Raw genomic sequence first — 57671 nt, forward strand, 5'->3', positions numbered from 1 at the left:
CCAGTCGCAAACTGACTGTTCCAGTTTTGAAAACAATACTGCGAGAACTGACAGCCCGCGTTGCAAAGAAAAATGCCGCCCAGGTCGCCCTGTGCGGCATGGCGCTCTGCAAAGGCGCTGGCTATGCCGGCCGTGGGCCTACCAGTTCAATGGGCAGGCCATCGGGGTCTGCAAAAAAGGTGAACAACGCACCGGTAAACGGATCGACCCGCACCGGCTCCGCCGCCACACCGTGCGCGGCCAGGGCCAGCAGGCTGGCCTCCATGTCGGCCACGCGCAGAGCCAGATGGCGGAGGCCACAGGCCTCGGGGTACGACGGGCGCGCCGGGGAGTTGGGGAAGGAAAAAAGCTCCACCTGCGAGCCATCGGGCAGCTGCAGATCCAGCTTGTACGACTGCCGCTCCGCCCGAAAGACTTCGTTCACCACCCGCAGACCCAGCACCTCGGTGTAGAAGCGGCGCGAGCGGGCATAGTCGCTTGCGATGATGGCCACATGGTGCACACCGCTGACCTGCAGCGCGGGCAGTGGCACGGGCAGCGCGGCGGGGCCGTCGCTCATCCCTCAGAGCCGGCGATGTCAAGCGCGCGCGATGCGCCATACAGCGCTGGCGTGGCGCTGGGGTCGATGATCCAGCACGGGATGGACGCGAGGTAAGGCTGAAAGCGGCCCTTGGACTCGAACCGCGCGCGGAACGAGGATTTGTCAAACCACGTGCCCAGGCGCGGCACCATGCCACCACCGATGAAAACGCCTCCGCGCGCCCCCAGGGTGAGGGCCAAGTTGCCCGCCACGCTGCCCAGAAAGCCGCAGAAAAGATCCAGCGCCTCCAGCGCCAGGACGTCGTTGGACTGCAGGGCCAGCTCAGTCACCTGGGAGGCCGAGCTGACCTCCTTGCCACCCCGCTGCGCGAGGCGGCGCAGCGCGTGGTACAGGTCCACCAGCCCCGCACCACACACAGCGCGCTCGGCCGACACATGGCCGTAGCGCTCCTGCAGGATGGCCAGCACATCGAATTCGCGCTGCGTCTGCGCCGCCAGCGACACATGCCCGCCCTCCCCCGACAAGGGCACGCCGTTGCTGGAGCCGGGCGGGAACACCAGCCCCGACACACCCAGGCCCGTGCCCGGGCCCAACAGCGCAATCGCAGCGCCCGGCACGGCCTCGCCGCCGCCCACGGGGCGCAGCAGGTCGGGCGTCAGCAGGGGCAGCGCCAGTGCCAATGCGGTGAAGTCGTTGATGACCACGAGCCGCTCGAAACCAAACGCCTCGCGCACCGCGCGCTGCGAAAAGCTCCAGCTGTGGTTGGTCATGCGGATCGCGTCGCCCGTGACGGGGTTGGCAATACCGAAAGCCGCCTCGCGCGGGGTGAGCACACCCACTTCTTTCAGATAGGCCGCCAGCGCAGCGTCCACGGTGGGGAACTGCGCGCAGGGCAGCACCCGCGTGTCGTTCAAGGGGCCGCCCGGCTCGTTCTGCCAGGCCAGTCGGATGTTGGTGCCGCCGATGTCGGCGAGGAGGCGCTGAGGTTGCATAGGAAAAAGATGGAGGCCAAAGGTCACACGCCCCCGCTGCCCTCCGGCAGACGGCGGCCCGTGGATCGCGAATGCTATTATTTATATAGCTACTCGCGCTTGATGGATAAGCGCTGGAGCCTCTTTTTACCTGAATTACCCCTTCAGGCAAAGACCAAAGTCCCTTCTTGCGGCGACCCAGCGGACGGGGCTCGCCCCTCTCAGCCCGTCAGCCGCTCTTCGGACTTCGCGTCGAACCAGTGGGCGTTGGCCGGTGCCACGGTCAGGCCCACGTGGTCGCCCGGCTGCACGCGGGTTTGTGCGTCCGTGCGCAGCGTGACGCTGCCTGCGGCGGTGTCCACCATCACATAGGTGTCGGGGCCCGTGGGCTCCACCACGCTCACCTGCCCGCGCCAGGGCGCGTCGTCCTGCAGTTGCAGATGCTCGGGGCGCACGCCCAGCAGCATCTCTGCGGCACCCGTGGGCGGTGCCAGGCTCAGCGACGCACCTTCGATGCCAAAGTGCCCGGCGGGCTGCGCACCTCCGCGCAGCAGGTTCATGGTGGGCGAGCCGATGAACGTGGCCACATAGGTATTGGCCGGGCGGTTGTAGATCTCGTCGGGCGTGCCCAGTTGCTGCACCACGCCGCCCTTCATCACCGCAATGCGCGACCCCAGCGTCATGGCTTCGACCTGGTCGTGCGTCACGTACACGCTGGTGATGCCGCTGGCCTGGTGCAGGCGCTTGATCTCGGCGCGCATCTCCACGCGCAGCTTGGCGTCGAGATTGGACAGCGGCTCGTCGAACAAAAACAGCTGCGGCTGGCGCGCCAGGGCCCGGCCCATGGCCACGCGCTGGCGCTGACCGCCCGAGAGCTGGCTGGGCCGGCGGTCCAGCAGGTGGCTGATCTGCAGCATGGCAGCCACTTCGTCGATGCGTTTTTGCCGCTCGGGCTTGGGCATCTTGCGCATTTCCAGCGCAAAGCCGATGTTGTCTGCCACGGACAGTGTGGGGTAGAGCGCGTAGCTCTGGAACACCATGGCGATGTCGCGGTCGCGCGGAGGCATGCCCACCACGTTCTTGCCGGCGATGCGGATCTCGCCTTCGGTGGGCTCGTCCAGGCCCGCAATGATGTTGAGCAGCGTGGACTTGCCGCAGCCCGAGGGGCCGACCAGGATCAGGAACTCACCCGGTGCCACGTGGATGTCGATCTTGCGCAGCACTTCCACGCTCTTTTCACCCTTGCCAAAGCGCTTGTTGATGCCCGCGATGTCCAATGAAGACGCCATGATTTTCCTTAACCTTTCACCGCGCCAGCCGTCAGGCCGCGCACAAAAAACTTGCCTGCGAGAACGTAGATCACCATGGTGGGCAAGCCTGCGATGATCGCGGCCGCCATGTCCACGTTGTAGGCCTTCACACTGCTGCTGGTGTTGGCCAGGTTGTTCAGGCCCACGGTCACGGGCTTCGAGTCGGTGCCCGAGAACACCACGCCAAACAGGAAGTCGTTCCAGATGTTGGTGAACTGCCAGATCAGCGTGACCATGATGATGGGCGTGGACAGCGGCAGCACGATGCGCCAGAAGATCTGGAAGAAGCTCGCGCCGTCCATGCGTGCGGCATTCACCAGCTCTTTCGGGATGGCCGCGTAGTAGTTGCGGAAGAACAGCGTGGTGCCTGCCAGCCCCGCCAGGCAGTGCACCAGCACCAGCCCGGTGATGGAGCTCGACAAGCCCAGCCAGCCCAGCACCTGGCTCATCGGCAGCAGCACCACCTGGAAGGGCATGAACACGCCGAACAGCAGCATGCCAAACAGCGCATCGCTGCCCCGGAACTTCCACAGGCTGAGTACATAGCCATTGAGCGCGCCCCACACGGTGGAGATCATCACGGCCGGCACGGCCATGGCCACCGAGTTCAGGAAAAACGGACGCAGTCCGTTGCAGTCGACCCCCGTGCAGGCGCTGGACCACGCGGTACCCCAGGCCGACCAATTCAGCGCTGCGGGCAAGGCCAGCAGCGAAGTGCTGCGGATTTCCTCGGCATCCTTGAACGACGTGACCAGCATCGCATACAGCGGCAGCAAAAAGAAGGCGGTGGCCAGGGCCAGCACCGCATAGACCAGCAGGCGGCCCACGGAAGGAAATACAGAAGGCTTAGCGGTCATGGGGTTTGCTGCGCAGTTCGCTGTACAGGTAGGGGATGACCAGGGCCGCCACGGTGGCCAGCATCATGGTGGCGCTGGCGGCGCCCAGGCCGATCTGGCCGCGCGAGAACGACATGGTGTACATGAACGTTGCAGGCACGTCGGTGGCAAAGCCGGGGCCACCGGCCGTGAGTGCCATCACCAGGTCAAAGCTCTTGATCGCCAGGTGCGACAGCACCATGACGGTGGAGAAGAACACGGGCCGCAGCGCCGGCAGCACGATGCGCCAGTAGATGCGGGGCAGCGAGGCGCCATCGACCTGGGCGGCCTTGATGATGCTGTCGTCGATGCCGCGCAGGCCCGCGAGGAACAGCGCCATCGCAAAGCCCGCGCTTTGCCAGATGCCCGCGATTACCACGCAATAGATGGCCATCTCGGTGTCCACCAGCCAGCCAAATTCAAAATTGGGAAAGCCCCAGTCGCGCACCATTTTTTCGATGCCCAGGCCCGGGTTCAGCAGCCACTTCCAGGCCGTGCCCGTGACCACGAACGACAGCGCCATGGGGTACAGGTAGATGGTGCGCAGCGCGCCCTCGGCGCGAATCTTCTGGTCCAGCAGCACCGCCAGCACCACACCGATGGCCAGGGACCCGCCCACGTAGCCCACCCCGAAGATGCCGAGGTTCTTGAGGGCCACCCACCAGCGGTCCATCTCCCAGAGTTTTTCGTACTGTGCGAGGCCCACCCACTCGTAGTTGGGGAGCATGCGCGATGCGGAGAGGCTCAACACTCCATTCCAGACCATCAGGCCATAGATGAAGGCAAAGCCCAGAACAAAAGCCGGTGTCACGACCAGCTTGGGCAGCCATGTTTCAAACGTGTTCTTGCTCATGGCCACGGTATGTGTTTGTCATCGTCCTGCACTAGAAAAAGCGGGGGGCACGCAGGAGTGCCCCCCAAATGAACAAAGTAACCTCTGACTAACTCGCTAACTCACTCAACCATTCCATGTCCGGGCCACAAGGTTTTGCGGGACGAGCGCCCCGCGCTCCCTGCGGCCCGAAGTGGAATCACTTACCACCAGACCTCATATTGCACGCCCACCAGCGTGCGCGAGGTCTTGCCGTTGGCGCCGAACGTGGCCGCATTGGCCACCGCAGCCGCCTGGTTCCAGTTGGCCTTCGTCACATACAGACGCAACTCGGGACGTGACCAGAAGTCTTCCGACAGGGCCAGGGCGCCCGCCAGCGTTGCCTTGGACAGGCGCTGGTCAGGGCCGGTGCCCTTGCGGGTGGTGGTGGACAGTTCCACCAGGCCCTTGAAGTTCTTGGTGAACGCGTACGAACCGCGGCCGCCCAGCGAGAAGTCCTTGGTCTCCACGCCCGTCAGGTCGGCCTTGTTGGTCTGGTAGCCAATGAGGGCCTGGCCACCAAACGGACCGCTTTGCCAGTTGATGGAGTCGGCGATGCGGGTGGCGCGCTTGCCCGCGCTCGTGCCCTCGATGGCCTCGAACTCTCCGTCGATGCGTGCATGGCCCCGCGACGTTTGCAGGTACAGGGTATTGCTGATGCTGGGCAGCAGGAATTCCTTCTGGTTGTGCATGAAGGAGATGCCCGAACCCGAACCACCGTTGACCTGGCCCTTGCCACCCACTGCCGTCAGCAGCACCCGCAGCTTGCCGCCAGGGTTGGTGTTGATCTCCGACAGGTCGGCGTTGATGCGGTGCGCCTTCACGTTGTTGGGCAAGCCACCGTCGAACTTGTCGCCGGTGAACACGCCCACACCCAGCTTCATGCCACCGATCGGCACATCGGTCACACCCGCACCGATGTTGTCACCGTAGTTGAGCAGGAAGTAGTCGACGATGTGCACGTCCTGAATCCGCAGGCGGCGCTGGCCGACCCAGAACTTGGCTTCGGGCGAGAACGAGAAGCCGCTCATTTCCACAAAGGCCTGCTCGGTGCTGATGTCGCCACTGCCCCACTTGGCGGGCATGTAGTTCACCTTCCACTTGACACCGCCGGCTTCAAACCCGCGTGCGAAGTTGACTTCGATGCCGTTGTCGCCCTCATTGCCCAGGCGGTATTTCTGCAGCTCGCCGCCGAGCGAAAGGTTGCCCTTGACGCCGTCGGAGTGGTTGAACACCGGGCCGCCCCGTGAGTAACCGTTGAACTCAAAGCCGGCAACATCCATTGCCATGGCACTACTCATCGCGCATGCGGCGGCCAAAGCCACCGCCGTGAGGCGGTTTCTTTTCATCATGATGGGATCCCTCTAGTGGTGGTTTACTTGGCTTACTTGGTCTTGGCGGCGGTCGCGATCTTCTTCATCGCGTCGGCAACGCTCACCTTGTCGTCATTCCAGAACTGGCTGACAACATCCTTGATGGCACCTTCGGTGGCGGGCGCAATCGCCATGCCGTGGGCCACGCTGGGCAGCAGGCTGCCGCTCTTGGCGGTGTCGACGAAGTCCTTGGCCGAGGCCTTGGCGCAGTCGTCGAACTTGTCCATCTTCTGGCCGGCGCGCACCGGGATCGAGCCCTTGTTCAGGTTGAACACTTCCTGGAACTCGGTGCTCATGATGGAGCTGGCCAGGTCGCTCTGCGCCTTTTGGGCGGCGGCATCCTTGAGCTTGAAGAGGATGAACGAATCCACGTTGAAGGTGTACGACGTGGTCGTGCCCGGTGCTGCCGCGCACAGGAAGTCCTTGCCGGGCACCTTGTTGGCCGCCAGGAACTCGCCCTTGGCCCAGTCGCCCATCAGCTGAAAGCCTGCCTTGCCCTGGATCAGCATGGCCGTGGCCAGGTTCCAGTCGCGGCCGGGGGCGCCAGGGTCGGTGTATGACTTGATGCGGCGGAAGGTCTCGAGCGACTTCTTCATCGTGTCGCTGTTGATGGCCTTGTCGTCAAGCTTGACCAGTGCATCCTGGTAGAACTTGGGACCACCGACACCGAGCACCACGGATTCGAAGGTGGTGAAGTCCTGCCAGTTCTGGCCACCGTGGGCCACGGGCACCAGGCCGGCGGCCTTGAGCTTGTCGGCGGCGGCAAAGAACTCGTCCCAGGTCTTGGGCATGGCGGCCACGCCGGCCTTCTTCAGGGCCTCGGAGCTGCCCCACATCCAGTTGACGCGGTGCACGTTGACGGGGGCGGCCACGTAGGCGCCCTTGTACTTCATCACATCGGCAACGACCTTGGGCAGCAGCTCATCCCACTTCTCGGCCTTGGCCAGGGTGTCCATGTTGGCCAGCACGCCTTCGGACGCCCACTCCTGGATGGCGGGGCCCTTGGTCTGTGCAGCCGAAGGGGGGTTGCCCGAGATCACGCGGCTCTTGAGCACGGTCATGGCGCTGTCGCCACCGCCACCTGCCACGGCGAAATCGCGCCAGGTGTGACCCTTGGCCTGCATGATCTTCTTGAGCTCGGCCACCGACTTGGCCTCGCCGCCCGAAGTCCAGTAATGCAAAACCTCGACCTCCCCCGCGCTGGCCGACATCGCTGCCGCCAGGCCCACCGCCACTGCGGCGATTTTTGTCAACTTCCACATACCCTTGTCTCCTCGATGTTTGAATCCGTTGGGTGCGCCGGAATCCGGTGCTGTTCAGCGCAGTCGGTACTTTAATTACAATAATTAATGAACATATCAGGGCTTTCCCGGGTGTGGGTTACATACCAACGCCATTAGCCCGTTATTGAATTACCAACCGCTGCGCGTGCAGGCATTGCCACGCCGCCGGGGCCTTTGGCAGGGTGCTTTGTTATGCTCAATCCCATGGCCACGATACTGATTGTTGAAGATGATGCCCTGCTGCTGGACGCGCTGACTGGCCAGCTCCAGCAGCTGGAATTCGGCGTGCACACGGCCTCCAGTGTGGCCCAGGCCACCACGCTGCTGCAGTCGCAGGCAGTGGACGGCATCATCCTGGACCTGGGCCTGCCCGGCGCCGACGGCATGGAGCTGCTGACCTGGGCACGCACCCACATTGCCGGCCTGCCCGTGCTGATCCTGACCGCGCGCGATGGTGTGGAGGACCGCGTGCTGGGCCTCAATGCCGGGGCCGACGACTACATCACCAAGCCCTTCAACATGCAGGAGCTGCAAGCCCGCCTGCAGGCCATGCTGCGCCGTGCGCGCCAGCCCGCCTTTACCCAGGCCAGCAGCGCCGCAGGCGGCGCCAGCACCACCATCGGCCCCCTGGTGCTGGACCACGCCAGCCATTCAGCGGCGCTCAATGGCGACCTGCTCGACCTCACGCAGCGCGAGTGGGAACTGCTGGAGCTGCTGGTGCACCGCTGCGGCGAGGTCGTCACGCGCGACGATGTGCTGGCCGCCTGGCGCGCCAGCCCTCCGGAACCCGGGCAAACCGCCGCGCCCCTGAACTCCAATGCGCTGGAGGTGTATGTGCACCGCCTGCGCAAGAAGCTCGACACCTCGCCGCTGGCCATCCGCAACATCCGCGGGCTGGGGTACATGCTGAACAGGCCATGAAGCCCCCCCTGAGATGCTGCGCATCTTCCCCCCGTGGGGGGGACGCCGCCAGCGCACACAAGCGCAGCGCCGTATCTGCGGCTTGGCGGCCCTTGCGCGGCGGCACTGGCCTCGGTCGCGCCAGTTGCAAGCCGCGTGCCGCTTAATTTTTACGGTCATTCATGCGCCACGTTCCGGGTGTTTCTCTTCAACGCAAGCTGCTGCTGTGGTTGCTGTTGCCGCAGCTGGTGCTGTGGCTGTCGGGCGGGTTTCTGGCCTGGCGCATTGCACTGCAGAACGGCGAGAAGGGCATCGACCAGACGTTGACCCAGTCCGTGCGTGCGCTGGCGCGGCAGATCAAGCCCATTGGCGACGGGCTGCTGGTGGACTTCCCCAAGGCTGCGCAAGACATCCTGGAGCAGGACCCGGCCGACCGCATCACCTACATGGTGTCGTCCCCGCCCGGCCGCTTTTTGCTGGGCAACGCACAGCTGCCCGCGCCCCCGCTGGTGGAGGTGGCTGTGGGCGAGGCGTTTTTGTACCAGGCACGGGTGGACGACAAACCCGTGCGCGTAGCCTTGCTGGACGTGGACTACGGTACCGCCTCCACCCGGCAGCGCCTGCGCGTGCAGGTGGCCCAAAGCCTGACGGTGCGCGAACGCATTGCGCGCGAGTTGCTGGAACAAATGGTGTTCCCCATGGGGCTGATGGGGCTGGCCCTGAGCGCTGTGGTCTACGCGGGTGTGCTGCGCGGCCTGCAGCCCCTCAAACGCCTGGAGGCCCAGATCGAACGGGCCGGCGCCCTGCCGCAGGCCGGCACCACGCCGCTGCCCCCCATCGAGCTGACCTCGGCCCCGCAGGAGGTGCATTCGCTGGCCAGCACCATCAACCGGCTGCTGGAGACCGTGGCACGCGGCCAGCAAAAGGAAAAACGCTTCCTGAACGACGCGGCGCACCAGCTGCGCACACCGCTGGCCGGGCTCATTGGCCAGACCGAGCTGGCCCTGCACGAAAGCCACGAGCCCGCTGTGCAGGAGCGGCTGCACAAGGTGTTGTCGGCCGCACAGCGCAGCGCCCACCTGGTGCACCAGCTGCTGCAGCTGGCGCGCTCGGAATCGAACGTGGAAATGCAGACCATCGACCTCGGCAGCCTGGCCCGCGAAGTGGCCCGTGAATGGGCGGCCCGCGCGCTGGCGCAGGGCATGGACCTGGGCTATGAGGGCGACGAGCGGCTGGCGGTACAAGGCCATCCGCTGCTGCTGCGCGAGGCGCTCAACAACCTCATCGACAACGCACTGCACTATGCAGGCGAAGGCGCCACCGTCACGGTGCGCGTGGGCCACGAGGAGCCCGGGCGCTGGGCCCTGCTGGTGGTGGAGGACGATGGGCCGGGCGTGCCGGCCGAGCACCTGGGCGATCTGTTTGCACGCTTCTGGCGCGGATCGGACAAGGCGGGCGGGTGTGGGCTGGGCTTGTCGATCGTGGAGGAGATTGCGCTGCGGCACGGCGGCCGGACGGTGGCCGAGGGGATCGTGCCGAGGGGGTTGCGGGTGGGGATGCGGCTGCCCGCGGGGTGAGGTTTTTGGTGTTTTTGGGGCCTGGCGCTTTCTGAACAAGCGCCAACAGCTATTGTTTTAATAGCGGTTGGTTCTCGCGCTTGCCATTCGGGCGGTGGAAACCACAGAGCTATAAAAACAATAGCGGCAGGCGCTTGCCACACAAGCGCCTGCCGCCTAAAGCACTAAAAATTCCGACCTCAAGCCGCCAGGATCAGCTTCTCCAGCTTCACGGCATCCACCGCAAACGCCCGAATGCCCTCGGCCAATTTCTCCGTCGCCATGGCATCTTCATTCAGCGCAAACCGGAACCCTGCCTCGTCATAGTTCACCGCAGGCAAGTCCATCCCCTTCGCCGCATCGGCATTGAGCGCCCGCTGCAACGGCGCGTCGCTCGCGGCCAGCTGGGCCAACAGATCGGGTGCGATGGTCAGCAAGTCGCAACCCGCCAGCGCCGTGATCTGCCCCACGTTGCGAAAGCTCGCGCCCATCACCTCGGTCGCAATGCCAAAGTGCTTGTAGTGGTTGTAGATCTGCGTGACCGATTGCACGCCCGGGTCGTTGGCCCCGGCGCGCGCGGCCTCATCCCAGCTGGCGCCGGCCTGCTTCTTGTACCAGTCGTAGATACGACCGACAAACGGCGAGATCAGCTGCACCTTGGCCTGGCCGCAGGCCACGGCCTGGGCGAACGAGAACAGCAGCGTGAGGTTGGTGTGAATGCCCTTGCGCTCCAATTGCTCGGCAGCCTTGATGCCTTCCCAGGTGGCGGCGACCTTGATCAACACGCGGTCGATGTGGATGCCTTCGGCCTGGTACAGCTCGATGATGCGTTCGGCACGGGTCACGGTGGCGCTGGTGTCAAAGCTCAGGCGGGCATCGACCTCGGTGGAGACCCGGCCCGGGATGGTGGCCAGGATTTCGCGGCCGAAGCGGACCAGCAGGCGGTCGATGATTTCATCCATCGGACGGCCCCGGAACTGCGCCACGGTGTCTTGCAGCAGCGGCGCGTACTCGGGCTTTTGGACAGCCTTGAGGATCAGCGAGGGGTTGGTGGTCGCATCCTGGGGCTGGAACTGCGCCAGTTGCTTGAAGTCGCCGGTGTCGGCAACCACGGTGGTGAACTGTTTGAGGGCGTCGAGTTGGTTCGTCATGGCGCCATTATTCCGCATCGCGCTGAGCGCCTTCGGTACTACCAACCACCGATACGCCGTGCGCACCCAGGCTCAGCTGCACGTCGTCACCCACAGACAGCACATCGTCCAGGTCGGACGACACCACAAAGATGCTGCCCAGCGCCGTCTCGAAGGTGTATTCATGCACCGCGCCCAGATAGGCCAGTTTGTCCAGCCGGGCCGGCAGCAGGCCTGCGCCCTGGCGGTGAATGCGCCAGGCCTCCGGGCGCACCGCCACCTTCACGGCCCCGCTGCGCACCGCCATGCGGGGGCGCAGCACCAGCGGCCCGAGCGAGACCGAACCATCGGCCTGTGCGGTCGCCGGGAACAACATCGCCTCGCCCATGAAGCCCGCCACAAATTCGCTGTGGGGTGTCTCATACAGTGCGCGGGGCGTGCCCTTTTGCGCAATCAGCCCCTGGTTCATCACGATGATCTGGTCGCTCACGGCCATGGCCTCGGCCTGGTCGTGCGTGACGTAGGCCACCGTCAGCGACAGGCGCTGCTGCAGCGCGCGGATTTCCTCGCGCATCTCGCGGCGCAGGCGGGCGTCCAGGTTGGACAAGGGCTCGTCGAACAGCAGCACTTCGGGCTCCAGCACCAGCGCACGCGCCAGCGCCACCCGTTGCTGCTGGCCACCCGAGAGCTCGCTGGGCAGGCGGTCGTCATACCCCACCAGGCCCACGCCGCGCAGGGCCTCCACCGCCTTGGCGCGGGCCACGTCCTTGGGCTGGCCCGACATGCGCAGGCCGTACATCACGTTCTCGACCACGTTCATGTGCGGAAACAGCGCGTAGCTCTGGAACATCATGCTCACATTGCGCTGCGCGGGGCCCAGCGTGGTCACATCCTTGCCGCCAATCAGGATCGTGCCGGAGGTGGGCGACTCCAGCCCCGCGATCATGCGCAAGGTGGTGGTCTTGCCACACCCCGAGGGCCCCAGGATGGTGGCCAGCGTGCCACGCGGCACTTCGAAGTTGATGCCTTTGACGGCCAGACCCGCCGAGGGGTCGCTGCCATAGCGCTTGGTAATGTCGCGAAAAACGATGCCTGCCGCGTTGTCGTTCATATCGAACTCGATTCCTGTGTGCAAGAGAAAGATCAAAAAAATCAGTGCGCCACGCGCGCGGCAGCGCCACGCCGGCCCAGCTTGCGCTCCCCCACCACCAGCTGGATCAGCCCGATGGAGGCGGACATCAACACGATGAGCACCGTGCAGTACGCCAGCGCCACGCCATAGTCGCCATTGCCCACGCGGCCGATGATGTAGGTCGTTGCGAGTTCGTTCTCGGCAGTGACCAGGAAGATCACCGCGCTCACGGTGGTGATGGCACGCACAAAGCTGTAGACCAGCGCTGCCACCAGGGCGGGCTTGAGCAGCGGCAACACCACATGGCGCAGCGTCTGCACGCTGCCCGCACGCAGCATGACGGACGCCTCATCGAGCGAGCGGTCCAGCTGCTTGAAGGCCGCCGTTCCCGCCCGCACGCCCACCGGCAGGTTGCGGAACATGAAGCACAGCACGATGATGAGCGCAGTGCCCGTCAGCTCGAACGGTGGCACGTTGAAGGCCAGGATGTAGCTCACGCCCAGCACCGTGCCCGGGATCGCAAACGCGAGCAGCGCCGCAAATTCAAACGCGCCCTGCCCCCGGAACTCGGTGCGCGCCAGCAGCCACGCAATTCCGATGCCCAGCGTGGCCGTGAGCGGCGCCGAGATGGCCGCCAGCTTGACCGTGGTGAAGAACGAGTTCCACGCCGTGCCTGCCCACACCACGCCGAACTGGCCCCATTCCACGTTGAACGCGGTGCGAAAGTGCGCCAGCGTGATGGTGTAGTCGCGCCCCCAGGTCTGCACAAAACCACCGGCCAGCGCAAACAGGTAAACGATGAGCGTGAACGCCATCCAGGGCAGCGCAATGGAATGCACCACACGCCGCACGCCCGCAGGCAGCGGCATGGCAATGCCTGCATCGCCCTTGCCCGACACGGTGGTGAAGTTCTGCTTGCCCAGCAGGCCACGCTGGATCGCAAACACGGTGAGCGCAAAGAACGTGAGGATCCAGGCCAGCGAGGCCGCACGCCCCTGGTCGTACTGCGCGCCCACGATGGCAAAGAAGATTTCGGTGGACAGCACCGAGAACTGCCCACCCACGACGATGGGGTTGCCGAAGTCGGCCATGCTTTCGATGAAGCCCACCAGGAACGCGTTGGCCAGGCCGGGCTTGAGCAGCGGCAAGGTCACGGTCATGAAGGTGCGGTGCGGGCTGGCGCGCAGGGTTTGCGCGGCCTCTTCCAGGCTGGGCGCCACGCCCTGCACCACGCCGCGCATGATCATGAAAGCGATGGGGGTGAACGCAAAGGTCTGTGCCACCCAGACGCCAAACCAGCCATAGAACCAGCGCGTGGGCGTGATGCCAAAAGCGACTTCCAGAAACTGGTTGAACACCCCGGCGCGGCCAAACAGCAGGATGAGCCCCAGGCCCACCACGAACGGCGGCGTGATGATGGGCAGCAGCGCCACGATATTGAGCGGGCGTGCATAGCGGCGCGAGGCGCGCTCGGCCATCAGCGCCATGAAGCTGCCCAGCAGCGTGGTGCTGGTGGCCGTCATAAGCCCCAGGAACAGCGTGTTCCAGGCTACGCCGCAACGCTGCCCCCCGGCCAGGCACGATAGGCCGAAGTTGCGCTCGTGTGCAATGCGCTCCCACACCACGGCCAGCGAGAACGGGCCGTCTTCGAGGAAAAACGCGGCCGACAGCGCCTTGAGCACCGGGAACACGATGAACAGCGCCAGCAGGCTGCCACAACCCAGCACGGCCGCCGCCACGAAGAGGTCGCCCTTGAAGAAGCCGCGCCGCGCGACGCCAAACGCCAGCAGCACCAACAGCGCAGAGAGCACCACAAACCCACCCCAACCCATGCCGGGCTGGCGCGCACCCAGTTCACCCAGACTGGTGTTCATCCACTCAAAGGCCCAGCCGCGTGCGCCAATCGCAAAACCGCTGAGCAACAGCGCCAGCAACCCCAGCGCGCCACCGGCAGCCAGCACCGCCCCCTGCTTGCGGCCCGCCGGCAGGCAGGCGCCCAGCCCGGCCACCGCGAGCCCGACCAGGCCCAGCCACAGCCAGGACCGGCCAAACAGTGCCGCCTGCATCAACCCATTGCCCGCCTGTTCGCTGCTGAAAACCTGGCCCACCGCAAGGAGGCCATTGGCATCCTGCTGCGCATACCAGGGGAACACGAGATACCCCAGCACGCCCACGACCAGCCAGACCCACAGGGGCCGGTTGACCGCAACGCCCGTCGCGTTGGTTCGTGGGGTTGCGTACGCCGCCGTTGCTACCGACATGATGGTTCGTTCCTCAGCGCGCTGCGTTCTGGACTTCTTTTTCCCAGCGCGCAATCAGGCGGCGGCGCTCGGCACTCGCGCCGTATTTGGCGTAGTCGTAGTTGATGAGCTTCATCTTGGCCGGATCGGTCATGCGCGGGTCCTTGGGCACCAGCGTGTTGCTGGGCAGCTGGAACTGCTTGGCCGCCAGGCCAAACTGCTGGCCACCGGGGGTCAGCGCCCATTCGTAGAACTTCTTGGCGGCCTCGGTGTTGGGGCTGTTCTTGACGATGCTCATCGAACCCACCTCGGCGCCCGTGCCTTCCGAAGGCGTGATCGAGCCCACCGGAAAGCCGTTGACCGCCTCGGTGGTCACGTCGTGCACGAAACTCACCGACACCGTGGTCTCGCCCCGGGCTGCCGCCTTGACAGGCGCCGTGCCCGAACGCGTGTAGGTGCTCACGTTGGGGTGCAGGGCCTTGAGGTATTCAAACGCCTTCTCCTCGCCCATGATCTGCACCAGCGTGGCGATCATGGTGTAGGCCGTGCCGCTCGACGCGGGGTTGGCCATCTGCACTTCGCCCTTGAACTCGGGCTTGAGCAGATCGGCCCACGACTGCGGCGGGTTGAGCTTGCGCTTGGCCAGCAGCTCCTTGTTGTAGCCAAAACCGAGCGGGCCCAGGTACACCCCGACGGTGCGGTACTTGGAGTCGACCGCCTGCTTCTGCGCCCAGGGGTGCAGCTGCGCAAGCTGGGGCGACTTGTATTCGAGCGTCAGGCCTTGCTCGGCGGCCTGCAGGTGCGGGTCGCCCGTGCCGCCAAACCAGATGTCGGTCTTGGGGTTGGCGCGCTCCGCGTTGAGCTGCGCCAGCGCCTCGCCCGAGCCCTTGGCCGCCATGTTCACCTTGGTGCCCGTGGTCTTGGCATACACGGTGGACATGAGGTTGCACCATTCGGCCTGCACCGAACAGATGATGTTGACTTGGCCCTGGGCCCAGCTGCCGGAGGTGGCAGCCAGCAGGGCCGCACCGGCCAGTAGATTCGTCAGCAAAGGTTTGCGCATGGAAGGCTCCTCAGTATCTGGATAACGTGATGCAAGGATGCTAGCCCGCAGGCCTGCCAAGGGTCAGGGGGGAAACTCCCAGGCCCGGTGCAAGCGGGATGAAAGGCAGGGATAGCGCCCTCCCCGCCACGTTGGGAACCAAGTTACATTAAGAACGGCTGACCCAACCTGTTCGAAGGCCTCACCTGAGCAGCACGCGCTGCACACCCTGACTGAGACATGCTCGACCGCATCACTGCCTCCCTGCCTTCACTGGCCCCCGCCGAACAGCGCGTCGCCCGGCTGGTACTGACCGACCCGCGCACCTTTGCACGCCTGCCCGTGCGCGAACTGGCCGAGCGCGCGCACGTGAGCAAGCCCACGGTGGTGCGCTTTTGCCGCAGCATGGGGTATGACGGGCTCGCGGATTTCAAGCTCAAGCTCGCGGGCAGCGTGAGCGAGGGAGTGCCCTTCATCCACCGCAGCGTCGATGCCGACGACAAGACGGGCGACGTGCTCGTGAAGGTGGTGGACAACGCCGTGGCCGCGTTCCTGCAATACCGCAACGCCGCCAGCACCGTGGCGCTGGAGCGCGCAGCCGAATGCATTGCCGCCACCTGGAAGACCGGCAAGCGCATCGAGTTCTATGGCGTGGGCAATTCAGGCATCGTGGCCCAGGACGCACAGCACAAGTTCTTTCGCCTGGGCGTCACGTCAATTGCCACCAGCGATGGCCACATGCAGGTGATGAGCGCCACGCTGCTCGGCCCGGGCGACTGCGCCGTGATCATCTCCAACTCCGGCCGCACCCGCGACCTGATGGACGCCGCCGACATCGCGCGCAAGAACGGCGCTACCACCATTGCCATCACCGCCAGCGGTTCACCCCTGGCCAGCACCTGCCAGATCCATCTGGCCGCGGACCACCCCGAGGGCTACGACCGGTACAGCCCCATGGTGTCGCGGCTGATGCACCTGATGATCATTGACGTGCTGGCGACCTGTGTGGCGTTGCGCATCGGCAGCTCGCTGCAGCCGATCCTGCAGCAGATGAAAGAGAACCTGCGGGCGAAGCGGTACACGTGAACTTGGGATTTTTTGGGCTCTAGCGCTTGTGTGAAAAGCGTTGATAGCTACCAAAACAATAGCAAATCTCACACCCCGTATCACTGCATCTTTCAGGTTGTTCCATTGAAGGACCGCGCGGCACCCGGCACGTGTCACCGCTGCCGAAAGTGCGGCAACCCTTTGCAGAACGCACCCAGGAAGTGAAGCAGTCGGCCCAGAAGCGCGCCACCTGCCAGGACCAACGGCAGCGCTGCCAGGGCGAGCAGATAGATGAATCCACCCGCCCCCTGCGACCTGGGCGGCGTGCAAGGCTCCGTCACCAAGGCATAGTGCATCGGCGCCCACAGCAGACACACCAGGACTGACATCAACGGGAACCTGGACTTCGCCGCGAAGACGGCAAAGACGAGCACGGTCCAGGACGGCAACATCCAGAGGCTGAAAAAACTCTCCACACAACGCCCGTAGACCACGGGCAGGCCCAGGACCAGCCCGGCGAACAGGGCGGAGACCGTCAGGGCCAGTGTTTTGCCGCGGTTTGGGTTCATGGCGTTGGGACTTGAATGCGGGACATTGTTCACGCCAAGGAGCGTACAGCACGTGGCACCTTCCATGTGCCACAACGTTCGTTGCGATCGCAGGATGTCTGGCGGGGCACTGGGCGCGGGCAGCGCAAGCCAATGGGCCGACGGCTGCGTCCGCGTTCACGTCGGCCGTCAGCTTCTCCCGCCGGCCATCAAAACACCACAGGCTCCCGAAGGAGCCCGTGGTGTTGCGGACAAATGGGGGCCATCACGCCGGCCCGTGGCATCGAGCCGACCGGTTTATGAACCCAATTGGCCCCTGGCGCTTATCCATCAAGCGCAAGCAGCTATATTTTCAGGAGCATTCGCTCAAATCCGTCCTTCTTCCACCGCATGGCACGCAATGCGGATGCCACCGATGCTGAGCAGCTGCGGCCGCTCGGCACGGCAGCGCTCGTTCACATGGGGGCAGCGCGGGTTGAAGGCGCAGCCGGGAGGCGGGTTCAAAGGGTTGGGCACCTCGCCCTGCACGGGGGTGCGCGCCTTGCCGGTGTCGTGCATCTTGGGGATGGCATCGAGCAGCATGCGCGTGTAGGGGTGGCGCGGGGTGTCGAACAGCGTGTGCTTGTCGGCCAGCTCCACCAGGCGGCCCAGGTACATCACGCCGACCTGGTCGCTCACGTGGCGCACCACGGCCAGGTTGTGGCTGATGAAGAGGTAGGTCAGCTGCCGCTCGCGCTGCAGGTCCTTCATGATGTTGAGCACTTGGGCCTGCACCGACACATCGAGCGCGCTGGTGGGCTCGTCGCACACCAGGAACTCGGGCTCGGTGGCCAGGGCACGCGCAATGGAGATGCGCTGGCGCTGGCCGCCGGAGAACTGGTGCGGGTACTTGACCATGTCCAGCGGCGACAGGCCCACGGACTTGAGCAGCTCACCCACACGCTGTTTCAGCTCGGCCTTGTCGGTGATGAGGCCGTGTTCCTTCAGGGGCTCGCCAATGATGTCTTCGACCAGCCAGCGCGGATTCAGGCTGGCATACGGGTCCTGGAAGATCATCTGGATGCGGCGGCGCATGGCCTTGGCATCGTTGCCCTTGAAGGCGGCGTGTGCATCCTGGCTGTCAAACGTGAGGCCGCCACGCGTGGGTTCGTACAAGCCCACGAGCAGGCGTGCCACGGTGCTCTTGCCACAGCCAGACTCGCCCACCAGGGCCAGCGTCTTGCCTTTTTCGATCTCGAAGCTCACGCCGTCCACGGCATGCAGCAGCGTGCGCGGCTTGCGTTCGATCACGCGGTTGAGCCACGGTGCGGAGACGTCAAAGGTCTTGGCCAGATCGTGCGCCTGCACCAGGGCCTTGCTTTTCACGGCGCCGGTCTGGGTGGTGGTGGTAGCGGCGGCGCTCATGCGGCCACCTCGGCTTTGGTGGTCGTGGCGCCAGCGTGCAGCCAGCAGGCGGCGCGGGTGGGGCCTGCGTCCATCAGGTTGGGGCGGTCGGTCATGCAGCGGTCAAAGACTTTGGGGCAGCGCGGGTTGTAAGCGCAGCCCTGGGGAATGGCGTTCAGGCGGGGCATGGCTCCGTCGATCTGGTTCAGGCGTTCACGGTCCACCGCCATGTCGGGGATGGAAGCCATCAAGCCGCTGGTGTAGGGGTGCGAGGGCTTGTTGATCACGTTGTGCACCGGGCCAATCTCGGCCACGCGCCCGGCATACAGCACGGCCACGCGGTCGCAGGTTTCGGCGATCACACCCATGTCGTGGGTGATCAGCATCACGGCGGCGCCGCGCGATTTGCAGATGTTTTTCAGCAGCGTGATGATCTGCGCCTGGATGGACACGTCGAGCGCCGTGGTGGGCTCGTCGGCGACGATGAGCTTGGGCTCGGCCGCCAGGGCCAGGGCAATCACCACGCGCTGGCGCATGCCGCCGGAGAACTGGTGCGGGTAGTGGTCGATGCGCTCTGCCGCAGCCGGAATGCCGGTGTCCTGCAGCAGTGCAATGGCGCGCTGGCGGGCCTCGGCGGGCGTCACGGGCAGGTGGGCCAGGATGGTTTCGGTCAACTGGCGGCCCACGGTGTACAGCGGGTTCAGCGAAGTCAGCGGGTCCTGAAAGATCGCGCCGATGCGGCGGCCACGGATGTGCCGCATTTCCTCATTGCTGAGGTTGTCGATGCGCTGGCCCTCGAGCAGGATCTGGCCGGATGCGACGCGGCCTGGTGGCTCCAGCAGGCCGATGATGGCGGCGCCGGTGAGCGACTTGCCCGCGCCAGACTCACCCACCACACCCAGGATCTCGCCGGGTGCAATGGAGAAGGAAATGTCGTCCAGGGCGCGCAGGGTACCGCGGCGGCCCGGAAATTCAACAACGAGGTTTTTGACTTCTAGAAGGCTCATGGGGATATCGCTTTTCTTGTTCTTGTTCAGCGCAGGCGCGGATTGAGGGCATCACGCAACCAGTCGCCCAATAGATTCACGGAAAGAGCAATCAGCACCAGCATGGCACCGGGGAACACGGTGATCCACCATTCGCCGGAGAACAGGTAGTCGTTGCCGATGCGGATCAGCGTGCCCAGCGAAGGCGATGTGGGTGGTGCGCCCACGCCCAGGAAGGACAGCGTGGCCTCGGTGATGATGGCCGTGGCCACCTGGATGGTGGCGAGCACCATCACGGGGCCCATGACGTTGGGCAGCACGTGCTTGCGCATGATGCGCAGCGGCGAAACGCCCGTCACGCGGGCGGCCTGCACGTATTCCTTGTTGCGCTCGACCAGGGTGGAGCCGCGCACCGTGCGCGCGTACTGCACCCAGCCGGTGAGCGAGATGGAAATGATGAGCACACCAAAGGCCAGCGACTCGTGCGCGTTGGGGAACAGCGCCCGGCCGACACCGGCAATCAGCAGCGCCACCAGGATGGCGGGGAAGGACAGCATCACGTCGCACAGGCGCATGAGCACCGCATCGATCCAGCCGCCCCGAAAACCGGCGAGCAGCCCAAACGCCACGCCCACCACCACGGAAAGCACCACGGAAGCGAGGCCCACCACGAGGGAGATGCGCGCACCGTAGATGAGCGCGGACAGGATGTCGCGGCCCTGGTCATCGGTGCCCAGCGGGTACTTCAGGGAGCCTTCGGGGCTCCAGGCGGGGGGCAGCCGCGCATCGCTGAGTTCGAGCGTGGCAAGGTCAAAAGGGTTGTGGGGTGCGACCCATCCGGCAAACACCGAACAGAACACACAGATCAGCGCGATGGCGGCAGCCACCATCGCCATGGGCGAAGTGCGGAAGCTGTAGCCGATATCGCTGTCAAACCAGCGGGCAAGGGTTTTTTTCATTGTGGGAACCAGTAAACAGGCACCAACGCAAGGCCCGGGTAGGGGCCCTGCGTGGTGTGGACTTTCAAAGAACCGGTCGTTCTCTCTTTTCTCGGCGATCTACTAACGGAGGGACTTCTGCGCTTCGTCTTACTTGCTGATGCTCATCCACTTGAAGTGCATGAAGTTGTCGGCCAGCTGCACGAGCTTGACGTTCTTGCCCACGCCCCAAGCCAGCGCTTGCTGGTGCAGGGGAATGTGGCCCACATCGGCCGCGTGCAGATCGAAGACTTCCTTGATCATCGCGTTGCGCTTGACCTTGTCGGTCTCGGCCTGGATCTTGAGCGTCAGCTCATCCACCTTGGGGTTGCAGTAGGCGCCCAGGTTGAACTGGCCCGATCCCTTGTCATCCACGCAGCGCATGAGGGCGTTGAGCGCGTTGTGCGAGTCGTAGGTAGCGGGTGTCCAGCCCAGCATGTAGAAGCTGGTGTCGCGGCGCAGCACCTTGGGGAAGTAGGTGCCCTTGGTTTCGGCCTGCAGGTTGATCTTGACGTTGATGCGCGAGAGGTTGGCGGCCACCGTCTGGCAGATGCGGCCATCATTCACGTAGCGGTCGTTCGGGCAGTTCATGGCCACTTCGAAGCCGTTGGGATAGCCGGCTTCGGCCATCAGTTTCTTGGCAGCTTCGACGTCGTAGGGAAGGCGCTTCGCGTCAGGCTGGAAGCCATTGATGCCGGGACCCACGAGCAGGGCCGAGGGGTTGGATGCACCACGCATCACGGTCTTCTTGATCCCTTCGATGTCGATGGCCTGGTAGAAGGCCTGGCGCACACGCTTGTCCTTGAAGGGGTTCTTGCCCTTGACGTTGGAGTACAGCAGCTCGTCACGCTTTTGGTCCATGCCCAGGAAGATGGTGCGCAGTTCGGGGCCGGTGATGGCACGGGTGTTGGCGCTGCCGTTCACGCGTTCGATGTCCTGCACGGGTACGGGTTCCATCACGTCCACCTCGCCCGAAAGCAGGGCGGCCACACGGGTCGCATCGTTGCCGATGGGGGTGAACACCACTTCGCTGACGTTGCCTTCGATCTTGCCCCAGTAGCTGCCGTTGCGCGTAAACACCGAGCGCACGTTGGGCTGGCGCTCACGCAGGCGGAAGGGACCCGTGCCATTCGCGCGGAACGAGGCCGCGTTCTCGATACCCTTGCGGCGGTCCACCGGGCCCACGGCCTGGTTGGTCTCGCACCACTTCTTGCTCATCATGTACACGAGCGAGATCACGTCCGGCAGGATCGGGAAGGGGGTCTTGGTTTCGATTTCGACCGTGTGGTCATCCACCTTGCGCACTTCCTTGAAGTCGTTGGTGTAGCTCTTCATGTCCGAGCCTTCCACCTGGGTGCGCCCGAAGCTGAACACCACGTCATCGGCCGTGAAAGGAGTGCCATCGTGGAATTGCACGCCCTTGCGCAGCTCGAAGCGCCACACGGTGGGGGATGTCTGCTTCCAGCTGGTCGCCAGCGCGGGGGCCAGGCTCAGGTCCTTGTTGCGGCCCACCAGTGGCTCATAGACGTTGCCGGTGACGCTCAGCTGCAGCGACTCGTTGAGCGAGTGGGGGTCCATCGACAGGGAATCGCCCTGGTTGGCGATGCGGATGGTCTGAGCTTGGGCCACCAGGCTCGCCGCCGCCAACGCGGTAAAGAGAGCGGTCAGAGCGATTTTTTTATGGAATTTCATGGAAACCTCCAGGTTGGGGAAAGCGGGGTGAAAGGGTTGGGCCGTGGCGCGGTAGTGCAAATGGGCAGGCTGGCTGGACGGTGCTTCAAGCTGCCGCCAAAGGCATGGCCTGCTCGATAAGGCTTGCGTGCAGCGCCGAGCCCAGGGGCAGGATGTCGTCGTTGAAGTCGTAGCGGCTGTTGTGCAAGGCGCTGCCACTGGCCCCTGTGCCCTGGCCGATGCGCAGATAGGCACCGGGGCGGGTCTGGAGCATGAAGGCGAAGTCCTCGGCGCCCATACTGGGCTCCAGGTCACGCACCACATGGTCGGCACCCAACAGGGATTCGGCCACGTCGCCGGCAAAGATGGCTTCGCTTTCGCTGTTGATCGTGGCCGGGTAGATGCGCTCGTAGTGCACGGTGGCCGTGGCCCCGAACCCCAGGGCAATGGCGTTGCACAGCTCCTTGAGGCGCTTCTCCACCATCTCCTGCACCACAGGGTCGAACGTACGCACGGTACCCACCAGGGTGGCGGAGCCGGGAAGCACGCTGAAGGCGCCCAGATCACCCGCTTGCACAGCGCACAGGCTGACCACGGCGCTTTCAATGGGTCGCACATTGCGCGAGACGATGCTTTGCGCGGCTGTGATGATGTGTGCGGCCACCACCACCACGTCCACCGTCTGGTAGGCATGGGCGCCATGGCCGCCCCGGCCGGTGATCTCGATGGTAAAGCGATCGGCCGCAGCCATCATGGGGCCCGAGTTGATGCCCACCGTGCCGGGTTTCATCGCCGGCCAGTTGTGCATGGCATAGATGGACTGCACCGGGAAGCGGTCAAACAGACCGTCTTCCATCATCACGCGGGCCCCGGCAAAGCCTTCTTCGCCAGGCTGGAACACCAGCACGGCCGTGCCGTCGAAATTGCGGGTCTCAGCCAGGTAGCGCGCAGCCCCGACCAGCATGGCTGTGTGGCCGTCATGGCCGCAGCCGTGCATCAGGCCGGGCTTGCAGGACTTCCACGAAAAATCGTTGTGTTCGGACAGGGGCAGTGCATCCATGTCGGCGCGCAGGCCCACCATGCTGCCACTGGAGGTGCTGCGGCCCCGGATCACGCCCACGACCCCTGTGCGGCCGATGCCGTCATGGATCTCGTCCACCCCGCAGAGCTTCAAGGCCTCTTTGACGCGCGTGCTGGTGTAGATTTCTTCGAAACCCAGTTCAGGGTGGGCATGCAGATCCCGGCGCAGCGCGGTCAACTCGGGGTGGTACTGCGCAATGTGCGCAAACGCCCGGCCACCGGCTTTGTATCGAAGCGACTGCATTTCAATTGGCCACGGAGCTGCACAGGCCCCACGACGCTTGAAACCGGCACGGCCCAGGCCAGTGCCCCCGCGCAAGGGCCGCCCCGCCGCGCTGGGGGCGTCCCCCTCCCGCTTCGCGAAGCGAAACGAGAGAGGGGGAAGGCGCGAAGCGACTCAGGGGGTGCATCATCTCTAGTGCCCTCCTGCCTTGCCCACGCGCAGGCGCGGGTCCACGGCAAAGTACAGCAGATCCACCACCAGGTTGATCACCACAAAGATCAAGGCAATCAGGCACAGGTAGGCGGCCATCACCGGGATGTCGGCAAAGGTGACGGCCTGAATGAAGAGCAAGCCCATGCCCGGCCACTGGAACACGGTCTCGGTGATGATGGCGAACGCAATCAAGCCACCCAGCTGCAGGCCGGTGATGGTCATCACGGGCACCAGCGTGTTCTTGAGCGCGTGGCCGAAGTGGATGGCCCGGTTGGAGAGGCCCCGGGCGCGTGCGAACTTGATGTAGTCGGTGCGCAGCACTTCCAGCATTTCGGCGCGCACCAGCCGCATGATCAGCGTGAGCTGAAAGATCGCCAGCGTGATGGCAGGCAGCGTGATGTGGTGCCAGCCCTTGGCCTTGAGCAGGCCGGTGCTCCACCACCCCATCTGCACCACCTCGCCCCGTCCAAAGCTCGGGAACCAGCCCAGCGTGACCGCGAACACCAGGATCAGCAGGATGCCGATGAGGAAGGTCGGCAGCGACACGCCCAGCAGAGACAGCGTCATGAACAACTGGCTCGTGAAGGTGCCACGCTTGAGGGCCGCATACACGCCCATGGGAACACCAATGGCCAGGGCCAGTACGGCCGCCACTAGCGCCAGCTCCAGCGTGGCAGGGAAGCGCTCCGCGATGAGGCGCGAGACTTTGGCCCCCTGGCGCAGGCTCAGGCCAAATTCGCCTTGGGCTGCGTTGACCAGAAAGTGCCAAAACTGTATGAAAAAGGGCTTGTCCAGGCCCAGGGAGGCGCGCAGTTCGCGGATCTGCTCCGGGGTGGCGTCCTGGCCCAGCAGGAACACCACAGGGTCTCCCACGTACTGGAACAGCATGAAGGAGATGAAGGCCACCGTGACCATGACAATCACAGCCTGTATCAGGCGGCGCAATATAAAGGCGAGCATCGGAGAGTCGATTGAGTGTTCGATGGGAACGCCGCAGCCACTTTTGATGGCAGGGCGCTGGCAGGCAATAGGCGGTCGTCAAACCAGACCAAAAACCGAACCAAAGAAAGCAAGGGCCTCAGGGCCCTTGCTCTCAGTGTGTCAGGAACCGGTCAATTCACCTTGACGGTGCGCATGTCCACACGGTTGTCTGCGCGGTGGACCAGTTCAATGTTCTTCTTCACGGCCCATGGGATCACCTGGTCATGCAGAGGAATGTGGGACACGGTGTCGTTGGACAGTTGCAGCGCCTCTGTCAGCATGCGGGCGCGCACGGGTGCATCGGTTTCGGCTTTGATGCGGTCCACCAGGTAATCCATGCGCTGGTTGCTGTAGCGGCCGACGTTGTAGTTGCCGTCACCACCCTGGCCGACGCTGCGGACCAGCGATTGCAGGCTGTACAGCGCATCGAAGGTAGGCACGCCCCAGCCAAGCATGTAGATGCTGGCTTCGTAGCGCTGGATCATGGGGAAGTAGTTGACCAGCGGCAACGTGCGCAGCTTGGCCTTCACGCCCACGCGCGACCACATGGCGGTCACGGCCTGACAGATGGCTTCGTCGTTGATGTAGCGGTTGTTGGGGCAGGCAAAGTCCACTTCAAAGCCGTCAGGGTAGCCGGCCTCGGCCAGGAGCTTCTTGGAGGCCTCTACGCTGTAGGGGAAACGCTTGCCCACCGCCTCGGTATAACCCGCCACTTGCGGGGCAACGATGGTGCCCGTGGGCTTGCCCAGGCCGCGCATGATGTTGCGGGAAATGGTTTCCGCATCGATCGCCTGGTACAAGGCCTTGCGCACGCGCACGTCCTTGAGCGGATTCTTGCCCTTGATGTTGGAGCCCGGCAGTTCTTCACGGAACTGGTCCATGCCCAGGAAGATGGTGCGGTTCTCAATGCCGTCGATCACCTTGAGATCGGGACTGGCGCGCAGGCGGCCCAGATCCTGGGGAGTGGGGTCCAGCACCATGTCCACTTCGCCCGACAACAGGGCTGCAATGCGCGTGGCGGCAGACTTGATCGGGGTGTAGACGATTTCGGTCACATTGCCGTCCATCTTGCCCCACCAGTTGGGGTTGCGCTTGAACACCATCTTCACGTCCGGCTGCCACGAGTCCAGCGTGTAGGGGCCGGTGCCCATGGCATTGCGGTGGGCAAAGTTTTCATCCGTGCCCTTGATGTCCTTGGGCTCCACGGACTTGTTTTTTTCCGCCCAGGCCTTGCTCATCATGCGCAGTTCGGTCATCTGGCGCAGCAGCACCGGGTTCGGCGCGGTCAGGATGACGTCAATGGTCTGCGCGTCCACCTTGTTGATTTTGCTGATGCCCTGGATGTAAGGGGTGAAATTCGATGTCTTGGCCATCGCGCGCTGCAGCGAATACACCGCATCGTCGGCCGTAAAGGCCGAACCATCATGGAACTTCACACCCTGGCGCAGCGTAAAACGCACCTGCGTGGGGCTGACCTCTTTCCAGGCAGTTGCAAGCACGGGTTCCACATCAAAGGTCTTGCTGTTGTAGTAGACCAGGCTTTCGTACACGTTCGCATGGATGCCGTTCTGGAGCGCATTGTTCTGCGAATGAATGTCCCAGGTTGCGATCTCCCCCTGGCTCGCCCATTTGAAAGGCTTGGCGTGCAGCGCTGGCGCTGCCAGCAGTGCAGCCACCGCAGCCACGGACAAAAGACTGTATTTGAGTTTCATGGAACCCTCTTGAATAAAAGTTTTACTATGCAGTAAAGGTTGCTCTATAGCCAACGGGAAATCCCTGAATCCCCGGCACCACGAAGGGCCTTGAAGGCCGATTTTGTAGAGGTGAAGTACGCAAGGATGGTGCCAATAATCTGCACCAATGCAAAGAAGGGGAAGAAACCTCGGAGACAGTCCAAAAATGCCATCACGTGGCATCGCTTGGCACTGAGGTGGTCGGCATGTTCCCGGAGTTACATGCCGGAACGGATGAAAACGGGTGGCTTGGGAGATCAACATTCCGAGTTCTCCCCCAAGAAACACTGCGATGGCGATTACCCCATGCTCCCAAGACAAACGACGGTTGAATGTGGAAGGGCGCTTGGTACGCCCGGAATCTAGCGGCCCTCGGCAGCCTCATCAAAAACCAAAATGAGAACGAAAAAAAGCCGCCCGAAGGCGGCTTTTTAGCTTGGATATCGTCAACTGGCCAAAAGCCAGTTTCGATATTAGAAGCTGTGACGGATACCGAAGTCGTAGCCGTTGGAGTTGTCGCCAGCAGCAGTCACGGAACCGTTCAGGGACTGAGCGGAGCCGTTCTTGTTGCTCACGTGAGCGTACGTAGCGTACAGAGCCGTGCGCTTGGACAGGTTGTGCACATAGCCCAGAGCCAGCTTGTTGGCACGTGGATCGGCACCGGGGGTTTCGATCTTGTAGGTGGAGTAAGCCAGACGGATTTCGCCAGCGCCCACGGGCACCAGACCACCGATCAGGAAGCCCTTGCCTTCGTTGCCGTTCTTGATGTCGTCGCTGTTGTAGTGAGCCATGATCTTGGCCACGCCCAGGTCGTACTGACCACCCAGGTTGAATGCCTTGATGTTGGCGTTCAGGAACTTGGTGTCAGAGAAAGCCAGAGCCACGTTGATGGGGCCATTGGCGTAACCAGCGCGCAGGGCCAGGCCGTTGCCGTCCTTCTTGTTGGCCGTGTTGCTCAGGTTTTCACCCATGTAGTACTGTGCTTGGCCGTAGAAGCCGCCCAGGTTGCCAGGCAGGAAGTAGCCGATGGCGTTCGAAGCGCGCACGGTGGTTGGGCCACCCAGGCTGGAGTTCAGGGTTTGGCTGGTGCCAACGCCGTTCGTGCCGAACGGATCGAACACGGTCAGGTTCCAGAATTGTGGGGTGTAGTCACGGCCCAGACGCACTTCACCGAAGCCGCCGTTCAGGCTGACCGTCGAACGACGGTTGAACACCAGACCGCCGCCAGTGCTGACAGCTGCTTGGTTGTTGGTGTTGGTAACGCCGCCGGTACCGTTGTCGTTGTTCAGACCAGCTTCGAGCCAGAACGAAGCGGACATGCCGCCACCCAGATCTTCAACGCCGCGGAAGCCCAGACGGCTGCTGTTGTAGCCGGAGTTCGTCAGTTGGGACTTGTTAGCGACGCTACCGGAACCGTAAGCGTAGGTTGCATCAACCACGCCGAACAGGGTCACGGACGATTGAGCCATTGCAGCGCCGGAAGCAGCCAGCACAGCCAGGGCAATCAGGGATTTTTTCATTGCGAGTTACTCCAAGGTTAAACATAGGGCGCCGGTACGGGGGGTCTATGGTGAAAGCACCTGCACAGTCCCGCCGGTTCCCCGGGCCAACCTCCTGGTGGGGAAGTTGCTCTTATTGCACCAGACCCGGCCAGGTTTCGCAAAGGAATTCACCCACAATCGCCCCGAAAGGGAAAAATCGTTGCAGTGTTGCAACATTTCAATGAACAGCGGCAAAATCGATCTGCTCGCCTTGGGACGGCTTCCCGGCAGCCTCCGATATTTGTATCCAAGTGAAATTTGTGTTTCCGAGCCCTTGCCAATCTGAAAGCCTCCATGGACTCTTTGCTCACTGCCGCCGACACTGCCCTGCGCACCCTTTTTGCAACCCCCCGTGCCTCCGAACCCACGCCAGCGCGCGGCATGGAGGAAGGCACGCTCGACCCTGCACAAAAGAAGCTGGCGGGGGCACTGATGCGCGTCAATCACGTGGGTGAAGTCTGTGCGCAAGCCCTTTACACGGCCCAGGCAGCCGTCACGCGCGACCCCGCACTCCGGGTTCACCTGCTGGAGGCCGCCCGCGAAGAAACAGACCACCTGGCATGGACCCAGCAGCGCCTGGACGCCCTGGGCGCGCGCCCCAGCCTGCTCAACCCCCTGTGGTTTGCGGGCGCCTTCGCGCTGGGGTTGGTCGCGGCCAAGGTCAGCGACCGGGCGAGCCTGGGTTTTGTGGCAGAAACTGAAAACCAGGTGGCGGCGCACCTGCAGAGCCATCTTGCACGGCTGCCCGCGCAGGATCTGGCCTCGCGGGCCGTGGTGGCCCGCATGAAGGACGACGAGGAACGCCACGCGGCCCAGGCCCGGGCCTCCGGCGCGCTGGAGCTGCCGCCCCCCGCCCGGGCGGCGATGAAGGCAGCGGCCAAGGTGATGACCACCACCGCACACTACCTCTGACCGCTACCGCCCAGCGAACGCACAGACAGGGACCGCAAAAGGTGCCGCGCGCCCACAGCCTCTGAAACTGGCGCAGCCCAGGCTAGGCCAGCAGACGCCATGGAACTGGCTTCGCCAGGCCACTGGCGTCGTCCCCCTGGGGGGAAGGCGCCGAAGGCGACTCAGGGGGGTTATTTCAAGCTTCGACCACCTCAAACCCGGTGGTGATCTCCGCCGTCTTGCCCAGCATGATGCTGGCCGAGCAATATTTGTCATGGCTCATGGCAATCGCGCGCTCCACCGCAGCGGGCGGGATGCCCTTGCCCGTCACGGTGAAGTGCATGTGGATCTTGGTGAACACCTTGGGGTCCGTCTGTGCACGTTCGGTGGTCAATTTGACGCTGCAGCCTCGCACATCGTGGCGGCCCCGCTTGAGGATCAGCACCACGTCGTAGGCCGTGCAGCCGCCCGTGCCGGCCAGCACGGTCTCCATGGGCCGGGGCGCCAGGTTCTGGCCGCCGTTGGCCGGATTGGCGGCGTCGGGCGCTCCGTCCATGGTCAAGACGTGGCCGCTGCCGGTCTCGGCCACAAAACCCATGCCGGAACGGGTTCCCGACCCGCCGGTCCAGCTGACTGTGCATTCCATTGTGTTTCTCCTGTGTGATACGTGGTTTTTTCGCACGGAATGGCCCGGCGAAACAAAAATTTGGTGTTGATTTTGCTGCAATGCAACAAGACTCGCGCTAAACTTCCCCCAAGCGCTGCTTTTTCTGAATGGAAAAGGCAGATGGCAAGAAGCCCGGCATCCGGATCTTGCCCCGCACCGATTGTCTCCTCCATCTCCTCAAAGGATGGATTAGCCCCAGGCCTCACGGCCCGGGGCTTTTTTTTGGCTGGACCGGCCGCGCAGCGGCCCCCACCGGCGAATCGGCCTGCAAAAACCGACCCCCTATGATGTGGACCCCCGCCGCTGCCCCGTGGCGGCCCCACCTGCCCTGCCATGACCCAGCACCTGACCCCTGCCGACTACCTGAAGAAAATCCTGACCGCCCGCGTGTACGACGTGGCGGTGGAGTCGGCCCTGGAGCCCGCCAAGAACCTCAGCCGCCGCCTGAACAACAAGGTGCTCTTGAAGCGCGAGGACCAGCAGGCGGTGTTCAGCTTCAAGCTGCGCGGCGCCTACAACAAGATGGCGCACCTCACGCCCGAGCAGCTCCAGCGCGGGGTGATCTGTGCCTCGGCCGGCAACCACGCCCAGGGCGTGGCCATGAGCGCCCACAAGCTCGGCACGCGCGCCGTGATCGTCATGCCGACCACCACGCCACAGCTCAAGATCGACGCGGTGAAAACGCTGGGCGGCGAGGTCGTGTTGTTTGGCGAGAGCTATTCCGACGCCTACGGCCACTCGGTGAAGCTCGAAAAGGAACAGGGCCTGACCTTTGTGCACCCCTTTGACGACCCGGATGTGATCGCGGGCCAGGGCACCATCGCCATGGAGATCCTGCGCCAGCTGCAAAGCCTGGGCAGCAACCGGCTGGACGCCGTGTTCGTGGCCATCGGCGGTGGTGGGCTCATCTCGGGCGTGGCCAACTACATCAAGGCCGTGCGGCCCGAGATCAAGGTGATCGGCGTGCAGATGAACGACTCGGACGCCATGATCCAGTCCGTCAAGGCGCACGAGCGCGTGACGCTGGCAGACGTGGGCCTGTTCTCCGACGGCACCGCCGTGAAGCTGGTGGGCGAGGAAACCTTCCGCATCACCCACAGCGGCCTGGTGGACGAGTTCATCACGGTGGACACCGATGCCGTCTGCGCCGCCATCAAGGACATCTTCGTGGACACGCGCAGCATCGTCGAGCCCGCAGGGGCGCTGGCCGTGGCCGCCATCAAGCAGTATGTGGACACCCACAAGACCCAGGGCGAGACCTACGCCGCCATCCTGTGCGGCGCCAACATGAACTTCGACCGCTTGCGCTTCGTGGCCGAGCGCGCCGAGGTGGGCGAGGAGCGCGAGGCGCTGTTTGCGGTGACGATTCCCGAAGAGCGCGGCAGCTTCAAGCGCTTTTGTGAACTGGTGGGCGAACTGCCAGGTGGCACGCGCAACGTGACCGAGTTCAACTACCGCATCAGCGACGCCGCCCAGGCCCATGTGTTTGTGGGCCTGACCACGCAGGGCAAGGGCGAATCCGAAATCATCGCCCAGAACTTCAGCCTCCACGGCTTCGAAGCGCTGGACCTGACCCACGACGAGCTGGCCAAGGAGCACCTGCGCCACCTGGTGGGCGGGCACTCGGCCCTGGCACAGGATGAGCGGCTGATGCGCTTTACCTTCCCCGAGCGGCCGGGCGCGCTGCTCAAGTTCCTGAGCCTGATGCAGCCGACCTGGAACATCAGCCTGTTCCACTACCGCAACCAGGGAGCGGACTATGGCCGCATCCTCGTGGGCATGCAGGTGCCACCCGAGGACGCTGCCACGTTCGACGCCTTCCTGGCCACGCTGGGCTATCCGTATGTGGAAGAGACGCTGAACCCGGCCTACCGATTGTTCTTGCGTTCCAAATAACCAGAATATGGGTCAAATTGGCATCCAGCGCTTATCCAACAAGCGCTGGCAGCTATCAAATCTGACATAACCACCGCCAGCCCATGCAAGCCCTGCGCCACTACCTGCTGGCCGTGCAGTTCTTCACCCGCATTCCAGTCACCGGTCGGCTGGCGCAGTGGGTGGGTTACAGCCCCGCCATGCTGCGGGCCAGCGCGGCGCATTTTCCGGGCATTGGCTGGCTGGCGGCGCTGCTGTCCACCGCCGTGTATGCCGCGCTGCACTGGGCCCTGGCGCCCAATCCGCTCGCCCCGGCCGTGGCTGCCGTGTTCTGCACCATCGCCACGGTGCTGATGACCGGGGGTTTTCACGAAGACGGCCTGGCCGATGTGGCCGACGGCCTGGGCGGCAGTGCCGACCGCGAGCGGGCGCTCGACATCATGAAAGACTCGCGCATCGGCGCCTTCGGGGCCATGGCGCTGGTGCTGGCGCTGCTCGCCAAGCTCAGCCTGCTGGCACTGCTGGGTGCCCACAGCCTGCTGGCTGCGGTGGCCGGGCTGGTGGGGGCGCATGTGGTGTCGCGCTTCTGGCCGCTGCTCATCGTGCGCAGCCTGCAGCATGTGGGCGACACCGCCCGGTCCAAAAGCAAGCCGCTGGCGGACCAGATCTCGGGCGCGGCGCTGGTGACGGCATTTTTATGGTGTTTTGTACCGCTGGCGCTTGTCTGGCAAGCGCAAAAAGCTATATTTTTAATAGCGTCGATCCTGCTGAGTGCCCTCGCCGCCGCCTGGATGGCGCGCTGGTTTGCGCGCCGGCTGCAGGGCTTCACGGGGGATTGCCTGGGGGCCACGCAGCAGGTCAGCGAAATCGGCTTTTACCTGGGCGCGGCGCTGGCCTTGCGCTGGATGTGAAGCCCCTGGCTCAACCGCAGCGCGGTGCCCGCCTCTGGCTGGTGCGCCACGCCCAACCTCTGGTGGCACCCGGTACCTGCTATGGCGCGCTGGACATCCCCGCCGACCCCACCGCCACCCGCGCTGCCGCAGAACGCCTGGCCACCGCGTTGCCGACCCAGACGCGGGTGGTTCACTCTACGCTACAAAGATGTGAGCAGCTTGCGCAAGAACTGCAAGCGATGCGGCCTGATTTGACCCCAAAACCCGACGCCCGCCTGCGCGAAATGGACTTTGGCAGCTGGGAGGGGCAGGCCTGGGATTCCATTGCCCGCAGCGACATCGACGCCTGGACGGCCGCATTTGCCCACTACCGCCCAGGCAAGGGGGAAAACCTGGCGGCGGTGCTGGCCCGCGTGGCCGCTGCGCTGCAGGACCACGGCCCCGGCGGCCATGCCCCCCGTGGGGCCACGCAGGATGTGGTGTGGATCACCCACGCCGGGGTCATCCGCAGTGTGGCGTGGCTGAAGGCGCACGGCAGCGGCGTGCTGCCGCGCCCGGAAGAATGGCCCGTCGCCGCGCCGGGCTGGGGCCAGTGGGAAAGGATCGACCTGGGCTAGCGCAAATGCCAGAGACCTGCTGCCCTCGAATCAACGCTTGAGCGGCATGTCCAGCGTGAGCGTGGCCGGGCCACCGGCTTCGCGCCCCAGCTGTGCCTGGCGTGGGCCCACCGCCTGCAGCAGCAGCCCCTCATCCACTGCGGTGCCCACCCGGAACGGCTTGGCGGGCTTGCCATCCACCGCGATCAGCGCGGCACCGCCCCCGCTGTTGCGGCCCGAAAGCACCCCGATCAGCGCGAACCGGCTGGCCAGCGTCGCCACCGGGGCGGCCGCCACCACACCCGGGGCTGCGGGCACAGCCCCCAGCAGCCGGGCCAAGGCCTGCGCATCGGGCGCCACGGGCGCGGGCAGCACCACGGGCGCTGCGGTTCCGGCCGCAGGGGCCGACAGGCGCAGTCCCCAAAAGACCACGCTGGCGCCTGCGGCGGCCCATAGCGCCAGAGTCCCCAGGCGGACGCCCCATTTGCTGTACGTATTGGTCACCATGCGGGGATTATGATTCACGCGATTCGACCATCCGAGAGACCGCCAGCAGTGAACACTTCTTTTCCCCGCCTCTTGCGCTCCGCACACCACCGCCTGGCCAGGAATGTGGCCCGTGGCTTCACCCTCATCGAGCTCATGGTGGTGCTCGTCATCATCGGCGTGCTGGCCGCCCTCATCGTGCCCAATGTGCTGGAACGTGCCGACGATGCCCGCGTGACCGCCGCCCGCACCGACATCACCAACATCATGCAGGCGCTCAAGCTGTACCGCCTGGACAACCAGCGCTACCCCACGGCCGAACAGGGCCTTCAGTCGCTCATCATCAAACCCACCTCGGGGCCGGTACCCAACAACTGGAAGCTGTACCTCGAAAAACTGCCCAACGACCCCTGGGGCCGTCCGTACCAGTACCTGAACCCCGGCATCAAGGGCGAGATCGACGTGATGTCGTTCGGCGCCGATGGGCAGTCGGGCGGCGAAGGCAAGGACGCGGATGTTGGCAGCTGGCAGTAGTGTGGCCCCCACGGTCGCGCACTGCGTGTCGCTCCCTGCCCCCCGAGGGGGCCGGGCCTTGCCTGGGGCGGCCCAGCGCTGCGGCCGCTCGCCTTCTGGAAACGCCGCGACCGTTGCAACCTCACGTTGCATAGGCCCATGAACCGCTCACGCGGCTTCACCCTCCTTGAATTGCTGGTGGTCATCAGCATCATCGCCCTGGCCACGGCCGGGGTAGGGCTGGCGATGCGCGACAGCGGGCAGACGCTGGTCGAGCGCGAGGCGGCCCGGCTGGCGGCGCTGCTGGAATCCGCGCGGGCCCAGTCGCGCGCCGGGGGCATGCCTGTGCGCTGGCGTGCCGACGCGCGTGGTTTCCGGTTCGAGGGCCTGCCGCCCAGCGCACTGGCGGCAATGCCCGGCCAGTGGCTGGATGCAGGCACCACGGTGCGCGCGCCCACGCTGCTGGTGCTGGGGCCGGAGCCCCTCATTGGGCCCCAGCAGGTGCTGATCACCCACCAGGCCTATCCCGAGCGCACGCTGCGCGTCGCTACCGACGGGGTGCGTCCCTTCACCGTAGAGACCGTCCAATGAACACCCCCCTGCCCCCCTGCCGCCGCAAGCGACTGCGCGGTTTCACGCTGGTGGAGGTGCTGGTGGCGCTCAGCATCGTGGCCATCGCACTCATGGCGGGGCTGCAGGCCACCACGGCGCTCACGCGCAATGCGCTGCGCCAGTCAGACATCGTGCTGGCCCAGCTGTGCGCCGAGAACGAACTGGTCTATGCGCGCCTTTCACGCCAGATGCCCAGCGTGGGCGACAGCCAGCTCACCTGCGAACAGGCCGGGCGCCAGCTCACCGTGGCCCTGATCGTGCGGCCCACGCCCAACCCGAGCTTCCGCCGCATGGACGCGCAGGTGCTGGATGGCGACAACTCCATCCTGCGCATCTCCACCATCATCGGAAGGTATTGACTAGATGGCCCCCCTGAGTCGCTTCGCGCCTTCCCCCCAGGGGGACGCCACCCGTGGCCTGGCAAAGCCAGTTCCACGGTGGCACTGGCGTTTGGGCGCGCCAGGTTCCACGGCCTCCGGCGATGCGCGGCTGCATGCAAGAAGGAACCAGTCACGCCGCACTCACGGTGGCTTCACGCTGGTCGAGCTGCTGCTGGCCATTGCGGTGATGAGCCTGCTGGCCATCCTGAGCTGGCGGGGGCTTGATGGCATGGTGCGGGCGCAAGAGATCACGCGCCAGCGGGCCGACGAGATGCTGGTGCTGCAGTCGGCCCTGGGCCAGTGGGGCACGGACCTGGATGCACTGATGCCCATTGCCAACACCACGCCGCTCGACTGGGATGGCCAGGTGCTGCGTTTGACGCGGCGCAGCAGCGCGGTGCCCGACGAGGGCGCCCTGGTGGTGGCGTGGACGCGCCGGGGTACCCAGGGTGTCGGCCAGTGGATGCGCTGGCAGTCGCCACCGGTGCGCACGCGCGCCGAATGGCAGGAAGCGTGGCAGCTGGCCGGGCAATGGGCGCGCAGCCCGGGCGAGGCCGAGCGGCGCCGTGAGATGACGCTGCTGCCACTGGAGGACTGGCAGATCTTTTATTACCGGGGCGGTGCGTGGTCCAACCCGCTGTCCAGCAGCGGCGCCACGCCGGCGGGCACCTCTGTCATCCCCGATGGCGTGCGCCTGCAGATCACCCTGCCGCCCGGCCAGGCGCTGGTGGGCCGGCTCACGCGCGACTGGGTGAACCCCGTGCTGGGTGGGGGGCGGACATGACAATGACAAGCCCCCCCCTGAGCAGCTGCGCCGCTTCCCCCCAGGGGGACGCCACCCGTGGCCTGGCAAAGCCAGCTCCACGGTGGCACTGGTCTGGGTCGCGCCAGTTTCACAGCGCCTCCGGGGGATTCCACACGTGGCCGCGCCCGGTTCGCAGGGAGCGCGGCGCTGCACTGCTGCTGGCCATGCTCACCGTCACCCTCGTGGCCACTTTCGCGGCGGCGTCCATGTGGCAGCAGTGGCGCGCGGTGGAGGTCGAGACGGCCGAGCGCGGCCGCGTGCAGTCCACCTGGATTCTGGTCGGCGCGCTCGACTGGTCGCGCCTGATCCTGCGCGAAGACGGCCGCTCGGGCGGCGCCGACCACCTGGCCGAGCCCTGGGCCGTGCCACTGCAGGAGGCGCGGCTGTCCACCTTTCTCGCGGCCGACAAGAACGTGAGCCAGGTGGACGACGCCACCACCGACACCACCCAGGCCTTTCTGTCGGGGCAGATTTCGGACATGCAGGGCCGGCTGAACCTGACCAACCTAGTCGATGGCGGCAATGTGCAAACCCTGACGCTGCGGCAGTTCACGCGGCTGTTCGAGCGCCTGGCACTTCCGCAGCAGGAACTGAGCCTGCTCACCGACGCTCTGCGGCGCGCGCAGGCCACCACCGGCGCCGACGTCAACACCGCCCCTCTTTTGCCCCCCACCATGTCCCAATTGGGCTGGCTAGGCCTGGCGCCCACCACCGTGGCCCGCCTGGCGCCCCACGTGACGCTGCTGCCCGTGCGTGCGCCGGTCAACCTCAACACCGCCGACATCGATGTGCTGCTGGCCGCCATCGACGGCCTGGACATGGCCAGTGCCCAAAAGATGCTGCAAGCCCGCGAAGCCCGGCATTTCCGCACGCTCAGCGAGGTGCGCGACCTGCTGGGCGCCAGCATCGACATCAATGAAGGCGCACATGCTGTGGCCTCCTCGTACTTCGAGGTGCGCGGCCGCCTGCGCCTGGGCGACGCCATGGTGGACGAGCGATCGCTGGTCCGCAAACAGGGCATCGAGGTCACCACGCTGTGGCGCGAACGGGGTGCTTTTGACCGCGAAACTGCCCCCGGCACGCCGGAGGCACCGCGCTGAAATCTGACACATCTGCAACACATCCGCAGGTTCGGCCCGCACCGTCAAGCCCGCCCCCTAAAATGGCCCGCAAAACCTGTCCATGAGCACCCTCATTCTTTTCCTGCCGCTGGCCCGTCCGGGGCCGGCCACCGAGTACAGCTACACGCTGACGGCGGACGGCCACACCGCCCTTCGCCACGCCACCGCCCCGGCCGCGCTGCTGCCCGAACCCACACGCCCTGGCGGCGAAGTGGTGGCCGTGGTGCCGGCGCGGGCACTGTCCTGGCAACGGGTGCAACTGCCGCCTGGCTTGGCATTGGGCGCGGGCCAGCAGACACCGCGCCTGAGGTCGGCCTTGGAGGGGCTGCTCGAAGACCGCGTGCTCGACGATGCAGCACAACTGCATTTCGCCATCCAGCCCGATGCCAATGCGGGCGAACCCGTGTGGGTGGCGGTGTGCGACCGCAACTGGTTGCGCGAAAACCTGCAGGCCCTGGAAGCCGCCGGCCGCCGTGTGTCGCGTGTCGTGCCTGAATTCTCCCCTGGCCCCACCCCCAGTGGCCGTCCCGAGCTGTGTGCCCTGGGCACCCCCGAAGACGCCTGCGTGGTGCTGACTGGCCAGGGTGCCGACCACGGCGTGGCCGTGTTGCCCCTGTCCATTGCCTCCGTGATGCTGGCCCGTGCCGGGCTGCCCCAGGATGCAGCCACGGACGAAGACAATGCACCGGTGGTGCGCGCCGAGCCTGCGGTCGCGGCCCTGGCAGAGCGCACCCTGGGCCAGCGCGTGGCACTGCACACCGCCAGCCAGCGGGCGCTGGACGCCGCACGCGGCGACTGGGACCTGGCCCAGTTCGATCTGGCCAGCACAGGCCGCACCCGTGCACTGCGCAAGGCAGGCAGCCTGGCCAGCGCACTGCTGAATGCCCCCCAGTGGCGCGCGGCGCGCTGGGGTGCGGGACTGCTGGTGGTGGCCCATCTGATCGGGCTCAATGCCTGGGCCTGGCAGGAGCGCCAGGCGCTGGCCGCCAAACAGGCAGCCGTGCGGTCCACGCTGACCCAGACTTTCCCCAAGGTGCAGGTCGTGGTGGACGCCCCGGTGCAGATGGAACGCGAACTGGCCCAGCTGCGGCAGGCGGCCGGTGCCGTATCGGCCCGTGACCTGGAGCCCTTGCTCGCTGCCGCAGGAGCAACCTTGCCCAGCGGCCGCCAGCCCACGGGCATCGAATACGCCCCCGGCGAGCTGCGCCTGCGCGGTGTCACGCTGGCCCCCGATGAAGAATCCGTGCTCTCGGCCCGCCTGCAGGCGGCGGGCTACCGGGCCCGGCTGGACGATGGCAGCCTGCTGCTGCGCGCGGAAGGCACACCATGACCACCATTACCTCCCCCGCCCTGCGCGCCCGCTGGCAGGCCCTGGCCCCGCGTGAGCAAAACATGGTCCTTGCCGCGGGCGGCCTCATCGCCTTCGCCCTGCTGTGGTGGCTGGCCGTGGCACCGGCCCTGTCCACGCTGCGCGCCGCGCCAGCGCGCCACGCCGAGCTGGACACACAGTTGCAGCGCATGCAAGGCCTGCGCTCCGAGGCGCAGCAGCTGCAGTCGGCCCCGCGCAATACGCGCGGCGATTCCGTCGGTGCGCTGCGCACGGCGCTCGCACAACGCCTGGGCAATGCGGCCCAGCTCAACGTGGTGGGCGACCGCGCCACCGTCACGCTCAAGGGCGCCCCCGCCGACGCGCTGGCCCAGTGGCTGGCCCAGGCACGCAGCAACGCCCGCGCCGCCCCGGTGGAAGCGCGCCTGACCCGCAGCACCGCCGGGGCCAGCCCCGCGCCCAACGCCCCGGTCCCCCTGGGCGGCGCGGCCGCTGCGATGCCACGCTGGGACGGCACCCTGGTGCTGGCCCTGCCGCCCGCCCAGCCCTGAATCTGCCCACCGGCACCCGACACCCTCTCCCCGTGGCCACCTCCTCACGACATCGAAAACCCGTCACCCGCGCGCCCCGCAGCGCATGGGCCTGGGCGCTGACCGGCGCCGTGGCGGGCGTATTGCCTGCCGTGGTGGTGTTTGCGCCAGCGCACTGGCTGGCGCAAAGCGTGGCCAGCGCCACGGGCGGGCAGGTGCAGCTGTTGCAAGCGCGGGGTACGGTCTGGACGGGCTCTGCGCAGCTGGTGCTGACGGGGGGCGCTGCCAGCCAGGACAGCGCCGCCCTGCCCGGCCGCCTGGACTGGCGAATTCGCCCCAGCTGGAGTGGCCTGCACGCGCAGCTGCATGCCAGTTGCTGCACCCCCACACCACTGCAGCTGCAAGCGAGTGCAGGCTGGTCCGGCACGCGCCTGACCGTGATCGACGGAGAGAGCCTGTGGCCAGCCTCCGTGCTGACCGGGCTGGGCACGCCCTGGAACACCCTGCAGCCCCAGGGCCAGCTGGCGCTGCAGACCCGCGGCTTCACCCTTCGGTGGAGTGCCGGGCGCATGTCCCTGGCGGGCCAGGTGCAGCTGGATGCCCGGGCCATGTCATCCCGCCTGTCCACCCTGCGCCCCATGGGCAGCTACCGGCTCGCGGTGCAGGGCGGCGAGGTGCCCACGCTCACCCTGAGCACGCTGGACGGGCACCTGCAGTTGAATGGTTCCGGCCAGTGGGTGGGCAACCGCCTGCGCTTTGCGGGCGAAGCCAGTGCCGCCCCCGAGCGCGAAGCAGCCCTGTCGAATCTTCTGAACATCATTGGACGGCGCAGCGGCGCGCGCTCCATCATCACCGTGGGTTGAACCTATGAACTCCTTGTTGTCACCACGTCTGGGTTTTGCTCTTAAAGCAATAGCAGCTAGCGCATTACTGGCATGCGCCAGTGGCCAAATTGTTGCCCAAACCGCCATCGATACCGGCACGGGCAGCGTGCGCGCCGGCGAGCCCGTCACCCTGAATTTCGCCAACGCCGAGATCGAAGCCGTGGCGCGCACCATGGCCACCATCACGGGCCGCAATGTGGTGGTGGACCCGCGCGTGAAGGGCCAGCTCAACCTGGTCACCGAACGCGCCGTGACACCCGCCGCCGCCTTCCAGCAGTTCCTGGCAGCGCTGCGGCTGCAGGGCTTCACGGTGGTGGAGGCTGCAGGCCTGTACAAGGTGGTGCCCGAAGCCGACGCCAAGCTGCAGGGCGGCAGCGTGAGCGTGGTGCAGGGCAGTTCTGGCAGCGCCCCCGGTGGCGGGCAGATCGTCACGCAGATCTTCAAGCTCAACTTCGAGAACGCCGCCAACCTCGTGCCGGTGCTGCGCCCGCTGATCAGCCCCAACAACACCATCAACGTGAACCCCGGCAACAACTCGCTGGTGATCACCGACTACGCCGACAACCTGCAGCGTCTGGCGCGCATCGTGGCGGCCATGGATGTCTCCAACGCCAGCGACGTGGAGGTGATTCCGCTGCGCAACGCCATCGCCACCGACCTCGCGCCGTTGGTGGCGCGCCTGATCGATGGCGGCAGCGGCGCCGCACCGGTCGCCGCACAGGGGCAGGCCGACACCTCGTTCAAGACCACGCTGATTGCCGAGCCGCGCAGCAACTCGCTGATCCTGCGGGCCGCCAACCCGGCCCGCGTGGCCCAGGTGCGCGCGCTGGTAGCCCAGCTCGACCAGGCCCCCGCACCCGGCAGCAGCGCATCCACCGGCAACATCCATGTGGTGTACCTGAAGAACGCCGACGCCACCAAGCTGGCCACCACGCTGCGCGCGGCCATGGCGGCCATGGGCGGCAGCGGCAACACGGGTGGTGGCAGTGCGGGCGCGAGCGCCGCGCCGGCGGCGCCCAGCGGCGGCCTGGGCGGCGGCAGCAACAGCGGCAGCATCCTGAACACGGGCAGCGGGCTGTCGGGCAGCAATACAGGGGGCCTGGGCACTGGCGGCAACACGATGGGCACCAGCAGCACCAACAACAACCAGCCCTCCACGGGCGGCCAGATCCAGGCCGACCCCACCACCAATTCGCTCATCATCACGGCACCCGAGCCGCTGTACCGCCAGCTGCGCGCGGTCATCGACAAACTGGACGGGCGGCGTGCGCAGGTGCTGGTCGAAAGCCTGATCGTGGAAGTGTCGGCCAACAAGGTGGCCCAGTTCGGCATCCAGTGGCAGGGCATCCTGGGCAAGCAGGGCGATGGCACCGTGGGCGTGATCGGCACCAACTCCGGTGCGGCCGGCGCCAACATCCTGGGGTTGACGGCCGCGCTCGCGTCAGGCAGCGCCACCAGTATCGCCACAGCAGCCACCGGGCTGGGCGGCGGCATGAATCTGGCGCTAGCGCCGCGCGTCAACGGCCAGTACTACCTGGGCGCGCTGGCCAACTTCCTGCAGAACAGCGGCGACGCCAATGTGCTCTCCACCCCCAACCTGATGACGCTGGACAACGAGGAGGCGCGCATCCTCATCGGCGACAACGTGCCCTTCGTCACGGGCTCGTATGCGAACACCGGCAACAGTGGCACCGTGAACCCGTTCAACACCGTGGAGCGCAAGGACGTGGGCCTGATGCTCAAGGTGCGCCCGCAAATTGGCGAGAACGGCACCGTGAAGATGGCGATCTACCAGGAGATCTCCAAGATCGACCGATCCACCCTGTCCAACGCCACCGGCCCCACCACTAGCAAACGTGCGGTCGAATCGAACGTGGTGGTGGACGACGGCAGCATCATCGTCATCGGCGGCCTGCTGGAGGACACCTACTCGCAGGGCGAGGACAAGGTGCCCCTGATGGGCGACCTGCCCGTGGTGGGCAGCCTGTTCAAGAGCGAGAACCGCTCGCGCCGCAAAACCAATCTGATGATCTTCCTGCGCCCCATCGTAGTGCGTGACAACGCCACCAGCGACGCATTGGTCGTGGACCGTTATGAGGCCATCCGTGCCTTGCAGCACACCACACAGCCTGGCCCCAGCCTGATGATGGGCACGGTCTCTGGCGCCCCCATCCTGCCCGCGCTGCCTGAGCGGGCGCCTTCGGCCCCCAGTCCTGCGTCCGTGCAGCCCGCCGTGCCGGTGCCCCTGCAGCCGCTCGCCCCCGTGGCACCACCGACCCCACCTGCACCGCAAAGCAGCGCACCCGCCGCCCCGGCGGTCCAGGCACAGGCCCCGGCACCGCAGTACTACGTGAATGTGGGCGTGTTCGGCAAGGACGCGGAGTCGCGCACCGCCATGACCAAGCTGCGCAGCTCCGCCCTGCCCCTGTCCATTCAATCGGTAGACACCAACCGTGGCACGCTCACCCGCGTGCGGGTCGGCCCCTACAACTCCGAAGACGCTGCCAATGCGGCAGCCGCCACCGTGCGCAGTCTGGCACTCAACGCCACGGTCTCGCCCCAGGCGCTCTGAGGGACCCACACCCATGCGCCATCCCCTGCCCTACGCCTTTGCCCGTACCGCCCAGCTGCTGCTGGAGGACGACGGCCACCACCTGGTGCTGTGGCATGGCCCCCACCCTGACGCGGGGGCGCTGTCGGAGGTGTTGCGCAAGCACGCCGTGCAGCAGCTGCTGCCGCTCGACGCCCCGGCACTGGCCCAGCGCATCAGTGCCGTGTATTCGCACAGCGAATCGAGTGCGGCCACGGTTGTGAGCGAGGTCGAGAGCGATGCCGATCTCTCGCGCATGATGCAGGAACTGCCCGCCGTGGAGGACTTGCTGGAGTCCGCTGGCGACGCGCCCATCATCCGCATGCTCAATGCCCTGCTCACGCAGGCCGCGCGCGACGGAGCAAGCGACATCCACATCGAACCGTACGAGCGCCATTCCAGCGTGCGCTTTCGGGTGGACGGCACGCTGCGCGAGGTGGTGCAGCCCAACCGCGCCCTGCACGCCGCCCTGATCTCGCGCCTGAAGATCATGGCCGACCTCGACATCAGTGAAAAACGGCTGCCGCAGGACGGCCGCATCAGCCTGCGCCTGGGCACCCGCGCCATCGACGTGCGCGTGTCCACGCTGCCCAGCGCCCACGGCGAACGTGCGGTGCTGCGGCTTTTGGACAAGAGCGAAAGCAAGCTCAGCCTGGAAGCCGTGGGCATGCAGGGCGACACCTTGCGCCGCTTCGAAGGCCTCATCTCGCAGCCGCACGGCATCATCCTGGTGACCGGGCCCACGGGCTCGGGCAAGACGACCACGCTGTACGCGGGCCTGGGGCGCCTGGACGCCACGCGCAACAACATCATGACGGTGGAAGACCCGATCGAGTACGAGCTGCCGGGCGTGGGGCAGACGCAGGTCAACAGCAAGATCGAGCTGACCTTTGCGAAGGCCCTGCGCGCCATCCTGCGGCAGGACCCGGACATCATCATGATCGGTGAAATCCGCGACTTCGAGACCGCGCAGATCGCCATCCAGGCCTCACTGACGGGCCATTTGGTGCTGGCCACGCTGCACACCAACGACGCGGCCAGCGCCGTGACGCGCCTGACCGACATGGGGGTGGAGCCCTTCCTGCTGTCGTCCTCGCTGCTGGGGGTGCTAGCGCAGCGCCTGGTGCGCAAGTACTGCAGCCATTGCCAGGGCAGCGGGTGCGATCACTGCGGCCAGACGGGCTACACGGGCCGCACCGGCGTGTTCGAGCTGCTGGTGACCACGGACGCGATCCGCGCGCAGATCCACAACCAGGCGTCCGAAGCCGACATTCGCACTGCGGCGCTGGCGGGTGGCATGGCCCTGATGCGCGACGATGGCGAGCGGCTGATTGCCGCGGGCATTACCAGCCGTGAAGAAGTGCTGCGGGTAACCAGGGACTGAGATACCCCCTGAGCCGCGGCGCGACCTCCCCCGAAGGGCGACGTAGCCGGTGGCCTGGCAAAACCAGCTCCACGGGTGCACTGGCCTGGGGCGCGCCAGTTGCAAGCGCTGTGGGGTTGCGCAAAACCATGGCAAGCCACCATTTACTATTATTTTGATAGCTACCAGCGCTTGATGGACAAGCGCCAGCTGCCAAAAATACCTAAAACTACCGTATCCGCAGCGCGGGCCGGCGCGGCGCCTGGGCCACGGCTGGTGCAGAGGGCGCTGCTGCTGCCGCGCTGAAGGCCGATGGTGTGGAAACACCGCCGTCCTGCAGCTTGAACTGACTGACCGCGCTGCTCAGGTGCAGGGCCTGTTCGCGCAGCGACTCGGAAGCAGCGGTGGACTCTTCCACCAGCGCGGCGTTCTGCTGCGTCATCTGGTCGAGCTGGCCCACGGCCTGGCTGATCTGGCCGATGTTGTCGCTTTGCTCGGCCGACGAGGCGGTGATCTCCGCAATGATGTCGGACACCCGGCGCACGCTGCTGACGATCTCGGTCATGGTCTGCCCGGCCTGGCTGACCAGGCGCGAGCCGTCTTCGACGCGTTCCACCGACGAACCGATCAGACCCTTGATCTCCTTGGCCGCCTCGGCACTGCGCTGCGCGAGGTTGCGCACCTCGCTCGCCACCACGGCAAAACCCCGGCCCTGTTCGCCGGCGCGCGCGGCCTCGACGGCGGCGTTGAGCGCGAGGATGTTGGTCTGGAATGCAATGGAGTCGATCACGCCCGTGATGTCGGCGATCTTGCGCGAGCTGGTGGTGATCTGGTCCATGGTGGTGACCACCTGCGACACCACGGCACCGCCACGCGCGGCCACTTCGGCGGCCGACGAGGCGAAGTCGCTGGCCTGGCGGGAGGACTGCGCGCTTTGCTGCACGGTGCTGGTCAACAGCTCCATGGACGAGGCGGTTTCCTCCAGGTTGGCCGCTGTCTGCTCGGTGCGGTGGCTCAGGTCGTGGTTGCCGCTGGCGATCTCGGAGCTGGCGGTGGTGATGTTGCCTGCCGAGTCCTGCACCTGGCGCACCAGGCCACGCAGGGCATCCTGCATGCGGCCCATGGCCGAAACCAGCTGGCCGACCTCATCCTGGTTCATGGCAGCCACGTCCCGCGATAGATCGCCACTGGCAATGCGGTCGGCAAGCTCCTGCGCCTGGCCCAGGGACCGGGTGATGGAGCGCACGCTGAAGAACGTGAGCGGAATCAGTACCGCCAGCCCAAGCAGCAGCCCGATGCCAATGAGGGCAGACATCGTGGAGGTGCGCGACTCCACACCTTCGCGGGCTTCATCCATCCGCGCACGGGCCGTGGCGGACAGGCTGGAGAACAGCTTGTCGGTGGCCTCCATGTGCACTTTCAGGCGGTCTGCGTAGGCACCACCGCCTGCACCATCGAGCTGGGCACGCTCGATCTGCTCGAAGATCGGCGAGATGCCAGTTTCGTACTGCTTGATCTCGTCCAGGGATTTATCGATGGACGCGACGAACTCCGTGTCGCCCGACTGGACCTGGCGCACATCGGCCAGGCTCTTGCGCAGGGCGGCCAGGGTCTTGGCCCAGGACTCGCGCAAGGCCGAGACCTCCACCGAGTTGTTGAAATTGATGATGATGTCTTTTTCGGTCCGGCGCAGGTCCCCCAGCGTGGTGCGCAGATCCGACATGTCCGTGAGGGTCTGCACTCGCTGCGAGAACAGCACCTGCAGCGTGCCGCGCGTGCGGTCCAGCGCCACATAACCCATGGCGCCAATGACAACGAGAAGAATCAGGGAAAAAACGGTCCCGAAGTAAAGGCGCGTGCGGATGGAGAAGCGGCCGAGAGCATTCATGGCTCTTCCTTACATTTTTTAACAGACAACTCAGCATAGCAAATTTAGTGCCACACACCATTCTCCCGATCTTCTGAACCGGGGGTGGGCGGGACTATAGAGCGAGCGCTGTCGTCTGCCGCACAGGGTAAGCACGGCCCCGGGCCCTGGTGCAGGGAATCCCCGGGGGTAGTAGGCGGGCTTATGCAGCCGGTGTTACAGGAATGTAGAGCTGCCCGCCCAGGCGCTGGAATTCCACCGCCTTGGTCTCCATGCCCTGGGCCAGGGCATCCGCCTCCGCCATGCCTTTTTGCGCAGCAAAGTCGCGCACTTCCTGCGTGATCTTCATCGAGCAGAACTTCGGTCCACACATCGAGCAGAAATGCGCCACCTTGGCCGAGTCCTTGGGCAGGGTTTCGTCGTGGTATTCCTTGGCGGTCTCCGGGTCCAGGCCCAGGTTGAACTGGTCTTGCCAGCGGAAGTCGAAGCGCGCCTGGCTCAGCGCGTCGTCGCGCGAGCGGGCGCCCGGGTGTCCCTTGGCCACATCGGCAGCGTGGGCGGCGATCTTGTAGGCAATGATCCCTTGCTTCACGTCGTCGCGGTCGGGCAGGCCCAGGTGCTCCTTGGGCGTCACGTAGCACAGCATGGCCGTGCCCATCCAGCCGATCATGGCCGCGCCGATGGCGGACGCAATGTGGTCGTAGCCCGGTGCGATGTCGATGGTCAGCGGGCCCAGGGTGTAGAACGGCGCTTCGTGGCAGGTCTTGAGCTGCTCGGTCATGTTGGCCTGGATCATGTGCATGGGCACATGACCGGGGCCTTCGATCATGGTCTGCACGTCGTGTTTCCAGGCGACCTGCGTGAGCTCGCCCAGCGTGTGCAGCTCGGCAAACTGGGCTTCGTCGTTGGCGTCTGAAGCGCAGCCGGGGCGCAGGCCATCACCCAGGCTGAACGACACGTCGTATGCCTTCATGATGTCGCAGATGTCCTCGAAGTGCTCGTACAGGAAGCTCTCTCGGTGGTGCGTCATGCACCACTTGGCCATGATGGAGCCCCCGCGCGAGACGATGCCCGTGCGGCGGTTGGCCGTGAGGTGGATGTAGGCCAGGCGCACACCCGCGTGGATGGTGAAGTAGTCCACACCCTGCTCGGCCTGCTCGATGAGCGTGTCGCGGAAGATTTCCCAGGTCAGGTCTTCGGCCACGCCACCCACCTTCTCCAGCGCCTGGTAGATCGGCACGGTGCCGATGGGCACCGGGCTGTTGCGCACGATCCAGTCGCGCGTGGTGTGGATGTTCTTGCCGGTAGAGAGATCCATCACATTGTCGGCGCCCCAGCGGATCGCCCAGACGAGCTTTTCCACTTCTTCTTCGATGCTGGACGTGACGGCCGAGTTGCCGATGTTGGCGTTGATCTTGACCAGGAAGTTGCGGCCAATCGCCATCGGCTCCACCTCGGGGTGGTTGATGTTGGCGGGGATGATGGCGCGGCCCCGGGCCACTTCGTCGCGCACGAATTCGGGCGTGATGATGCGCGGGATGCTGGCGCCCATGGGGTTGCCCATCAGGCGCTGCTCACGGCCAGCGTCGGCCATGTACTGCTCCATCCACTCGCGCTTGCCGTTTTCGCGAATGGCCACGTATTCCATCTCGGGGGTGATGATGCCTTTGCGGGCGTAGTGCATCTGCGTCACATTGGCACCACTTTTGGCCCGCAGAGGCTTGCGCTGCAGCGCGGCGGCCTCGGCGCGAAGCTGGGCCAGGCGGGTGGCGTCTTCGCTCCTTTGGCCGTCGTCCAGCGCCACAGGCGCGCGGCCTTCGTAGTGCTCCACATCACCACGGCTGGTGATCCAGCCACCTCGCACGCTGGACAGGCCCTTGCGCACATCGATCGCAGCCTCGGGGTCGGTATACGGGCCGGAGGTGTCGTACACGCTGACCAGTTCGCCATTGGTCAGCGCGATGTCGCGCACGGGCACGCGCAGACCGGTGTGCAGGTGGCCGGGCAGGTAGGCCTTGCGCGATGCAGGAAAGGGTTCGCGCGTGCTTGCGAGCAACTCGGCGAACTTCTCGGGGGTGGCCAGCTTGGCGTGGGGGTCGGGGGCGTTCATGGGCAGGTCTCCTGGTTCCGGTGGCGGTAGGTGCTGCTCCGGAATGGACCTGTGCGCCCCTCGGGTGCGGCAGCACCTGAGGCATGGCGTGCCAGCAGGGACTGCGGGCACGGAGACAAGGAGGTCGGCTCTTCTTCCGCCGGTATGAACCGGATCAAGTTCGTCGGGTTCGCGAGGCCTGCCGAATTTCTTCAGCCGCCTCGCATCTCAGCGCTTACGCACACCCCGGAGCAGGCGCGAGTATAGGCCAGAAGAAAAAGAGGCCCCAGCCGCACTTCGGCCGTACAGTCAGGCCAAACGGCCGATGAGGATCACCGCAAAGAAGAAGACGGCTGCGATCACCGTCCATTTGAGGATGACGAGCCCCAGGCGCTTGTAGCGCGCCTGGCCGGTGCCCGCATAAAACGCAAACGACACGGCAGCCGCCAGAAGCAGCAGCATGGCCAGCCAGCGGAAGATCAGCATTTCACGAATCCCCCGCGCCTTGAAAACTGACGCGGCATGGGCCAGGAATGCCCAGCAAGAGGCGCCTCGCAGCGACGGCGTTGTTCCCCTCCCGCAACGAGAGAGGGGGAAGGCGCGAAGCGACTCAGGGAGTGCTTCATCGCTACCAGGCGCGCGCGGGCTGCACAAAGCCGCTTGGAGCCTGGCGCTCGTCCTCGAAGGTGACCACTTCCCAGGCATCGCGCTGGGCCAGCAGCTCACGCAGCAGCAGGTTGTTCATGGCATGGCCCGAACGGAACGCGCTGTACGCAGCCAGCAGCGGTTTCCCAATCAGGTACAAATCGCCCATGGCGTCCAGGATCTTGTGCTTCACGAACTCGTCGTCGTAGCGCAGACCGTCGCTGTTGAGCACCTTGTAGTCGTCCATCACGATGGCGTTGTCCAAGCCCCCGCCCAGCGCCAGGCCGTTGGAGCGCATCATTTCAACATCGCGGGTGAAGCCAAAGGTGCGTGCGCGGGCAATGTCGCGGCTGTAGTTGCCCGCCCCCAGGTCAAACTCCACACGCTGGCCGGTGGAATCCACCGCAGGGTGGTCAAAGTCAATCTCGAAGCTGAGCTTGTAGCCGTGGTAGGGGGTGAGGCGCGCCCACTTGGCGTTGGCGCCCTCGCCCTCGCGCACTTCCACAGGCCGGGTGACGCGGATGAAGCGCTTGGGCGCGTTCTGCAATTCGACCCCCGCGCTCTGCAGCAGGAAAACGAAGGAAGCCGAAGACCCGTCAAGGATGGGCACCTCTTCCGCAGTGATGTCCACATAGAGATTGTCGATGCCCAGGCCCGCACAGGCCGACATCAGGTGCTCCACCGTGTGTACCTTGGCATTGCCCACCGCGATGGTGGACGCCAGCCGCGTGTCCGTCACCGCTTCAGCCCGGATCGGGATGTCCACCGGCTGGGGCAGGTCAACCCGCCGGAACACGATACCCGTGTCCGGCTGCGCGGGCCGCAGGGTCAACTCGACCCGCTGGCCGCTGTGCAGCCCGACGCCTACGGCCCGGGTCAGTGTCTTGAGGGTGCGTTGCTGGAGCATCTCGGCATTTTAGTTTCTGGCGCCCCGCCCCGCACACGCTGAGGTCTTGCCAGCCTCACCAACACCGCCCCCGGAACCACCGCCGCGTTTTCACCTACAGCACATGCCCCAGGGTTCGCCGCACAATTTGGGGTCGGCGGGCCTTAAAAGACACAACATGAACACACCGCAAACGCCCCACAGGAGACTCCCATGAGCAAGCTCAGCTTCAAAATGAAAATCATGCTCATGATCGGCACCGCACTGGCTGCGCTGCTGATCATGGCCATCATGTCCTTGCTGCAGGAACGACGGCTGATCAGCGAGTCGCGCAAGGAGTTGTTGACCACGGCCGTCCAGTCCGCCCACAGCATCGTCGCCGCCTACCAGGCCAAGGCCGCCAGCGGCGCCATGCCTCAGGAAGAAGCACAAAAGGCCGCCAAGGACGCCCTGCGCATTGCCCGCTATGGCGGTGCCGACGGAAAAACCGAGTACTTCTACATCTGGACCACCGAGGGCGTCGGGGTGATGCACCCCTTCAAGACCGAGTGGGACGGGCAGGACATGCTGGGCAAGGTCAAGGATGGTTCGGGGGTGGACATCATTGGCCTGCTCGTGAACGGCATCCGCAACAGCAAGGACGGCAAGGCCTTTGTCCCCACAATGTTTGCCCGCCCAGGTCAAACGACACCCCAGCCCAAGCTGCAGTACATCATCCGGGTGGACGGCTGGAACTGGATGGTTGGCTCAGGCCTTTACACCGACGACGTGGATGTGCTGCTGCGCCAGGCCCTGCTGTCGAGCCTGGCCATGGTGGTGGTCGTGTTTCTGGTCGTCGGCGCCATTGGCATGATGGTGTCGCGGTCGGTATTGCGCCAGATCGGGGGAGAGCCCACCGACGCCATCGCCATCATGTCGGAAGTGGCCCAGGGCAACCTCGATACCCCGATCCCCACGGCCCACCCGGGCTCGATGCTCGACGGCCTGGCCCACATGGTCACCTCGCTGCGCAAGCTGGTCACCGACGTACGCTCCGCCACCGACAGCATCGCCACCGCGTCCAGCGAGATTGCCCAGGGCAACAATGACCTCGCCCACCGCACCGAAGACACGGCCAGCAACCTGCAGAGCACCGCGAGCAGCATGGAAGAGCTGACCAGCACCGTCAAGCAGACCTCGGAATCCGCACAGACCGCCAACCAGATGGCAACGTCGGCCGCTGCCGTCGCGGCACGCGGGGGCGAGGTGGTGTCGCGGGTGGTGGCCACCATGCAGGACATCAACGCCAGCAGCAACAAGATCAGCGACATCATCGGTGTCATCGATGGCATTGCCTTTCAGACCAACATCCTGGCCTTGAATGCCGCAGTGGAAGCCGCCCGTGCGGGCGAGCAGGGCCGGGGCTTTGCCGTGGTGGCCAGCGAGGTGCGCAGCCTGGCCCAACGCAGTGCAGAAGCCGCCAAGGAGATCAAGACCCTGATTGGCGCATCGGTCGAAAAAGTGGCATCGGGCACGCAACTGGTGGGCAATGCGGGCGCCACCATGACCGAGATCGTGGACAGCGTTCAGCGCGTGACCGACATCATTGGAGAGATCCGCTCCGCCACCTCTGAGCAAAGCCAGGGGATTGCGCAGGTCAACACCACCATGAACCAGCTCGACCAGATGACGCAGCAGAACTCGGCCCTGGTGGAACAATCCACCGCCGCCGCAGACAGCCTGCGCGAGCAGGCCATGAAACTCACCCAGGTGGTCGCGTTGTTCCGGGTGAATGGCAGCAATGCCTCGGCACCTGCCCCCATGCCGGCAAGCCGGCCCGTGCCTTCGGCGACACCCCGTCCGGCACCGGCCCCCGTACGCGCCGCGGCACCACGCCCCGCACTGGCCAAGGCTGCGGTCCCCCGCCCACCCGCTCCAGCCGCCAAGGCACCAGCAGCAGCGCTGCCCCCCAAGGCCAGCAGCCCCAAGCCCGCCGCAGACAACAACGACGATTGGGAGTCCTTCTAAACCAGGGGTGCTGAGGGCCTCAAGGGCCTGAACCAGCACAAGAGCCCACACTGCCCACAAAAAAGAGGCCCTGCCAGCTCACGCTGGCAGGGCCTCTTTCATTCTTGGGGTCCCACAGTCACCCTGTGGGCCACCGGAGACCTCCGATCAGTCGGCTTGCTTGCGCAGGAAGGCCGGGATCTCCAGGTCATCCATACCACCCGACGACAGTGCGTCCACACGGGCTGCCGCCTGCGTGCGGTTGGTGCGCCAAACGCTGGGCACCGACATGCTGCCGTAGTCGGCCTGTGCGCTGCCAGCGTGGCCTCCTTGCACACCCACCGCACCACCCAGGGTGCCGACACCAGCCACGGGCATTTGATAGGCCATGTTGTCCGTGCCCGTGCGCAAGCCACCCTGCACCACCGAGATAGGCTGGCGGCGTGCGTTGACACGCGACAACCCCGTGGCCACCACGGTCACGCGGATCTCGTCGCCCAGGGTTTCGTCGTAGGCCGCGCCGAAGATGACGTGTGCATCGGTCGAGGCATAGGCGTTGATGGTGTTCATGGCCTGGCGCGACTCGGACAGCTTGAGGCTGCCCTTGCTGGCCGTGACCAGCACCAGCACACCCTTGGCGCCCGACAGGTCGATGCCTTCCAGCAGTGGACAGGCAATGGCCTGCTCCGCAGCGATGCGCGCGCGGTCGGGGCCGCTGGCGGTGGCCGTGCCCATCATGGCCTTGCCAGGCTCACCCATCACGGTGCGCACGTCTTCGAAGTCGACGTTCACCTGGCCGTATTCGTTGATGATTTCAGCAATGCCACCCACGGCGTTCTTGAGCACGTCGTTGGCATGCGCAAAGGCTTCGTCCTGGGTGATGTCGTCGCCCAGCACGTCTAGCAGCTTCTCGTTGAGCACCACGATCAGCGAGTCCACGTTGGCTTCCAGCTCGGCCAGGCCATCGTCGGCGTTCTTCATGCGACGGCCGCCTTCCCAATCGAAAGGCTTGGTGACCACCCCCACCGTCAGGATGCCCATTTCCTTGGCCACGCGCGCGATCACCGGAGCAGCCCCGGTCCCGGTGCCGCCGCCCATGCCGGCCGTAATGAACAGCATGTGCGCGCCCTGGATGGCGTCACGGATGTCGTCCACCGCAGCTTCGGCCGCATCGCGCGCCTTTTCTGGCTTGCCGCCCGCACCCAGGCCGCTGCCACCCAGCTGGATGACACGGTGGGCCGAGCTGCGCGTCAGTGCCTGCGCGTCGGTGTTGGCGCTGACAAACTCCACGCCCTGCACGCTGCGGGCGATCATGTGCTCGACGGCGTTGCTGCCACCGCCGCCCACGCCGATCACCTTGATCTGGGTGCCCTGGTTGAATTCTTCGGCTTCGATCATTTCGATGGTCATGTTGGAGCTCCTGTTTCTAGATTCGTATGCAATTGCCAAATGGGGATTGGGGTACCTGGTAGGGAAGAGCGCGGCGGTCCTGTACATCGCCATCGCTCGCGCGGCGTTTGGTGGGGACTCCCTCGCGCCAGCCACAAGGCCCCCACGCTTGCCACTGCGTGTGCTGCGCTGCCCCCCATGGGGGCTTGCGCGCCTTGGGGCGGCCCGGCGGCGCTCATTCCTAGGTATTTCATGGTCAGAAATTCCCCACGATGAAATCTTTGAAACGCCCGAACGCGGTCTTCATGGAGCCGCTCTTTTGCGCCACCTTGAAGCCGCGCAGCCGTGCCAGGCGAGCTTCTTCGAGCAGGCCCATGACAGTGGCTGCTCGGGGCTGGGCCACCATGTCGGACAGGGCACTGGAATACTTGGGAATGCCGCGCCGCACGGGCTTGAGGAAGATGTCCTCACCCAGTTCGATCATTCCCGGCATCACCGAACTGCCGCCCGTAAGCACGATGCCCGAGGACAGCACTTCTTCGTAGCCCGACTCGCGGATGACCTGCTGCACGAGCGAGAAGATCTCCTCCACCCGCGGCTCGATCACACCCGCCAGTGCCTGCTTGCTCAGCATGCGCGGGCTGCGGTCGCCCAGGCCGGGCACTTCGACCTGGCTCTCGGGGTCGGCCAGCAGTTGCTTGGCGTAGCCACTCTCGACCTTGATGTCTTCTGCGTCCTTCGTGGGAGTGCGCAATGCCATGGCGATGTCGCTGGTGATGAGGTCGCCCGCAATCGGAATCACCGCTGTGTGGCGGATCGCACCGCCCGTGAAGATCGCCACGTCCGTGGTGCCCGCACCGATGTCCACCACCACCACGCCCAGCTCGCGCTCGTCATCCGTCAGCACGGCCTGGCTGCTGGCCAGGGGGTTGAGCATGAGCTGCTCGACCTCCAGGCCACAGCGGCGCACACACTTGATGATGTTTTCGGCCGCACTCTGCGCGCCGGTCACGATGTGGATCTTGGCCTCCAGGCGGATGCCGCTCATGCCGATGGGCTCCTTCACATCCTGCCCGTCGATCACGAATTCCTGCGGCTCCACCAGCAGCAGGCGCTGGTCGCTGGAGATGTTGATGGCCTTGGCCGTCTCCACCACACGCGCCACGTCGGCCGAGGTGACTTCCTTGTCCTTCACGGCCACCATGCCGCTGGAGTTGAGGCCGCGAATGTGGCTGCCAGTGATACCGGTGTACACGCGCTGGATCTTGCAGTCGGCCATCAGCTCGGCCTCCTTGAGGGCCTGCTGGATGCTCTGCACCGTGGCGTCGATGTTGACCACCACACCACGCTTCAAGCCGTTGCTCGGGGCCACGCCCAGACCTGCGAGCTTGAGCTCGCCATTGGGCAGAACCTCAGCCACCACGGCCATGACCTTGGCGGTGCCGATGTCCAGCCCCACCACAACGTCTTTGTATTCTCTTGCCATATCAGTCTCTGCCCTTCTCTGTTCTGTCCCGCCGCCCCACGGCCTCATTCACGAACCGACCTGCTTGTTGCGCCATGCACCGCTGATCCATGCCATCACCTCCTGCGCACGGCGCCAGCGGCCGCTGCGGCATCGGGAACCACGGTGCTCACACCGCGCATGCGCAACGCATAGCCCCCCGCATGCCGCAGATCGGCGGACTCGAGGGCATCCACGCGGCGCCCGTACTGCGCCGCCACCTGCGTCAGGGTGCGCGTGAAGCGTTGCGTGCGCTGCACCACCTCCTGCGGCGTACCGCCCCCCAGTTCCACCACCGCGTCGCTGTCGAGCGTGGCCCTCCAGCCGCCCCGCCCGGTCAGCTCCAGCGTCTCCACTTCCAGGCCCAGCGGCTTGAACACCGGCTGCAGCAGCCCATGCATCAGCAGCACCTCGGGCGAACTGCCCACAGGGCCCAGCAGGCGCGGCAAGCCGTCCTGCTCCACGTCGCCCACGTTGGCCTCAAACACCTCGCCCTGGCGATTGACCAGGGCCGAGCCGCTCTCGGGCCCCCAGTACGCCACGGCGTCATGCTCCTGCAGCTCCACGCGCAGGCTGCCGGGGTACTCCCGCCGCACGTCGGCGCGGCGCACCCAAGGCACCTGCTCGAAGGCATTGCGGGCCGCCCGCAGGTCCACCGTAAAAAAGTTTCCGGCAAGGTGCGGCGCCACATTGGCCCGCAAGGTCACCGCGTTGTTGTGCACCAGCTCGCCCTGCACCACGATGCGTGCGATGGCAAAGCCGGGGTAGCGCAACACCCACCACGCACCCGCCGCCAGCACAGCCATGGCGCAGCCCACGAACAAGACCGATGCGGTCAGGTTCATGAGCTTGACGTCCAGGGGTGTTGGCAGGCTGTTGGTCATCAGGCGTCCTTCGGCCTTGGGGCAGTGTCCAACGCTGCATCCGCCAGGATGCGCAGGCACAGTTCCTCATAGCTGATGCCCGAGGCCCGTGCCGACATGGGTACCAGCGAATGACCGGTCATGCCAGGGGACGTGTTCATCTCCAGCAGGAAGGGTTTGCGGTCGCTGGCGCGGATCATCAGATCTGCACGGCCCCAACCCCGGCAACCCAGCGTGCGATAGGCCTCCAGCACGATGCGCTGGATCTCGCGTTCCTCGGCCTCGGGCAGGCCGCTCGGGCACTGGTACTTCACGTCGTCGGTGAAGTACTTGTTCTGGTAGTCGTAGGCCCCATCGGGCGCCACGATGCGGATCACCGGCAGCGCGCGGGCGTCTGCCCCCTGGCCCAGCACCGGGCAGGTCACTTCCTCGCCGTCGATGAACTCTTCGCAGAGCACGTCGGGGTCGTACTTCGCCGAGAGCGCCACGGCCTCCTGCATGTCCGAATAGCCACGCACCTTGGTCACGCCAATGGACGAGCCCTCGCGGGGCGGCTTCACGATCAGTGGCAAACCCAGCTCATCGGGCACGGTGCGCACCACCTCGCGCTGCTGGCGGTCGGGCGCCAGCCACACATAGCGTGGCGTGGGCAAGCCCTCGGCCAGCCACACCCGCTTGGTCATGACCTTGTCCATGGCGATGGCCGAGGCCATGACGCCCGGGCCGGTGTAGGGAATGCCCAGCAGCTCCAGCGCGCCTTGCACTGTGCCGTCTTCACCATGGCGGCCATGCAGTGCAATGAAGCAGCGCGCATATCCATCGCGCTTGAGATCGCCCAGCGCGTTCTGCGCAGGGTCGAACGCATGCGCGTCCACACCCCGCGAACGCAGGGCCTGCAGCACGCCACTGCCGGACATGAGGGAGACCTCACGCTCGGCCGAGTCGCCACCCATCAACACGGCGACTTTGCCGAGTGACTTCACATCCATATTTGAATCAAAAATGGTCATAGCGCGCTCCCTTCAAGCGCTTTTAGCTCACTATTTTGTAGCATCTCCACCACCTTGCCGGGTACTGCACCAATGGAGCCTGCGCCCATGCACATCACCACATCGCCGTTGCGCGCGTTGTCGGCAATGGCTTGCGGCAGATCGGCCACGTTGTCGACGAACACCGGCTCCACACGGCCCGCCACACGCAGTGCGCGGGCCAGCGAGCGGCCATCGGCGGCGACCACGGGTGCTTCGCCGGCGGCATACACCTCGGTCAGCAGCACGGCGTCGGCGTTGCCAATGACCTTCACGAAATCCTCGAAGCAATCGCGCGTGCGGCTGTAGCGGTGCGGCTGGAAGGCCAGCACCAGGCGGCGGCCCGGGAAGGCGCCGCGCGCAGCCGCCAGCGTGGCGGCCATCTCCACCGGGTGGTGGCCGTAGTCATCAATGACAGTGAACGTGCCGCCGTCCTTCGCGGGCAGATCACCGTAATGCTGGAAGCGCCGGCCCACGCCCTTGAAGCCGGCCAGCGCACGCTGCACGGCCTCGTCGGGGATGTTGAGCTCCACCGCCACGGCAATGGCCGACAGCGCGTTGAGCACGTTGTGCTCGCCCGCGAGGTTGAGCACGATTTCCATGTCGGGCAGCGTGACGCCGTTGCGCCGCTGCACGGTGAATCGCATCTGACCGGCTTCGGCACGCACATCGATGGCGCGCACCTGGGCGTCTTCGGAGAAGCCGTAGCTCGTGATCGGGCAGGTCACGCTTTGCAGGATGTCGCGCACGGCCGGGCTGTCCACGCACAACACCGCCGTGCCGTAGAACGGCATGCGGTGCAGGAAATCGACGAATGCGCCCTTGAGCCGGCTGAAGTCGTGCCCATAGGTCTCCATGTGGTCGGCATCGATGTTGGTCACCACCGCCATCACGGGCAGCAGGTTCAGGAACGACGCGTCGGACTCGTCGGCCTCGACCACGATGTAGTCGCCGCTGCCCAGCTTGGCATTGGCGCCCGCGCTGTTGAGCTTGCCCCCGATCACAAACGTCGGGTCCAGCCCCGCCTCGGCCAGCACGCTGGTCACGAGGCTGGTGGTGGTGGTCTTGCCATGCGTGCCGGCAATGGCGATGCCCTGCTTCAAGCGCATCAATTCAGCCAGCATGAGCGCGCGAGGCACCACGGGGATCTTCTTCTCGCGCGCAGCCAGCACCTCGGGGTTGTCGGGCGTCACGGCGGTGGAGGTAACCACCGCGTCGGCGCCGTCGATGTGTGCCGCCGCGTGGCCCAGGCAGGTCTTGATGCCCAGGCCCTGCAGGCGGCGCAGCGTGGCGCTGTCGGCCAGGTCGGAACCGGAGATGCGGTAGCCCAGGTTGAACAGCACCTCGGCGATGCCGCTCATGCCGGCGCCGCCCAGGCCGACGAAATGGATGTGGCGGATGGCGTGTTTCATGCCAACTCCTCGCAGGCAGTCACCACTTCGCGGGTGGCGCTGATTTTTTGCATGTTTTTGGCCTTCAGCGCTTTATCCATAAGGATAGAGCGCTCTGTATTCAATAGCATTTGAGCCAAACCCTCGGGCGTGAGGTCGCGCTGCTGCACCAGCCAGCCACCGCCCGCGTTCACAAGAAACTGCGCATTGGTGGTCTGGTGGTCGTCCACCGCCGAAGGGAACGGCACGAAAACCGCCGCCGCGCCCACGGCAGCGATCTCGGTCACGGTGCTTGCGCCCGCGCGGCAAACGACGATGTCGGCATCGGCAAAGGCACTCGCGGTGTCGTCGATGAAGGGCGTGCATTCCGCCTCGACGCCGGCCGCGGCGTAGTTGGCGCGCAGTGCGTCGATCTGCGTCGCACCGCTTTGGTGGATGACCACAGGGCGCTGGTCGGCAGGCATCAGCGCGACGGCCTGCGGCACGATCTCGTTCAATGCCCGCGCCCCCAGGCTGCCGCCCACCACCAACAGGCGCAGTGGACCGGTGCGTTGTGCAAAGCGTTCGGCCGGTGCGGGCTTGCTGGTGAAAGCGGTGCGCAGCGGGTTGCCCACCCACTGCCCCTTTTTGAACACGTTGGGAAAAGCGGTGAAAACCCGGTCTGCCACACCGGCCAGCACCTTGTTGGCCATGCCAGCCACCGAGTTCTGCTCGTGCAGCACGAGCGGTTTGCCCGCCAGCACAGCCATCATCCCGCCCGGGAAGGTGATGTAGCCGCCCAGGCCCACCACCACGTCGGGTTTCACACGCCGCACCACGGCCAGCGCCTGCCAGAAGGCACGCAACAGGCGCAGCGGCAGCAGGGCCAGCGTGACGAGGCCCT

At 65.5% G+C, this 57671-nt stretch carries 50 protein-coding genes and 1 riboswitch (1 of these 51 running past the window's edge); of the genes, 18 read left to right on the forward strand and 32 right to left on the reverse strand.

All coding sequences use genetic code 11. The features are described 5' to 3' along the window. Positions 1-121 precede the first annotated feature (121 nt). The 7 genes from ASE52_RS21205 to ASE52_RS21235 all read right to left on the reverse strand — a co-directional run bounded on the left by ASE52_RS21205 (position 122) and on the right by ASE52_RS21235 (position 7203). Positions 122-559, reverse strand: coding sequence for a VOC family protein (locus ASE52_RS21205; protein WP_057229034.1), 438 nt, complete (start codon positions 557-559; stop codon positions 122-124). After that, positions 556-1533 (reverse strand): glucokinase, encoded by a 978-nt coding sequence (gene glk, locus ASE52_RS21210; RefSeq protein WP_057229036.1) that lies wholly within the window; start codon positions 1531-1533, stop codon positions 556-558. Before glk ends, ASE52_RS21205 begins: the two co-directional genes overlap by 4 nt. Positions 1534-1733: 200 nt before the next feature. After that, complete coding sequence (locus tag ASE52_RS21215) at positions 1734-2801, reverse strand: ABC transporter ATP-binding protein (RefSeq protein WP_057229037.1); 1068 nt, start codon at positions 2799-2801, stop codon at positions 1734-1736. A gap of 8 nt (positions 2802-2809) precedes the next feature. Then, positions 2810-3679, reverse strand: coding sequence for a carbohydrate ABC transporter permease (locus ASE52_RS21220; protein ID WP_010462252.1), 870 nt, complete (start codon positions 3677-3679; stop codon positions 2810-2812). Next, positions 3669-4550 (reverse strand): sugar ABC transporter permease, encoded by an 882-nt coding sequence (locus tag ASE52_RS21225; RefSeq protein WP_035197039.1) that lies wholly within the window; start codon positions 4548-4550, stop codon positions 3669-3671. The genes ASE52_RS21220 and ASE52_RS21225 overlap by 11 nt, the downstream gene beginning before the upstream one ends. Positions 4551-4732: 182 nt before the next feature. After that, positions 4733-5851 carry a carbohydrate porin gene (locus ASE52_RS21230; protein ID WP_010462256.1) on the reverse strand — a complete coding sequence of 373 codons (1119 nt, stop codon included), beginning with the start codon at positions 5849-5851 and terminating at the stop codon, positions 4733-4735. Positions 5852-5952: 101 nt separating this feature from the next. After that, positions 5953-7203 carry an ABC transporter substrate-binding protein gene (locus ASE52_RS21235; protein ID WP_057229039.1) on the reverse strand — a complete coding sequence of 417 codons (1251 nt, stop codon included), beginning with the start codon at positions 7201-7203 and terminating at the stop codon, positions 5953-5955. A 225-nt stretch (positions 7204-7428) separates the two neighbouring features. Between ASE52_RS21235 and ASE52_RS21240 the strand changes: the two genes are divergently transcribed. Together ASE52_RS21240 and ASE52_RS21245 are read left to right on the forward strand one after the other, a co-directional pair. Further along, positions 7429-8145 carry a response regulator transcription factor gene (locus ASE52_RS21240; RefSeq protein ID WP_057229650.1) on the forward strand — a complete coding sequence of 239 codons (717 nt, stop codon included), beginning with the start codon at positions 7429-7431 and terminating at the stop codon, positions 8143-8145. 161 nt (positions 8146-8306) lie between these two features. Beyond that, positions 8307-9701: a sensor histidine kinase gene (locus ASE52_RS21245; protein WP_010462261.1), complete on the forward strand. Its 1395-nt coding sequence runs from the start codon at positions 8307-8309 to the stop codon at positions 9699-9701. Positions 9702-9880: 179 nt separating this feature from the next. Here the strand turns inward: ASE52_RS21245 and tal are convergent, their stop codons facing one another. Genes tal through ASE52_RS21265 form a run of 4 tightly spaced genes read right to left on the reverse strand, consistent with a single transcriptional unit; the run spans position 9881 to position 15245 of the window. Next, the gene (gene tal / locus ASE52_RS21250) at positions 9881-10831 is read right to left on the reverse strand and encodes a transaldolase (RefSeq protein ID WP_057229041.1); all 951 of its coding nucleotides are present in this window, start codon (positions 10829-10831) and stop codon (positions 9881-9883) included. Between the two features lie 7 nt (positions 10832-10838). Then, positions 10839-11921: an ABC transporter ATP-binding protein gene (locus ASE52_RS21255; protein WP_057229044.1), complete on the reverse strand. Its 1083-nt coding sequence runs from the start codon at positions 11919-11921 to the stop codon at positions 10839-10841. 41 nt (positions 11922-11962) lie between these two features. Further along, positions 11963-14203 carry an iron ABC transporter permease gene (locus ASE52_RS21260; RefSeq protein WP_010462267.1) on the reverse strand — a complete coding sequence of 747 codons (2241 nt, stop codon included), beginning with the start codon at positions 14201-14203 and terminating at the stop codon, positions 11963-11965. A gap of 13 nt (positions 14204-14216) precedes the next feature. Further along, complete coding sequence (locus ASE52_RS21265) at positions 14217-15245, reverse strand: ABC transporter substrate-binding protein (RefSeq protein ID WP_010462269.1); 1029 nt, start codon at positions 15243-15245, stop codon at positions 14217-14219. Positions 15246-15464: 219 nt separating this feature from the next. Here ASE52_RS21265 and ASE52_RS21270 point away from each other — a divergent pair, with 219 nt between their 5' ends. Further along, positions 15465-16310, forward strand: a complete 846-nt coding sequence (locus ASE52_RS21270; RefSeq protein WP_057229046.1) for an SIS domain-containing protein — start codon at positions 15465-15467, stop codon at positions 16308-16310. Between the two features lie 134 nt (positions 16311-16444). Here ASE52_RS21270 and ASE52_RS21275 read toward each other — a convergent pair whose 3' ends face one another. From ASE52_RS21275 to ASE52_RS21315, 9 genes are all read right to left on the reverse strand, one after another. Continuing rightward, entirely contained in the window at positions 16445-16840 is a 396-nt protein-coding gene (locus ASE52_RS21275; protein ID WP_057229048.1) for a hypothetical protein, read from the reverse strand. A 345-nt stretch (positions 16841-17185) separates the two neighbouring features. Continuing rightward, the gene (locus ASE52_RS21280) at positions 17186-18223 is read right to left on the reverse strand and encodes a dipeptide ABC transporter ATP-binding protein (protein WP_057229050.1); all 1038 of its coding nucleotides are present in this window, start codon (positions 18221-18223) and stop codon (positions 17186-17188) included. Beyond that, positions 18220-19209, reverse strand: coding sequence for an ABC transporter ATP-binding protein (locus tag ASE52_RS21285; protein ID WP_057229051.1), 990 nt, complete (start codon positions 19207-19209; stop codon positions 18220-18222). Before ASE52_RS21285 ends, ASE52_RS21280 begins: the two co-directional genes overlap by 4 nt. A 26-nt stretch (positions 19210-19235) precedes the next feature. Continuing rightward, the gene (locus ASE52_RS21290) at positions 19236-20147 is read right to left on the reverse strand and encodes an ABC transporter permease (RefSeq protein ID WP_057229053.1); all 912 of its coding nucleotides are present in this window, start codon (positions 20145-20147) and stop codon (positions 19236-19238) included. 129 nt (positions 20148-20276) lie between these two features. Continuing rightward, positions 20277-21857, reverse strand: a complete 1581-nt coding sequence (locus tag ASE52_RS21295; protein ID WP_057229652.1) for an ABC transporter substrate-binding protein — start codon at positions 21855-21857, stop codon at positions 20277-20279. 85 nt (positions 21858-21942) lie between these two features. Beyond that, the gene (locus tag ASE52_RS21300) at positions 21943-23160 is read right to left on the reverse strand and encodes a M20 aminoacylase family protein (protein WP_010462281.1); all 1218 of its coding nucleotides are present in this window, start codon (positions 23158-23160) and stop codon (positions 21943-21945) included. A 171-nt stretch (positions 23161-23331) separates the two neighbouring features. Next, positions 23332-24312, reverse strand: coding sequence for an ABC transporter permease (locus tag ASE52_RS21305; RefSeq protein WP_010462283.1), 981 nt, complete (start codon positions 24310-24312; stop codon positions 23332-23334). A 152-nt stretch (positions 24313-24464) separates the two neighbouring features. After that, positions 24465-26045, reverse strand: coding sequence for an ABC transporter substrate-binding protein (locus ASE52_RS21310; protein WP_057229055.1), 1581 nt, complete (start codon positions 26043-26045; stop codon positions 24465-24467). Between the two features lie 494 nt (positions 26046-26539). Further along, entirely contained in the window at positions 26540-27586 is a 1047-nt protein-coding gene (locus ASE52_RS21315) for a porin (protein ID WP_057229057.1), read from the reverse strand. Positions 27587-27901: 315 nt separating this feature from the next. Between ASE52_RS21315 and coq7 the strand changes: the two genes are divergently transcribed. Next, positions 27902-28519 (forward strand): 2-polyprenyl-3-methyl-6-methoxy-1,4-benzoquinone monooxygenase, encoded by a 618-nt coding sequence (gene coq7, locus ASE52_RS21320; RefSeq protein ID WP_010462288.1) that lies wholly within the window; start codon positions 27902-27904, stop codon positions 28517-28519. A gap of 175 nt (positions 28520-28694) precedes the next feature. Here the strand turns inward: coq7 and ASE52_RS21325 are convergent, their stop codons facing one another. Continuing rightward, positions 28695-29144, reverse strand: a complete 450-nt coding sequence (locus tag ASE52_RS21325; protein ID WP_010462291.1) for an OsmC family protein — start codon at positions 29142-29144, stop codon at positions 28695-28697. 354 nt (positions 29145-29498) lie between these two features. Here ASE52_RS21325 and ilvA point away from each other — a divergent pair, with 354 nt between their 5' ends. From ilvA to ASE52_RS21340, 3 genes are all read left to right on the forward strand, one after another. Beyond that, positions 29499-31061 carry a threonine ammonia-lyase, biosynthetic gene (gene ilvA, locus ASE52_RS21330; protein WP_057229059.1) on the forward strand — a complete coding sequence of 521 codons (1563 nt, stop codon included), beginning with the start codon at positions 29499-29501 and terminating at the stop codon, positions 31059-31061. 83 nt (positions 31062-31144) lie between these two features. Next, a complete protein-coding gene (gene cobS, locus ASE52_RS21335; protein WP_057229061.1) occupies positions 31145-31951 on the forward strand; it encodes an adenosylcobinamide-GDP ribazoletransferase in 807 nt (268 codons plus the stop codon). After that, the gene (locus tag ASE52_RS21340) at positions 31948-32550 is read left to right on the forward strand and encodes a histidine phosphatase family protein (protein ID WP_082606979.1); all 603 of its coding nucleotides are present in this window, start codon (positions 31948-31950) and stop codon (positions 32548-32550) included. Before cobS ends, ASE52_RS21340 begins: the two co-directional genes overlap by 4 nt. 30 nt (positions 32551-32580) lie before the next feature. Here ASE52_RS21340 and ASE52_RS21345 read toward each other — a convergent pair whose 3' ends face one another. After that, positions 32581-33036 (reverse strand): type II secretion system protein N, encoded by a 456-nt coding sequence (locus ASE52_RS21345; protein WP_010462298.1) that lies wholly within the window; start codon positions 33034-33036, stop codon positions 32581-32583. Positions 33037-33108: 72 nt separating this feature from the next. Between ASE52_RS21345 and gspG the strand changes: the two genes are divergently transcribed. From gspG to ASE52_RS21395, 10 genes are all read left to right on the forward strand, one after another. Continuing rightward, positions 33109-33549 (forward strand): type II secretion system major pseudopilin GspG, encoded by a 441-nt coding sequence (gene gspG / locus ASE52_RS21350; RefSeq protein WP_029413934.1) that lies wholly within the window; start codon positions 33109-33111, stop codon positions 33547-33549. A 138-nt stretch (positions 33550-33687) separates the two neighbouring features. After that, the gene (locus tag ASE52_RS21355) at positions 33688-34119 is read left to right on the forward strand and encodes a prepilin-type N-terminal cleavage/methylation domain-containing protein (protein WP_057229063.1); all 432 of its coding nucleotides are present in this window, start codon (positions 33688-33690) and stop codon (positions 34117-34119) included. Beyond that, positions 34116-34499, forward strand: a complete 384-nt coding sequence (gene gspI / locus ASE52_RS21360) for a type II secretion system minor pseudopilin GspI (RefSeq protein ID WP_010462304.1) — start codon at positions 34116-34118, stop codon at positions 34497-34499. Before ASE52_RS21355 ends, gspI begins: the two co-directional genes overlap by 4 nt. Positions 34500-34503: 4 nt before the next feature. Continuing rightward, the gene (locus ASE52_RS21365; RefSeq protein WP_082606981.1) at positions 34504-35304 is read left to right on the forward strand and encodes a prepilin-type N-terminal cleavage/methylation domain-containing protein; all 801 of its coding nucleotides are present in this window, start codon (positions 34504-34506) and stop codon (positions 35302-35304) included. 2 nt (positions 35305-35306) lie between these two features. Next, positions 35307-36425: a type II secretion system minor pseudopilin GspK gene (gene gspK, locus ASE52_RS21370; RefSeq protein ID WP_158004183.1), complete on the forward strand. Its 1119-nt coding sequence runs from the start codon at positions 35307-35309 to the stop codon at positions 36423-36425. Between the two features lie 82 nt (positions 36426-36507). Then, the gene (gspL, locus tag ASE52_RS21375) at positions 36508-37776 is read left to right on the forward strand and encodes a type II secretion system protein GspL (RefSeq protein WP_057229067.1); all 1269 of its coding nucleotides are present in this window, start codon (positions 36508-36510) and stop codon (positions 37774-37776) included. Beyond that, positions 37773-38324: a type II secretion system protein GspM gene (gene gspM, locus ASE52_RS21380; protein ID WP_057229069.1), complete on the forward strand. Its 552-nt coding sequence runs from the start codon at positions 37773-37775 to the stop codon at positions 38322-38324. Before gspL ends, gspM begins: the two co-directional genes overlap by 4 nt. 32 nt (positions 38325-38356) lie before the next feature. Next, on the forward strand, positions 38357-39166 hold the full coding sequence (gene gspN, locus ASE52_RS21385; RefSeq protein WP_057229070.1) for a type II secretion system protein N: 810 nt from the start codon (positions 38357-38359) through the stop codon (positions 39164-39166). 4 nt (positions 39167-39170) lie between these two features. Then, positions 39171-41759, forward strand: coding sequence for a type II secretion system secretin GspD (gene gspD, locus ASE52_RS21390; RefSeq protein WP_081474617.1), 2589 nt, complete (start codon positions 39171-39173; stop codon positions 41757-41759). Positions 41760-41772: 13 nt separating this feature from the next. Beyond that, positions 41773-43161, forward strand: coding sequence for an ATPase, T2SS/T4P/T4SS family (locus ASE52_RS21395; RefSeq protein ID WP_010462317.1), 1389 nt, complete (start codon positions 41773-41775; stop codon positions 43159-43161). A 208-nt stretch (positions 43162-43369) separates the two neighbouring features. On the opposite strand, the gene ASE52_RS21400 is transcribed toward ASE52_RS21395, so the two are convergent. The 4 genes from ASE52_RS21400 to lpxC form a co-directional block, all read right to left on the reverse strand. After that, the gene (locus tag ASE52_RS21400; protein WP_057229072.1) at positions 43370-45028 is read right to left on the reverse strand and encodes a methyl-accepting chemotaxis protein; all 1659 of its coding nucleotides are present in this window, start codon (positions 45026-45028) and stop codon (positions 43370-43372) included. A 181-nt stretch (positions 45029-45209) separates the two neighbouring features. Further along, on the reverse strand, positions 45210-47090 hold the full coding sequence (gene thiC / locus ASE52_RS21405) for a phosphomethylpyrimidine synthase ThiC (protein ID WP_140426325.1): 1881 nt from the start codon (positions 47088-47090) through the stop codon (positions 45210-45212). A 141-nt stretch (positions 47091-47231) separates the two neighbouring features. Next, positions 47232-47355, reverse strand: a riboswitch (TPP riboswitch). Positions 47356-47405: 50 nt separating this feature from the next. Continuing rightward, positions 47406-47582, reverse strand: a complete 177-nt coding sequence (locus ASE52_RS26075) for a hypothetical protein (RefSeq protein WP_010462321.1) — start codon at positions 47580-47582, stop codon at positions 47406-47408. Between the two features lie 142 nt (positions 47583-47724). After that, complete coding sequence (gene lpxC / locus ASE52_RS21410; RefSeq protein WP_010462323.1) at positions 47725-48648, reverse strand: UDP-3-O-acyl-N-acetylglucosamine deacetylase; 924 nt, start codon at positions 48646-48648, stop codon at positions 47725-47727. Between the two features lie 192 nt (positions 48649-48840). Between lpxC and ASE52_RS21415 the strand changes: the two genes are divergently transcribed. Next, positions 48841-50634, forward strand: coding sequence for a methyl-accepting chemotaxis protein (locus ASE52_RS21415; protein WP_057229076.1), 1794 nt, complete (start codon positions 48841-48843; stop codon positions 50632-50634). Between the two features lie 147 nt (positions 50635-50781). Here ASE52_RS21415 and ftsZ read toward each other — a convergent pair whose 3' ends face one another. From ftsZ to murG, 6 genes are all read right to left on the reverse strand, one after another. Then, a complete protein-coding gene (gene ftsZ, locus ASE52_RS21420; protein ID WP_010462327.1) occupies positions 50782-52023 on the reverse strand; it encodes a cell division protein FtsZ in 1242 nt (413 codons plus the stop codon). A gap of 235 nt (positions 52024-52258) precedes the next feature. Further along, on the reverse strand, positions 52259-53488 hold the full coding sequence (ftsA, locus tag ASE52_RS21425; protein ID WP_010462329.1) for a cell division protein FtsA: 1230 nt from the start codon (positions 53486-53488) through the stop codon (positions 52259-52261). A gap of 95 nt (positions 53489-53583) precedes the next feature. Continuing rightward, on the reverse strand, positions 53584-54390 hold the full coding sequence (locus tag ASE52_RS21430; protein ID WP_057229078.1) for a cell division protein FtsQ/DivIB: 807 nt from the start codon (positions 54388-54390) through the stop codon (positions 53584-53586). After that, a complete protein-coding gene (locus ASE52_RS21435; protein ID WP_198928143.1) occupies positions 54390-55379 on the reverse strand; it encodes a D-alanine--D-alanine ligase in 990 nt (329 codons plus the stop codon). The genes ASE52_RS21430 and ASE52_RS21435 overlap by 1 nt, the downstream gene beginning before the upstream one ends. Next, on the reverse strand, positions 55376-56809 hold the full coding sequence (murC, locus tag ASE52_RS21440) for a UDP-N-acetylmuramate--L-alanine ligase (protein WP_057229080.1): 1434 nt from the start codon (positions 56807-56809) through the stop codon (positions 55376-55378). Before murC ends, ASE52_RS21435 begins: the two co-directional genes overlap by 4 nt. Beyond that, positions 56806-57671 carry the 3' portion of an undecaprenyldiphospho-muramoylpentapeptide beta-N-acetylglucosaminyltransferase gene (murG, locus tag ASE52_RS21445; RefSeq protein ID WP_057229082.1) on the reverse strand. It continues 196 nt past the right edge of the window, so the window shows 866 of its 1062 coding nt (coding positions 197-1062); its start codon lies beyond the right edge, outside the window; its stop codon occupies positions 56806-56808. The genes murC and murG overlap by 4 nt, the downstream gene beginning before the upstream one ends.

This window comes from Acidovorax sp. Root275 (assembly GCF_001428965.1).
Taxonomy (GTDB): Bacteria; Pseudomonadota; Gammaproteobacteria; order Burkholderiales; family Burkholderiaceae_C; genus Acidovorax; species Acidovorax radicis.

Bases quoted from the DNA above. Each gene is read 5' to 3' on its own strand.
- ASE52_RS21205 (WP_057229034.1), bottom strand. From the start codon at position 559: ATGAGCGACGGCCCCGCCGCGCTGCCCGTGCCACTGCCCGCGCTGCAG.
- glk (WP_057229036.1), bottom strand. From the start codon at position 1,533: ATGCAACCTCAGCGCCTCCTCGCCGACATCGGCGGCACCAACATCCGA.
- ASE52_RS21215 (WP_057229037.1), bottom strand. From the start codon at position 2,801: ATGGCGTCTTCATTGGACATCGCGGGCATCAACAAGCGCTTTGGCAAG.
- ASE52_RS21220 (WP_010462252.1), bottom strand. From the start codon at position 3,679: ATGACCGCTAAGCCTTCTGTATTTCCTTCCGTGGGCCGCCTGCTGGTC.
- ASE52_RS21225 (WP_035197039.1), bottom strand. From the start codon at position 4,550: ATGAGCAAGAACACGTTTGAAACATGGCTGCCCAAGCTGGTCGTGACA.
- ASE52_RS21230 (WP_010462256.1), bottom strand. From the start codon at position 5,851: ATGGATGTTGCCGGCTTTGAGTTCAACGGTTACTCACGGGGCGGCCCG.
- ASE52_RS21235 (WP_057229039.1), bottom strand. From the start codon at position 7,203: ATGTGGAAGTTGACAAAAATCGCCGCAGTGGCGGTGGGCCTGGCGGCA.
- ASE52_RS21240 (WP_057229650.1), top strand. From the start codon at position 7,429: ATGGCCACGATACTGATTGTTGAAGATGATGCCCTGCTGCTGGACGCG.
- ASE52_RS21245 (WP_010462261.1), top strand. From the start codon at position 8,307: ATGCGCCACGTTCCGGGTGTTTCTCTTCAACGCAAGCTGCTGCTGTGG.
- tal (WP_057229041.1), bottom strand. From the start codon at position 10,831: ATGACGAACCAACTCGACGCCCTCAAACAGTTCACCACCGTGGTTGCC.
- ASE52_RS21255 (WP_057229044.1), bottom strand. From the start codon at position 11,921: ATGAACGACAACGCGGCAGGCATCGTTTTTCGCGACATTACCAAGCGC.
- ASE52_RS21260 (WP_010462267.1), bottom strand. From the start codon at position 14,203: ATGTCGGTAGCAACGGCGGCGTACGCAACCCCACGAACCAACGCGACG.
- ASE52_RS21265 (WP_010462269.1), bottom strand. From the start codon at position 15,245: ATGCGCAAACCTTTGCTGACGAATCTACTGGCCGGTGCGGCCCTGCTG.
- ASE52_RS21270 (WP_057229046.1), top strand. From the start codon at position 15,465: ATGCTCGACCGCATCACTGCCTCCCTGCCTTCACTGGCCCCCGCCGAA.
- ASE52_RS21275 (WP_057229048.1), bottom strand. From the start codon at position 16,840: ATGAACCCAAACCGCGGCAAAACACTGGCCCTGACGGTCTCCGCCCTG.
- ASE52_RS21280 (WP_057229050.1), bottom strand. From the start codon at position 18,223: ATGAGCGCCGCCGCTACCACCACCACCCAGACCGGCGCCGTGAAAAGC.
- ASE52_RS21285 (WP_057229051.1), bottom strand. From the start codon at position 19,209: ATGAGCCTTCTAGAAGTCAAAAACCTCGTTGTTGAATTTCCGGGCCGC.
- ASE52_RS21290 (WP_057229053.1), bottom strand. From the start codon at position 20,147: ATGAAAAAAACCCTTGCCCGCTGGTTTGACAGCGATATCGGCTACAGC.
- ASE52_RS21295 (WP_057229652.1), bottom strand. From the start codon at position 21,857: ATGAAATTCCATAAAAAAATCGCTCTGACCGCTCTCTTTACCGCGTTG.
- ASE52_RS21300 (WP_010462281.1), bottom strand. From the start codon at position 23,160: ATGCAGTCGCTTCGATACAAAGCCGGTGGCCGGGCGTTTGCGCACATT.
- ASE52_RS21305 (WP_010462283.1), bottom strand. From the start codon at position 24,312: ATGCTCGCCTTTATATTGCGCCGCCTGATACAGGCTGTGATTGTCATG.
- ASE52_RS21310 (WP_057229055.1), bottom strand. From the start codon at position 26,045: ATGAAACTCAAATACAGTCTTTTGTCCGTGGCTGCGGTGGCTGCACTG.
- ASE52_RS21315 (WP_057229057.1), bottom strand. From the start codon at position 27,586: ATGAAAAAATCCCTGATTGCCCTGGCTGTGCTGGCTGCTTCCGGCGCT.
- coq7 (WP_010462288.1), top strand. From the start codon at position 27,902: ATGGACTCTTTGCTCACTGCCGCCGACACTGCCCTGCGCACCCTTTTT.
- ASE52_RS21325 (WP_010462291.1), bottom strand. From the start codon at position 29,144: ATGGAATGCACAGTCAGCTGGACCGGCGGGTCGGGAACCCGTTCCGGC.
- ilvA (WP_057229059.1), top strand. From the start codon at position 29,499: ATGACCCAGCACCTGACCCCTGCCGACTACCTGAAGAAAATCCTGACC.
- cobS (WP_057229061.1), top strand. From the start codon at position 31,145: ATGCAAGCCCTGCGCCACTACCTGCTGGCCGTGCAGTTCTTCACCCGC.
- ASE52_RS21345 (WP_010462298.1), bottom strand. From the start codon at position 33,036: ATGGTGACCAATACGTACAGCAAATGGGGCGTCCGCCTGGGGACTCTG.
- ASE52_RS21355 (WP_057229063.1), top strand. From the start codon at position 33,688: ATGAACCGCTCACGCGGCTTCACCCTCCTTGAATTGCTGGTGGTCATC.
- gspI (WP_010462304.1), top strand. From the start codon at position 34,116: ATGAACACCCCCCTGCCCCCCTGCCGCCGCAAGCGACTGCGCGGTTTC.
- ASE52_RS21365 (WP_082606981.1), top strand. From the start codon at position 34,504: ATGGCCCCCCTGAGTCGCTTCGCGCCTTCCCCCCAGGGGGACGCCACC.
- gspK (WP_158004183.1), top strand. From the start codon at position 35,307: ATGACAAGCCCCCCCCTGAGCAGCTGCGCCGCTTCCCCCCAGGGGGAC.
- gspL (WP_057229067.1), top strand. From the start codon at position 36,508: ATGAGCACCCTCATTCTTTTCCTGCCGCTGGCCCGTCCGGGGCCGGCC.
- gspM (WP_057229069.1), top strand. From the start codon at position 37,773: ATGACCACCATTACCTCCCCCGCCCTGCGCGCCCGCTGGCAGGCCCTG.
- gspD (WP_081474617.1), top strand. From the start codon at position 39,171: ATGAACTCCTTGTTGTCACCACGTCTGGGTTTTGCTCTTAAAGCAATA.
- ASE52_RS21395 (WP_010462317.1), top strand. From the start codon at position 41,773: ATGCGCCATCCCCTGCCCTACGCCTTTGCCCGTACCGCCCAGCTGCTG.
- ASE52_RS21400 (WP_057229072.1), bottom strand. From the start codon at position 45,028: ATGAATGCTCTCGGCCGCTTCTCCATCCGCACGCGCCTTTACTTCGGG.
- ASE52_RS26075 (WP_010462321.1), bottom strand. From the start codon at position 47,582: ATGCTGATCTTCCGCTGGCTGGCCATGCTGCTGCTTCTGGCGGCTGCC.
- lpxC (WP_010462323.1), bottom strand. From the start codon at position 48,648: ATGCTCCAGCAACGCACCCTCAAGACACTGACCCGGGCCGTAGGCGTC.
- ASE52_RS21415 (WP_057229076.1), top strand. From the start codon at position 48,841: ATGAGCAAGCTCAGCTTCAAAATGAAAATCATGCTCATGATCGGCACC.
- ftsZ (WP_010462327.1), bottom strand. From the start codon at position 52,023: ATGACCATCGAAATGATCGAAGCCGAAGAATTCAACCAGGGCACCCAG.
- ftsA (WP_010462329.1), bottom strand. From the start codon at position 53,488: ATGGCAAGAGAATACAAAGACGTTGTGGTGGGGCTGGACATCGGCACC.
- ASE52_RS21430 (WP_057229078.1), bottom strand. From the start codon at position 54,390: ATGACCAACAGCCTGCCAACACCCCTGGACGTCAAGCTCATGAACCTG.
- ASE52_RS21435 (WP_198928143.1), bottom strand. From the start codon at position 55,379: ATGACCATTTTTGATTCAAATATGGATGTGAAGTCACTCGGCAAAGTC.
- murC (WP_057229080.1), bottom strand. From the start codon at position 56,809: ATGAAACACGCCATCCGCCACATCCATTTCGTCGGCCTGGGCGGCGCC.